The organism is Gelidibacter sp. (assembly GCF_035515035.1).
In the GTDB taxonomy this organism is placed as follows: domain Bacteria; phylum Bacteroidota; class Bacteroidia; order Flavobacteriales; family Flavobacteriaceae; genus Gelidibacter.
In genome coordinates, this window is the sequence record NZ_DATJCA010000043.1 from 1 (window position 1) to 57,671 (window position 57,671).

The window sequence follows — 57,671 nt, forward strand, 5'->3', positions numbered from 1 at the left end:
TTTTCAGCCACATCTCGGATCAATACAGGATTACCATTTTGTGTAGAGACCACAGTATTTTCCAAATCTGAAATGCTACGCGCCAAGCCTTCGCCACGTATAAAATTGGCCTGATGGTTTTTTTCAATATACGCCCCTCCCGTGTTTGCGTTATTTTCGCTTAATGCTTCAAAGACCTGGCTCATAGTGAGACCAAAGCTTTTAAGTTTATCGGGATTAAGAGCTACTTCATATTGTTTTACATAACCACCAAAAGCATTTACTTCAACTACTCCGGGGACTAATGCCATTTGACGTTTTACAATCCAATCTTGGATGGTACGAAGCTCCATAGCATCGTATTTATCTTCATAGCCTTCTTTTACCTTTAGGGTGTATTGATAGATTTCGCCCAGACCTGTGGTTATAGGTGCCATGAACGGTGTTCCAAAGCCTTCGGGGATTTCTCCCTTTACTTCGGCTAACTTTTCTTGTACCAATTGCCGGGGAAGATAAGTCCCTGCTTCATCTTTAAAGACAATGGTTACTACGGACAGACCAAAACGAGAGACCGAACGCAGCTCGATTACATCGGGTAGGTTGGCCATTGCCAATTCTACTGGAAAGGTTACAAATTGCTCAATATCCTCCGTTCCCAAATTAGGGGCAGTTGTAATTACTTGAACTTGATTGTTGGTAATATCGGGTACGGAACCCAATTTTATAGTGGCCATAGACCAAATACCAGTACCTATAAGTACCACTATAAAGAGCCCAATAATAAATTTATTATTAATGGAAAATGAGATGATTTTATTAATCATAGAAAAAGTATTAATTCAGTTTAAACATCGCAATGCAAAGAGATGCAATGCGTTTATGATGCGATACTTACTTTGAAAAGCATCACGGTAGGATATAGCTATCCTAAAAAAACTGAATTATACTTTAGGGGGTTGGAAAAGCGATTCCAGATATCTGGAAGTGAAGTTTACTTTATGTAAGTTAAACTGTTTTTTATCTTCAAACTTTAGTCGATTGGTTAAAGCCGAACTGTTGTTCGCAATAATTAATACTAAAGGGTGACAACATTGATGATGGGGATGGACTGGTGTATTCTCCTTATCTGGGTTATTATGATGCCCTTCATTTTTTGCATCGTTGTCGATGTAATCTTCAACTACATATTCAAGGAAAGAGTCTCCATAAACTTTATGGTCTTGATAATGGGTAATAATGCTTGAAATTTCTTTAATTGGCCCACAAAAGTCCATATCAATGCTAATTCCCTGAAAAAAGGATAAAATAGACATTGATATAGAAAAGAATATTTTCATAAAGTTTCACAAAGATACAAATTAATCGATGCACAGGTTGTGCAAAGAAAATCAAACTTTATACATAGTATTTTCTTTTCAACCAAAATGAAACTCGAACTAAAAAGATAAGAACTGGAACTTCAACTAATGGACCCACCACTCCTGCAAAAGCTTGTCCAGAATTTAGTCCAAATACTGCTATAGCAACTGCAATCGCCAATTCAAAGTTATTTCCTGCTGCTGTAAATGAGACGGCTGCGTTTTCCTTATATGAGGCACCCATTGCTTTAGTAAAGAAAAAACTGATGATGAACATTAAACTAAAATAAATAATTAGAGGAACTGCAATAATTAAAACGTCCATTGGAATTTCAACAATTAACTCTCCTTTGAGCGAGAACATAATGACAATGGTAAATAATAACGCAATTAGCGTTATTGGTGAAATGGCAGGAATAAACTTTTCTGTGTACCACTTTTCTCCTTTTAACCTTACCAAAATCACTCTACTTAAAATTCCCATTAAAAAGGGTAGCCCCAAATAGATTGCTACACTTTCTGCCACCGTACCAATTGAGATTTCGACAATAGCCCCTTCAAATCCAAAATAAGGTGGAAGAACCGTTATAAAAATCCAAGCATAGAAACTATAGGCAAAAACTTGGAAAATACTATTTAAAGCGACCAAACCTGCTCCATATTCGCTATCTCCTTCAGCAAGGTCATTCCAAACCAAAACCATTGCGATACAGCGAGCCAATCCAATTAAAATAACGCCTACCATATATTCTGGATAATCACGTAAAAAAGTAATTGCCAAAACAAACATTAAAACGGGAGCAATTATCCAATTTAGAAAAAGTGAAATGGAAAGAATTTTAGTGTTTCTAAAAACTTTTGGCAAAAGAGCATAATTCACTTTAGCCAAAGGTGGATACATCATTAAGATTAATCCTATGGCTATGGGAATGTTAGTGGTGCCTCGACTCATTGAATCAACAATGCTTGGAAAGGATGGGAAGAAATATCCGATTCCCACGCCCAAGAGCATAGCAATGAATATCCATAGCGTTAAATAATTATTTAGAAAACTTATTTTTTTCATATATTTCTTGTGTTCAATTATTTAAAATGTCTTTTTGCTGCTCAATTACTCCGTTTATATTGCACGATAACTTTACAGTATTGTAGATTGTGCCAAATTTTTCAATATTCTTTTTTAGCAATGGGATATTTAAATTTTCATCGGAACTGTAAATAGTTAGCCTGTAATCTATGTTATCCATTTTCAAAGGTTTTTCCGTTCGTTTAGCTGACACATTTACTATGGCTTTTGAATAAGTAAACTTCATCATATCAGAAAATCGCTCGACATTTTTTAGCATACACGAAGCAAAAGCTCCTAAAAAAAGCTCGGCAGGATTAGGTAAAGTTTCAGCAGATTTTGAAGTTGTTCCAAAAGCTATATCATTTTGCTTTATTTGAATAGCAGCGTTTTTATTTGAAATTGATGATGCCCTAATTTGGTATTCCATAATTATTTCTATTTTGAATTAGTAGTTTTGAAAATAGTTAAGAAGCTTTTATCTGAGAGAAAATGTAAAATAGTTCGGTTGCAATTTGCAGACTTCTTTCATTATACTTTTCTGCTTGTTGTGGTGAATTGTCAAAAACTTTTGGGTCATCAAAAGTTATCGGAATGCGTTTTTCAGCACCTGGAACAAATGGACACGCTTCATTGGCTGAATCACAAGTCATAATTGAAGCAAATTCAGATTTCGGGTTAAAATCGTCATCCAATCTTTTTGAAAATCCGATTATTGGATGTTGGTTGTACGCATATTTAATGCTGTAAATTGGGTTCTCGTTTTGTGAAATAGTTCTAATCTGAAAACCCGAATTTTGCAAAGTTTCTGCGACCATTGGAAAAAGTGCTGTACTTTGTGTACCACCTGAATAACAGAATACATTTTTGATATTGAAATGATAAGCTAAAGTTTGTGCCCAAACCTGTGATAAATGACTTCTTCTCGAATTGTGAGTACAGATAAAGTTGATTCTAATTTCTTGATGGCTTGAAACTTTAGACTGAATAAATTCCGTTAGCGGCTGTAAATTTGCTTTACGTTCAACTGAAATTGTTTGAGGATTTAATCTCTTAATTACCTGGTCAATTTCTGAAAACAAAGTTGGTTTTGTTATTGGCATTTTCTTAATATTCAATTATTATTTTAGCAGCAGCCATCACCAGGCGTGCAAGATTCATTTTTTAGATCAGATAATTTTGCTTCTGGTTTTTCTTCAGGAATCCCACATTTATCTTTTGCCAAACAATCGGTTTGTTTATTGGTCAACAAAAAGTTTTTACCATCAAAGTCAAGTGCGAATTTCCCAATCGTATTACCTTGATATTCCACCTCAATATCTAAATCTTCAATCCCTAAAATGCGCTCGGATAGTTCAATGATGCTTAATAATTTTTCCGGATGCAATCTATGGTCATAGTCATTGGCGTTCCAAAGTTGAAAGTTTACTACCTTCTCGTTTCTCACGGTTCCGCCACAATCAATAAAATGCTTTGTGATCTTTCCAACTTCTGTTACGTGAAAGTGGTTGGGTACTAGTTCTCCATTTGGTAATTGGAAAGCAATCTTATCCAGTTTATTCAATTTGTTTTTAATTTCTGATAACTTCATTTCTTTATATTTATTTGTTTATTGCGATTTAACGATGAATTGAATGAAAAAATTTAGCAACAATCTGCTTTAGGAATGTCCTGATCTAAAAATTGATGCATTAATATTTTCATTTTAGTCCAGTTTTCACTGTCTATACAATAACAGACTTTGACACCTTCAACTGTTCCTTTAATTAGTCCTAAGGTTTTTAATTCTTTTAAATGTTGTGATATAGTAGGCTGGGCAAGACCAATTTCTTCGGATAAATCCCCGCAATAGCAAGCATCTATTTTAAATAATTGTTGTAAAATAGCTACTCGAGCAGGATGGCCGAAGACTTTTGCGAATAAAGCGATTTCTTTTTGTTGGTCTGTGTACATATTCTATATCTATTCAATGTTTAATTGCAATATTACGATTAATATTACAATTAAACAATTTGTTTTTTCCAGGCCTGGCGAAAAACAGCTCTTTTGTTTTTTAGAGAGTTGGGAGAGAGTGCTCCTTGTGAGGCAAACATTACCATAATTGCCAAGCCTAAAAAAATGGCTTGATCCTTGTCAAAAACGGCAAAATGTTTTTATCAATAAAGTTGTCTTTTGATAATCGTTTCGAAATATATCTTGTGCCCTGTGCCAAAACAAAAGGGACAAGTAATACCAAAACTATGCTTTCAAGCAAAACACTTGAATCAATTGTTACTATCGTTCATTAAGTAAACACAGCACGCCAAATCATATAAATTGTCGGGCTATTATGCTGAAGTTAGGGATGAGCGTATTCGTATTGGCGAGCAATAGATTATTTTGGTTTATTACGAAAGAACCATTGTAAACATTAATTTTATCCAACAGTCAACGATTATGAATATTTCCTATAAGCACAAAATAGTATAAAAACAATGCGGAAATTACCACAAATTTTATTGCAAGAATTCAATTGATTTTATCTCTTACTATCATTTGATTTACCAACGTTCTTATTTCTTTTATTTCTATGTTTTTGACACACCGGTTTTACTTATTTCCATAGATGCTTCTACATCTTCCTTGCATTTAAATAGATATAAAGTATTTCAAGAATAGAATAAACAACATAAATATGATTATAATACCAATCCAAATTATTTTGTCTTTTTTAGAAACGCTACTTTTTTTGGATCGTTCCTTGTTTTGCTTTTTCAGACGCTTTTTACTTCGATTTCCTGTCATACAAGGTCATTTTAATTAAATTTCTTCCATTCATTATTCATTTACTAATCCTTTTTATTTTATTCAATCACTTTAATCTTACCGTTAAGTTTTAAACCATAAATAGTACACCCATCAAAAGCAAAATGATTATTTATTCAAAATATGTTTTTTAACAATTGTTCCTAAATCCTTCTCGGAAAACCAGATGTCCTCTGGATGAAGATGAAGAACTGGCGCTTGTTCGCATTTATTATTACAATCCATTTGTTCAACTTCTATTTTGTTTTTCAGTTTGTATTTTTTTATATAGTAATCTAAAAGCTTTCCTTTTTTCTTTCGGCAGCTTGCACCGTTACACTGATAAATGACAGGTTTATTATTTTTAGAATTTTTCATAATATTAATATTTTAATAAATGTTTTTTAGGTCTTAAAAAGATGACCACCAACACTAATATTGCTAATGTAATAATGCATCCATAAAGGAAACTTTGATTTGGAAATGTAGTTCCCAAAAATCCTGCCAATGGATATGCAAATGCCCACCAGAGATGTGAAAACGCAAAATGAGAACCATAGACTTTACCCTGTTCTTCAATGGGAACGGTTTCTCCGATAAGTGTTTCGGATGGAATCTCCGCAAGACTTTGACCAAGTCCAGCAACAATCCATACAAGGAATAGCATTGAAAAATCGAGGTAATTGGCAAAACTTATGGCAACCCCTAAAATCAGAGCTCCAACAATAAGTGAGATGCGTCTTGATTTGGATTTATCAATTGCTCCAGAAATAAATGCTGCTACCATTGCACCAATAGCGAAAGCTGCCATTATAATTCCGTAATCTTTATCGGTAAGGTCCAATCCACCTTTGACCAATACGATGGTATTAACCAAAATAAGTGCACCAGCAACCGCAGAAACCAATTCAATAAATAATGCAAAGCGTACGTATTGATTGGAAAATAGTAGTCTAATTCCTTTTAAAACATCTTGCCACGTATTTGGTTGAATCTCACCTTCTACGTCGTTCGGAATAACATCCAACTTACTTTTTGGAAGGCTTAACAATAAAATACCCGCGATGACAAACGTAGCAGCATCGACAAAGAATATTTCCCTTGCACCGAACCAAATAGCCAAAATTCCGGCCAATCCTGGACCCAAAACTCCTAAAAGCTGATACGTAGCGGCCGATAAGCCTATGGCCTGTCGGTATAGTGATTTATCTACAATCTGCGGAATTATAGACCGATAGGTAGGACTAAAAAATGCATTGAAAATATTCATAAGAAAAATGAGGACATAAATTTGCCATTCTTCGGTTACAAAAGGCAAACAACCTACGATAACCATTCTAATAAAATGTGTGGTGTAGAGTATTTTCTTTCGGCTTATTCGATCTGCCAAGACACCTGCAAAAGGCGAAAATATAATGAATGCAGCAACTCGTAAAGTAAGGGCCGTTGCCAATATGACCGCAGCCCTCTCTTCACCAAACTGATATGCCAAAAGAGCCAATCCAACCCACGTAAAAGCATCGCCTAACAAACTAATGGTCTGTGCCAAATAAAGTTTAGCGAATAAACGGTTACGTAAAGCTTGAAATGGCTCTAATAGTTTTGACAGTTTCATCTTCTTTTAAGAAATAATGTTTTCTTCATTCAGATTGTGTTTCTTACGAATCACCAATTGATAAACACAAGGAATAACAACCAAGTTTAAAACCGTAGCCGAAAGCAAACCTCCCAAAATAACTACAGCCATCGGGCTTTGAATTTCACTTCCTGGCTCTCCGCCTTTTAAAGCTAATGGAATAAGCGCCAAACCTGTTGTAAAGGCAGTCATTAGGATTGGATTCAATCTGTCCAATGCGCCTGTTTTAATCAACTGAAATCCTTTCATTCCTTCCTTTCTCAAATCTTCATAACGAGAAACCAATAAGATTCCGTTACGAGTGGCTATTCCAAACAAACTAATAAAACCAATGGTTGCTGCAATGCTGATTATACCTGAAGTAAAATACACAATCAAGATACCACCAATTAGCGCTAATGGCAGGTTTATCAATACAACAAACGCCAATTTCACATCTTTAAATTCATAATACAGCAAAAGGAAAATTATTGCTATGGCGATAATTGCTGTTCCCAAAAGCAATTGTGATGCTTTAGATTCGCTTTCAAATTGTCCTCCATATTCCACACGGTAGCCTTCTGGCATATTCACATTGTTTGCAACCACTTCCTTTATTTCGTTTACCGCGCTTCGTAAATCTCTACCTTGAACATTGGCAGCCACTACAATTTTACGTTGTACATCCTCACGATTAATTGTGTTTGGACTGCTCACAGAAGCTACCGTTGCCAATTCGCCCAAAGTGGTTTGTCCGCCATTTGGTAAACTGATTAAGGTATTACCGATGTTTTCAATATTATCTCGAAATGGTTTTTCATACCGAACCACCAAATCAAAATATTGTTGTCCTTCGTAAATCTCACCAGCTTCTTCGCCAGCAAAAGCAATATCTACTTGTTCCATTAAATTGCCGACCGTCATACCGTAAGCAGATAAAATTTGACGTTTCGGTTGAATGCGTATTTGCGGCACTTCAATCTGTTGGTCTACTGCTACATCTGCCAAGCCATCAATATCTTTGATGCTCTGCTCTACACTTTTACCTACTTCAAACAAACGTTGCAAATCTGAACCAAAAATCTTTATTGCAATATTGGCACGTGTTCCGGAAAGCATATGGTCAATACGGTGTGCGATGGGTTGTCCCAAGGTTATATTAACACCTGGCGCAATACTCAATTTATTTCGGACTTCTTCAAAGAATTCTTCTTTGGTTTTGTCTTTCAAAATAAAGGGTACGTCAATTTCCGAAGCATTTACGCCTTGTGCGTGTTCATCCAATTCGGCACGACCTTGTCTCCGGGTAACAACTTCCACTTCTGGTAAATCCAATAAAATAGTTTCTATCAAATTTCCTGTTTTATTACTTTCTTCTAATGACATTGCCGGAGGACCAACTACGCTAATTACCAAAGAACCTTCGTTAAATTCTGGAAGAAAACTTCTTCCTAATTGGGTCAACACCAAAAGACTGATTATAAAGGCTATAATTGTGACTCCAATTATGGTTTTTGGAATTCTTGTAGCACGTTCCAAGAGGTTGCCATAATGTTTCTGTAACCAACGTTCCACACGTGTACCATCTGCCTGCTTGTTCAACAGCCTTTCGTTATTCAATAAATAAGAACACAAAATTGGTGTTACAGTTACAGCAACTACTAATGAAGTTAAAACCGACGTTACAAAAGCAATTCCCAATGGTTGTAGCAAACGTCCTTCCATTCCACTTAAAAAGAATAAGGGGATAAATGAAACAATAATAATCAAGGTTGCAATAATGATTGAACTTCGTATTTCCACCGATGCATCACGTACAACAGTTAATGTGGAAGCACGTTCTTCTTTTGGCTTTCGAATATTTTCTCGTAAGCGTTTATACACATTTTCTACATCGATAATCGCATCATCTACCAAGGCTCCAATGGCAATTGCCATACCTCCTAAACTCATTGTATTTATGGTATAACCCATCCATTTCAAAATGATGATAGATACCAATAATGAAATAGGAATTGCCAATAAGGATATTAAGGTTGTTCTCCAATTCATTAAAAATATGAAGAGAATAATCATCACAAAAAATGCACCTTCCAACAACGTCTGATTCAAATTACTGATGGAAGCATTAATAAAATCAGCTTGCCTAAAAATGTGATTTTTAATCTGAACGCCTTTTGGCAAGGTTTTTTCTAAATCTGCAATCGCTTCATCCAAGCTTTCTGTCAATTCCAAGGTGTTGACATCGGGTTGTTTTGCAATGGTTAGAATAACCGCTGGTTTAGCATTTAATGAACCATCGCCAATTTTGTCTGCAGCTCCAATTTGAACTGTTGCTACGTCGCTAATTTTTATGGTTTGTCCATTGACTTGTTTTAAAACCGCTTCCTGTAAATCTTCTATTGCATAAGCTCTACCACTTCCCTTTATGATATATTGATTACCATATTGGTTTATCACACCACCGGGTGCATTTGTGTTTGCTTCCTTAACCTTCTCTACGAGTTCTGAAAGACTAATGTTATAATGCTTCAGCTTTTCAGGATTCGCAAATACTTGGTATTGCTTATAATCGCCACCGATCACTACCACATTTGCAATACCGCCAATCGCCTTTATTCGTGGTCTAATTGTCCAATCTGATAAGGTCCGTAATTCCATTGGCGATAAACTATCAGACGTTACGCCCAAGAGCATTATTTCGCCCATAATGGATGAAATCGGCGCCATTGTTGGTGCTCCGATACCTTCGGGTAAGTTTTCACGAACCATCGGGATGCGTTCACTAACAATTTGTCGTGCCCGATAAATATCGGTTCCCCATTCAAATTCTATCCAAACAATGGAAACTCCCGCTGCTGATGACGAACGAATCCGTCTCACATTCGGCGAACCATTTAAGGCTGTTTCCAATTGATAGGTTACTAATTTTTCTACTTCTTCAGATTCCATTCCGTGCGCTTCGGTAAGGATTGTTACCGTTGGTGCTGTAAGGTCTGGGAATACGTCCACATTCATAGTGCGCGCATAATAAATGCCCAATACGCTCAATGCAACCGCGCCCAATAAAATGAGTAATCTATTGTGAAGTGAAATTGATAATATTTTGTTTAACATTTCTCTTCGTTTTTAATGTTCGTGACCGTGAGCAGGTGTTGAGCCTGACATTGAAGCCATTTTAACTTGGTAGGCTCCTTTTGTGACAACCACCTCGCCTACTTCCAAACCTTGTAGAATTTCTACATTTTCTCCATTGCGCTTTCCGATTTTCACAGGTCGTCTTTCAAAGCTTTCGCCTGAAAGTTGCACGATAACGGAATAACTTCCGTAATCTTCCAATAAAGCATTAACAGGAATCATTGTATTTTGGGTTGCGTTACCCATTGCAATTTGAACCTGCGTTAAGCTACCTTCTGGCATATCAACATCATCATTAACTTGCGCAAAAACTGAAATAAGTGGTTTGTTATTATCTACATCTTTAGCGATGGACAGGATTGAACCTCCAGATGTCGCGACATTACGCCATTGACCATCGTTGGTTTGATACCACACTTCTCGTGCATTATCCATAGTAAGCCCATAAGAAGGTGCTATTTGTGTTTTTAACACTCTGGATTGAAGCGTTCCTACCGTTACAACTGTTACGCCTTGGTCTACATAATCGCCATTGGCCACATTAATTGATGTGATGTACCCATCAAAAGGTGCACGAATTTGTTTGCCACCACCAGATACTCCAGACGAGAGACTTTGGTAATTAGATTTTGCAATGTTGTAATTGCTTTCAACTTTTTCAAATTCTGCTTTGGGAACAATTTTAGATTCAAATAATTCCTTTTTTCGTTCGTATTCCGCTTTAGATTGCTCAAAATTAGAGCGTGCATTGGCAATTTCGGTACTCAAATTATTAGACGACAAACCTTGACTGCTAATATTGATTAATAATTGCCCTTGTTTTACCTGCGTTCCTTCCGTGAGATTGCTCACAGCAAAATCCACTACACCGTTGGATTTAGCTACCAATGTTTTTACTGAACCTGATGCAGGCATCCAAACACCAGACGTGTTGATGACATCGTAAATTTTACCGGAAACGACAGGTGCAGTCTGAAAATCAATTTTCCAAGCCTGTTCTTTCAAAAACGAAATGTTCCCATCATCTTCGGCTACACCCAAGGCTTTTATGGCTTCGTCTGTATTGGCATAGACAGTAACATCATCTATCGTGATTTTATCTGAAAATTCGGGTGTCGTTAATTCAAAAACCAATTGATAGTTTCCGGCTTCTTTCGGTTGAATGGTAGGCGAAAATATACCTGGCGATGAAGGTGCTTCGACTGTACTGCGAATACCATCATCGCCTTTAATTAAACTAACCGTAACCGAACCTTCGCGAACGGGCTGATGCTTGTCCAACACCGTAAAGTGAGCTGCAAATCTGCTTGGATTGCCTACTATTAAAGCAGGGAACTCTACAAATAATTCAGTTCTATCCGTCCAAATGGTATAATCTAAACGTGGCATTTCTTCTCCAGCGTGAGTTCCATCAGGATTATGTGCGTGTGCGTCTTCTGCCTTGTTATTACAGGACATTGCCAAAAAGGCGAGCACTATTATTATATATTTCATCTTTTATATCTTTTATGTTTTTAATGGTCGTGGTGTTCTGCACCATCATCGTGTTTGTGGGTTTCGGAAGCATCATCTGAATGATTACCGTTTGAATCGTTGTCGTGCCCGTGGTCGTTTGTCTTTGTTTCCTTAGAATCTTTTCCTACTTGAAATTCCTCTTGCTCTACGGTTTCATCACTCATATGACTACCATCGGCGTTGTGTTCGTGACCATGATCGTCATTACTTTCGGTTTTTGTTTCTCTGCAAGAGGTTACAAGAAAAGTTGATGCGATTGCTATTGTGAATATTATTTTTGAAATCTTCATAATTTTATCTTTTAGAGATTTATAATTGATGTTTTAATAATTGTGCTTGAAGCAATTGCAATTCCTTTTCCATTTGCAACATTTTATCTGAAGCATTTCGGTAAAACTGAAGCTCTACGTAGTAATCCATAAACGAATATTCGCCCAACATATAAGTCTTAAAAAGCAGTTGTTCGCTATTTAAATTGCCCATTGTGGTTTGATACTCATTAAATTTTTCGAGCATCAATTCGTATCGATTATATGTTTGCTGAAATTGTGCGTAAAGCGAGGCAGTAATCACTTGAGTGTTCGATTGCTGATAGTCATAATCAGCTTCGGCAGCTTTTACTTTGTTCTTGCTACTCCAAAGCGGAATGGAAAGACCGCCATAAAAACCAGAATAATTACTACCGGCAACCCCTTGGTAGTTATAGCCAAGTGCCACATTGGGCAACACTTTGTTTTTTTCCAATTTTATTTTTTGAAGCGAAGCTTCTTCATTGGCTTTCAATTCTTGCAATTGAGGGTCATTTGTCAATTTTTCCCGCCAAAGATTTTCAATTGTTCCAATTTCGGCGGTCAAAACTATTTGTGATGAAATTCCGTCAATACGATTCCCACCGTTCAAAGTTTTGAGTTTAGACATCAGAATTTGAATATCGCTATCAATCTGTTCAACAACAAACTGTTCTTGAATCCAAGCGATTTTCGCCTTGTTCAAATCTAAAATGCCTACTTGCTCTTTGTCAAAAAGTTCTTGAATTTGGTCGAAAACCTGCTTGCTTTGGGTTCTCCTTTCGGTTTCAATCACTTTTTGTTTTTGTAAGAAGGTAAGTTCCAAAAGAATGCCCTTTGCTTGCAATAAGACTTCTTGTCTTTTTGTTGAATAGGCTGACGATAACTGTTGGGATTTAGATGCGTTCCACTTGTTACGAGAACCATATACAGAAGGAAATTCAAAGGATTGTGAAATTTCATATTCGGTATATTCTCCGGTTGCATTATCGCCAAAGGGCAAATAATAGCCAGAAAGCTGTGGGTCGGGTAAATTATTGGTGCTCTTGTTTTCGAGTTGCTGACTTTCAATAAATGATTGGTAGCCTTTTAACTCAGTGTTGTTCTGTTCTATTTCATTAAGTAGCTCCCCAATATTTTTATCCTGTGAGAAAGCATTAATAAAGAACAGGCATCCGCAAATTGCGAACACGATGTGTTTATTCATTGTTTGAAATTTTAGGTTTAATCTGATTTTGTAAAATGAAATACTAACGTAGCCGTGAAGTATTCCTTAACGATTAACCTAAAGATGGTGGGCCTCGAGAGTCGAGGGAAGAAAGATAAGAATTAAAATATGTGCTGGGTGGATGATACCCCGTAACCTTTTCGTCTTCATCATCATAGTTTATAGAAACACTATAACGATTAAGAAAGATAGATGTTTTTACATCCTTTTTAACATTGATTTGTTTGACACTACTTTCGTGTGTTACTAATATTTCATTAGCAACTACTGTATGTGTGTGTGCTTCAAAAAAGAAATCTAAAAATCCCTTTTGAGAACTTTCTTTTACTGGAACATCGTGATGATGACTATGACCACCAGTATGCGCAACATCTTTATGCGAGTGCTCAACTTCGTGTTGATGATGTATGTGTGGTACTATGTTATGCAAAAGCAATAGAGAGAAAATCCCTAAAAAGAAAAGTGCTTTTATGTGATTGCATTTTTGCATTATGCCACGAAAATAAAATATTTAAAGACTTAAAGAAAGCTTTTACAGAATTTAATCAATGGCACTATCACATTTAAACATATCTCCATTTAATTATGAACCCCGTCTAGTTCAGAATTTTAAAACTTTGTGGATTAAAAGGATGAAATGATTTGTTTCTAAAGCGGAAGATTTTTCAAAGTTCGAATCTTTGTGGTATGCCAAGATTTGGAATTCATCTTTGATGATGAATCTTATCAACTTTGGGATTTTGTTCAATATTTTTTTGAGAGAGGCGCTTTTCGTGAAATGTAGCTTTTTCAGCGGAATGGAAGATAATGTGTTGCAACTTTCAGATAACAGTCGTAAAAATATTATTTAAGCTGGTAATTCATAAAGATAAATAGCAAATGAAACGATTTAATATCAATAAAAATATTGTCTTCAAAATAGCCAAATGTTGTACCTATGTTGTACCTGAACTTTTTTTGAGCTCGATTTTCAACAAAAAAAGCCGAAGATTTCTCTTCGGCTTTTGTGCGGGCGGGGAGACTCGAACTCCCACACCTCGCGGCATCAGATCCTAAGTCTGACGTGTCTACCAATTCCACCACGCCCGCATTTTAATATTTTAACACTTTTTATTTCGCTACGTCCTAAGTCTAGCGTGTCTACCAATTCCACCACACCTGCAAACTTATATTCCGCAATATTCTCGGAATCGGGTTGCAAATATAAACATTCCATTGAATATACAAATAACTTTATCAAAGAAAAATTCACTTGAATTTTTGTATTTTTGAGTATTCTAAAAACAGATTTCCTCAGCCTTCCAACAAACTCAATAAAATTGGACATAAGCATGGCAAATAGAGGAAACCACTTAAAACTTAATTATGAAAAACATAGACAGCTACGTAGAAAAAAACAAAGACCGATTTATAAATGAACTGATAGAACTTCTCAAAATCCCATCCGTTAGTGCCGACTCGGCATTTAAAAAGGACGTTTTAAAAACCGCTGATGAAGTCAAAAAAAGTCTAGAAAATGCAGGCTGTGATCATGTTGAAATCTGTGAAACAGAAGGCTACCCAATTGTTTATGGCGAAAAAATAATCGATAAAAATTTACCCACAGTTCTGGTTTATGGACATTATGATGTTCAACCTGCAGACCCAATCGGATTATGGACTTCACCTCCTTTTGAACCAGTGATTAAAAAAACTGAACTACATCCGGAAGGTGCCATTTTCGCAAGAGGTGCCTGTGATGATAAAGGTCAAATGTACATGCACGTTAAAGCGTTGGAGTTTATGACGTCCACAAATCAGTTGCCGTGCAATGTCAAATTTATGATTGAAGGTGAAGAGGAAGTAGGCAGTGTTAACCTTTCAAAATTCGTAAAGCAAAATCAAGATAAGCTTAAGAATGACGTCATCTTAATTTCTGATACGGGCATGATTTCAAAAGAAACCCCATCAATTACTACGGGATTGAGAGGCTTGAGTTATGTGGAAGTTGAAGTTACAGGACCTAACAGAGATTTACATTCTGGGTTATATGGTGGCGCCGTGGCTAATCCGATCAATGTATTGACCAAGATGATTGCAGCGCTACACGACGACAACAACCATGTGACCATTCCTGGATTTTACGATAAAGTTGAAAACCTTTCCGACGAAGAGCGTGCACAAATGGCAAAAGCACCATTTTCATTGGAGGATTATAAAAAGGCATTAGACATCGAGGAAGTCTATGGTGAGAAAGGCTATACCACCAACGAACGCAATTCCATTAGGCCTACGTTGGACGTCAACGGCATTTGGGGAGGATATATTGGAGAAGGTGCCAAAACAGTCATTGCAAGTAAAGCATTTGCAAAAATCTCCATGCGATTGGTGCCACATCAAGATTGGGAGGAAATCACAGAATTGTTCAAGAAACATTTCGAAAGTCTTGCGCCTAAAGGTGTGAAAGTCTTAGTAAAACCTCATCATGGTGGTCAAGGCTATGTGACGCCAATTGATAGTATTGGATATCAGGCTGCTTCAAAAGCCTATGAAGAGACTTTTGGAAAAACGCCGATTCCACAACGTAGTGGTGGTAGTATCCCTATAGTTGCCTTATTTGAAGAGGAATTAAAGAGCAAAACCATTTTAATGGGCTTTGGGCTGGACAGTGATGCTATCCACTCTCCTAACGAACATTTCGGAATTTGGAATTATTTGAAAGGAATTTCAACCATTCCATTATTTTATAAATATTTTACGGAGTTGAGTAAATAAGTTTTTTGTCTCTCGCGGCGTAGCGGAGACGCAAAAGTTTTAAGCCACGAATACACGAATAAGTTCTAGAAACATTCGTGAATTTGTGGCTTTTTCTTTAAAACCCTATAAAGTCGTAGAGATATATTCAACCTACCATCTGTGAAAATCAGTGAAATCCATGTCCTAAAAAATTCGCTTCATCACTAAAATCAGCGTCACCCCAACTGAAGGGCCTAGCAGATGAACGTTCCATTCTCACCAAGTCTTCTTTATCTCTCTCCAACCCCCTCAATCGCAGATTTCAGAAGCAACGAATTCACGAATGCTATATTAACAAATCCGTGAGTTTATGATTTTTTTATTCTTTACCATAAAAATGTTCAATTATTATTTGGTTATATCAATTTTTATTCTACATTTGTAGAACACATTCTAAACATGTAGAACAATGGAACTCACAAAAACAGAAGAAGACTTAATGAACCACCTTTGGAAAATGGAAAAAGCTTTTATGAAAGACCTTCTTGAAGCCTATCCTGACCCTAAGCCAGCACCTAGTACGGTGGCCACTTTACTGAAACGCATGCATGACAAACATTTTGTAGGCTATACACTTTACGGAAAGTCAAGAGAATATTATCCATTGGTAAAGAAGAAAGACTATTTCAGCAAACATGTTAATGGCCTCATCAAAAGCTTTTTTAATGACAGCGCCACGCAGTTTGCATCTTTTTTCACAAAATCGACCAATCTGACTAAAGCAGAATTGGAAGATTTAAAAACACTCATCGACAGCGAAATCAAAAAGAAAGCATAACCATCCAATTTTGAACACTACGGAGTTTCCGTTAGGACAACATGAGACCCAATAATAATTAATAAACTCAAAAACAACACATCATGCTTATCTATCTCCTAAAATCTGGCGCATGTTTGGCGATTTTCATGGCCTTTTACACCTTCTTTTTAGAAAAGGAAAACATGCATGTGTTTAAACGTTACTATTTACTGAGCTCACTCATCCTATCGTTCAGCATTCCTTTGATCACATTTACTAACTATATAGAGGTATCACCTTTACCGACGGTGAAAGAGGCTTTTGAACCGATTGTTTTTTATAATGACCACAGTCCGCAAATCGAAGGAACAAATTACTTACCCGGTATTTTATGGAGCATTTATGCGTTGGGTGTCTTAGTTTTTGGATTACTATTTACAAAGAACCTTATTCAGATTGTTTTTAAAATTAAGCGCAATCCGAAGCAAAAATCGAGACATGTTATCCACGTGCTTTTAAATGACCTGGTCACTCCCCATACTTTTTTCAAGTACATCTTTTTGAACAAAAGCAAATTTGAAAAACATTCCATTCCTCAAGAAGTATTTTGGCATGAAGAAGCACACGCAAATCAAAATCACAGTATTGACGTCTTATTTATAGAAATGCTTCAGGTCATCTTTTGGTTCAACCCACTCATTTATTTTGCCAAACGTTCCATAAAAATGAACCACGAATTCTTGGCAGACCAAGCAGTTTTAAACAAAGGTATTTCATTACCAACCTACCAACACATGTTATTGGCATTCTCATCAAATGCGTCAGAGTCTCCGTTGGCAAACGCCATCAATTATTCATCAACCCGTCACGCCGTAGGCATGATCAAAAAACGATTTACAGTTATGAAAACACACACCACAAAACGAAAAATATGGTTGAGAAGCCTTGTGCTTTTGCCATTACTTGCAATGACCTTGTACGGGTTTAGTGAGAAAAAAGAAGTTGTAAAATTCTCCACAACTCAAAATTTAAGTTCAGATACCATTCAGGACTTCTTGATCTATATTGATGAAAACAATGCCATTGCATTAAATGGAAATCATGTTGAATTCGAAGATTTAGAAGCTGAGATCAACAAGTTTAATACGCATTTAACAAAAGAGCAAAAACAAAACTTTGTTTGGACAAGTATTCAATATGAAAGTGAGGTGAACTTAAAAATAATAGAGCGCATACGGCCAATTTTATTTAAATCGGGGACTTCTGGAATTGGTACTTCTAATGTGAATTCATTAAAAAAATTAGGTTTACCAATCAAAACATATAAGAATAAATACGCTGGAAAAACCGTTGAACAAGCCAATATTATTTATGGAGACGAGACCATTGATCTTTCACCACCCAAACTAAACAATTCAAACTCGCCTTGGCAAGTAAATGTCGGGATTAGTGACGTAACTATTGTAGAAACTGACGACGTCCAAATAGCCATCACACCAGAAATGATGGAAGAATATAATTCAATTGCAAGAAATATAAACTCTAAACCTCTGGAAAACAGAATTGTCAAACTGAAAGATTTTAATCGCTTATCTGAAATTTACAGTTATATGTCGGAGGACCAAAAGCAATTATCAGAACCGTATCCATCTCTTCCAAAATATGAGATCATGGAAAACATCCAACAAAAAGCAACTCCCGAAGAAATAGCAGACTACAATAGAATCTTGAAAGAACTTAATTCAAAACCAGAAAAGGAACGCATCATAAGACAAAAAGATCTTAATCGCATAGAGTCTATTTATAATCGGATGAATGATGAACAAAAAAGTAATGCAGAATTGTTTCCCAACCTACCTAACAAACCACCGAAACCACTTTTGATTAAAGAGAACCAGCAAAAAGCAACTCCCGAAGAAGTATCAGAATACAATAAATTGGCCAAATACTACAATAACCAATCGGAATATAGCTATGTCTTGAAATTAAAGGACATGAAGCGCGTCAATGAGATTTACAAAAAGATGGATGCAGAGCAAAAAGCCAACGCCGAGCCATTTCCATATTTTCCGCCCCCGCCTCCACCAACAGCGCCAAATCCAGAATCAAAAACAATACAAACTTTACCACCTCCCCCTCCGCCGCCATCCGTAAATCTTACATCAGAGCAAAAGAAATTGTATATGGAGGCATTAAATAGCAGCACTGCAGGACAAACCTATACTTATAAATATAAAAGTAAAGATGGGAAGGACAGCTATGTTGTGTGGATATCAGATCGCGATGAAACAGATTCACCATCCAAAGCAGCATTAGATCATGTAACTGATATGAAGAAAAAAGACGCACAGTTTTTTTATAATAATAAAGCCATCTCTGGAGACGAGGCTATAGAGTATGTTAAAAGAATTAAAGAACTTTATATTTCAACAGAACAAATCGACAGTAAGCAACCTAAGGTATATATCTCCACCACACCTATTCCTTTTAAGGATTAGTTCTGATCTTAAAACGGTTTATTAACGTTATAAAATATAAAGCCTAAATTTTATTTCAAACCTCTCAGGTTTTAAAAACCTGAGAGGTTTTTTAATAGCATTAATTATTGAATCACTATTGTCCGAACAAAATAAGCTCCAAAAGGACAACAAATACTGAGCGTCTATGAAGTCGAAAGCTGCCAGTGGAGTGGTGCATCGTAGACATTGGTCAACTAAACGATTCGTAATGAAGACCGCACTAGTTATCCTCCTTCGGTCATAAAACAAGCAAATTCAATTTCCGGTCTAATTAAAATTCAATTATATTAGTGCTATTGAACTCTAAAACCATGAGCTAAATGCATGTAAAAATAGTTAGTGCATTTCCTAAAAGCGCTCAACTTATAATTAAACTATAAATACCTCTTAAATGGAAAAACCCAGACGATTATTTTTGAGAAATCTTGGCCTAGCAGGTGCTGCTGCAGTGTTGACACCTTCTGTTTTTGCTAAAGAAGCGAAGACAGTAAATTTTCTTGAAAGAAAAATCTTAGATTCCAGCAATCTTAAAACCTTGAAAATCGCCTTAATCGGTGCAGGCGGCATGGGTGTTGCCGATACCAATACAGCCTTAGAACATAAAAACATAGAGCTGGTTGCCGTTTGTGATCTTTACGACGGAAGATTAACCGATGCCAAAAACACTTGGGGCAGCGATATATGGGTTACCAAAAACTACCAAGACATTTTAAAACGTTCGGATGTTGACGCCGTAATTATTGGAACACCCGATTTTTGGCACAAACAAATCAGCATAGATGCTTTAAATGCCGGCAAACACGTGTATTGCGAAAAACCGATGGTGCACAGTGTCGATGAAGGCCATGAAATCATTGATGCCTGGAAAAAATCAGGAAAAGTTTATATCGTAGGCAGTCAGGGCATGTCTTCCTTGGGTAACGAAAAAGCAAAGGAACTATTGGCCGCGGGTGCGATTGGTGAACTCAATTATGCCGAAGGTTTCTGGGCCAGAAATTCTCCGGTTGGGGCTTGGCAATACCCTATTCCCAATGATGCTTCTACAAAAACGGTAGATTGGAAGAATTATCTTTCCATAAGCAAAGACCTTCCATTCGATCCCTTACGATTTTTTAGATGGCGAAATTACCTTGATTACGGAACCGGAATGGCGGGCGATCTTTTTGTCCATCTATTCTCGAGTTTACATTTTATCACAAATTCTCTAGGCCCCAATAAAATTGCTGCCATGGGAGGCTTACGTTATTGGAAAGACGGCAGGGAAGTGCCAGACGTACTTTTAGGAATGTTCGATTATCCCGATACCAAGGAACATCCAGCATTCAACCTTTCTCTACGTTGTAATTTTGTTGATGGCACCAGCGGTACCACCTATTTAAAACTTGTAGGGAGCAAAGGTTCTATGGACGTGGAATGGGATCGTGTAACATTAAAGCGAAATGCAGGAGGTGAGAGTGATGATCCTTTCTTAGCGGCAAAAGCCAAAGAAGAAGGAGCAATCCAATCCGACAGAAAAACAATGGAACCCCCATTAACCACAGTTTATAATGCCCAAAGTGGCTATAAAGGCGCTCATTATGACCATTTCGCCAATTTCTTTCATGCCATCCGTAACAATGGAACAGTAGCGGAAGATCCACTTTTTGGTTTTCGTGCCGCTGCCCCTGCATTACTCTGTAACGAAAGTTATGAGCAAAATGCGTTTATTGGTTGGGATCCACAAAACATGAAACAGATTTAATTTTAAAATAACAACTATGACAAAGATAGGAATGACTGTGCTATTGGCACTATCCATAATTGCCTGTAAAGATTCAAACAAGCAGCAAGCTGAAGAAGGAACTGTCACTCAAGAAAACAGCAAAAGCGAAATTCAAAAGACTGAAGACGGATGGCAGTATCTGTTTGACGGCACTACTCTTGATGGCTGGAGAGGCTATAATGAAGAACAATTACCTCCTGGTTGGGTGATCAAAAACGGCGAACTTACTTATGACACTGAGCTTGGATTGGAACAGAACTATACTGGTGGACGGGATATTATATATGGCGCGGAAGAATTTGATAACTTTGAGCTATACTTGGAATGGAAACTTCCCAAAGGCGGCAACAGCGGCATCTTTTACCATATCAAAGAAGGCTATAAAGCGCCCTATGAGGTGGCTCCAGAATATCAAATCATTGATGATGAAAATTACGCTCAAATCCACGATCTTACCGGGTATAATAAAAGTGTAGGCCATATCGAAAACCTATCGGAATTAAAGCCGTTGAATAAAACAGCCGCTGATTACGCCATGCACGCTGTAGATCCTGATAAGATTAAACTGAATCCTGTAGGAGAATGGAACAGCAGTAAAATCGTTTTTACCCCCGAAAAAGTTGAACATTGGTTAAATGATGAGAAAGTACTGTCATTTGTACCGTGGGATGCAGAATGGGATAAGAAAAAGAATTCCGGGAAATGGAAAAACAGCCCTGATTACGGAAAATTCAAAACAGGTTATATTGGTTTGCAGGATCATGCCAGCCCTATCTGGTTTCGTAATATAAAAATTAAAAAATTATAACATTTATCAGCCTAAGATATATTCATATAATCCAGCTAAAAACATCTTAAAATATTGAACTCTTAAAGTTAAAATATGAAAAACATTCGTTTACTCGTCCTGGCGCTTATCCTTTCGTTTACAAGTTGTCATTCTGGAAAAGAACTTTTCAATGGAAAAAATCTTGATGGGTGGCAAACCTATGGTACCGAAAAATGGTATGTTGAAGATGGGCTACTGATCTCTGAAAGTGGTCCGGACAAACAATATGGCTATCTCGCCACTGAAGATAATTTCAAAGACTTTGAAATAAACTTAGAGTTTAAACAAGAAGCCGATGGTAATAGCGGTGTGTTTATAAGGTCAGAAATTGAAGGCACAAAAATAGCTGGGTGGCAGATAGAAGTCGCGCCACCTAATCTTCACACCGGTGGTATTTATGAATCGTACGGCCGTGGCTGGTTGATCAAGCCATCACCTGAAAAAGAAGCAGCTCTTAATTATGGCGAGTGGAATAATTTGAAGATAAGAGTAAAAGGCAACCAGGTGATCAGTTGGCTAAATGGGGTAGAAATGGTTAATTTTTCTGATGAAAAAATAGGTGAGGCAAAAGGCAAAATTGCTTTACAAATACATGATGGCGGCGGAATTAAAGTGTACTGGAGAAATATCCGATTAAAGACGCTTTAATAAATCCAATTGCTCCAACCCAAGAAAACAAAATTATCATATAAACCTGTCAGGTTTTTTAGCAACTAATTTTAAAAGGACTAGGCTACACTAAATTCAAACGACAAAATTCTTTCTACCTTGAAATCTATTTACGCACTCCTATTAATACTACTCATCTACTCTTGCCAATCAAACGACAAAAATAATACGATTCCATCAGAAAACGAGGTGAAAGCTGCCATAGAAAAAACGATGGCCAGTCAAGAAATTTCCTGGAACAATCATGATTTGGAAGGCTTTATGCAAGGCTATTGGAAAAACGATTCTCTTAGATTTTTCGGAAGCAAAGGCCTTACTTACGGCTGGGATAACGCTTTGTCAAACTACAAAAACACGTACCCAACTCCTAATGAGACAGGGACACTCAAGTTTGTCCTCACTGATATTTCCAAAATTGAAAATGGTGCTTATTTGGTGTTTGGGGAATACCATTTGGAAAGAAACCTAGGCAACGCCAATGGTATTTTTACTATTGTATTTAAATACATTAATGGGGATTGGAAAATCATTGCGGACATGTCCTGTTGAAATGGATGTAGTTTCTTAAGATTTGAAAAGCATGCTAAATAACCAATTTATTTCCACCGCACATCGATTAAAAACCAAAATTGTTTTAATCCGGATGCAGCCTTATAATCAGTAGTAATAAAGCACTAACTATAGGTAAATGCCGTATTGAACATACGTTTTAAATAGTTGAGCACGAATGGAAAATTAGTAAAAGTTGGGGCTGCTCTTCAAGCAGCAGTTTCTTCCGATTTGAAATGTTCATACAAATCGTCACACCCCATCCCTATAATAGAGAGCTTTTTACGTTTAATAAGCGATTCATTGTGCAATTGCGCCAAAGCATTCACACCGTAACGGTCAATACTAGTCAGGTTTTCAATATTAATGATCAGCGAATCCTGTTTATCGAAAACATTAGAAAATTCTTTTTTGAAGAGATGAAGATTGAATTTGGTCAATGTTCCATTCACTTGAAAATAAGTAGCGTGTTTGATGATTTCTAAATCCATGGTAGCGTAAATTAAGTTCATTAATTAATAAATTCTGCGCTATTAATCATTGGGAGTGAGGCAAATATGATAATAATTATTAAACCCACCCAAAGTTTTCGACCAACGGTATTTTCATGCGATTAGTGAAAGCTAATCTCAAAGATCTTCGATAAAACGGAGGAAATGGGAGTTCTATGGATTCAAAACTTTTGGTTGGGAACATAAACCCATGATGACATTTTTTTATTCATACGGCAGTTTAATTTGTTAATATAAACAACTTGTAAACTTCTTAAATAGTCTTTTAGTCGCCCTTCCTTTTGAGGTTATTGATGTAATTATTGACCCGTTCTTCCATTATAGCTAAGGTCACAGTACCCTGTTCAAGAATAATTTCATGGAAGGCTCTGATGTCAAAATTTGCACCCAATTCGGTTTCAGCTTTTTTACGCAGCTCCCTTATTTTCAATTCGCCGATTTTATAAGACAAGGCTTGACCTGGCCAGGAGATATACCGATCCGTTTCAGTACTCACCTCATGCATGGATAAGGCGGTATTTGAGGACATATAGTCCACCACTTGCTCACGCGTCCATCCTTTGGCATGAATGCCGGTATCAACCACCAAACGGCAGGCGCGCCACATTTCGTAGGTCAATTTTCCAAACTGCTCATATGGCGTGGTGTACATTCCCATCTCATCAGCTAGGAATTCGCAATATAAGCCCCAACCTTCACCATAGGCAGAGAGATATAAATTTTTACGAAATCGCGGAATACTATCCCCCAATTCATTGTTCAAACTGGTTTGTAGATGATGTCCAGGGACTGCCTCGTGTACAGTTAGCGCAGGCAAGGTGTACAAAGTTCTGCTGGCCAGATCGTAAGTATTTACCCAATAATAGCCTGGCTCAGTACTTTCTTTGGAAGTCCCAATATAACGACCTGCCGTGTATTTTGGAGCAATTGCATCAGGTACTGGCGCTACGCCATAAGGTTTACGGGGTAGCGTTTTAAAATAGCGTGGCAATTGAGCATCTGCTCGTTTTGCCATATCACGTGCAATCATCAACAATTGTTCTGGAGTTTCGGCATAAAACTGTTTATCAGTTCTTAAAAAATGAAAGAAGTCGGCAAAGCTCCCTTCGAATTTCAAATCTTTAATGATCTGCTCCATTTCTGATTTAATACGCGCTACTTCACGTAATCCAATTTGGTGAATGTCGTCCGCCGTATATTGCGTGCTGGTCGTATAAAAATTAATTCTATTTTGATAAAAGGCCTTTCCATTGGGAGTTTCTGAAACGCCTAAAGTGGTTCTTGTTTTTGGAAAATATTCTGTTTCAAAGAAGTTTTTGATGCGCTTAAACTCAGGAGTGACCTTCGTTTCAATGGTTAGTTTAGCAGCGGTCAATACCGAATCTTTTTGAGCCTCTGTTAGGTCATTCGGCAAGTTTTTAAAAGGTGAATAATAGAAACTGTCTTTAAAATCAGTCACAATATGATCGTTATAGGTCGACTCATAACCCTTGAAGATTACCAAAGGCTGTGACACTCCCTTTTCCAATCCTTCCCTTAAATTTTCAAGGTTCTGACTAACGAATTGTGGGATGGCATTTAATCGGTCCAAATACCCCTTCACTTGTGCATAGTTGGCCAACGGTCTGACCTGGTAAGTTAAGTTGGTATGAAATCCTGTATCAGAGAGTAGCGGATTTAAATATTGCTCAAACTTGTAATAATCGATTTTGTCCTGCAACACAAACCCTAATAGTTTGGCAGAAATCTGTTCGGTTTCACTTAATCCTGCAGTTTCAACCATATTGAGTTCGTCCAATACTTGTTGGGCAAATTCAGCTTCGGACTTAAAATAATCTTTGGTGTACAATCCCAATGGATATGCTTTTCTATCATAACCTCTATGTTGTTCGAATTTATTTATCACACTATCCAAAACAATGGGGGTGTTTTGGGAGGATGCGTTCTGAATTCCAAAAAGAAAAAACAATAGAGAGAGGACAATAGGTTTTAAGACGTTCATAAGGTGTTTTTGATTTTTTATTATTGTTTTGGTAACAAATAAATGAGCAAATTCAATAGATTAAGCCCAACAAAACAAATTTAATCAAATCGCCTGAAAAGGCGCAACATATTTCAATGAGCTTAGGTCAAAGCCTATAATCAGATAAAATAATATCTATTTTGGAATATTTTTGACTATTTATACCTCATGGAAATAAAAACAACTTTAAAAAATTCAATTAGTAGTATTGCTGAAACAGCAGGAATTTGTAATATTTCAGACTTTAAATCGACACTTCTAAAACATCTTGGAAAAATGAAAGTTTTCGTTGATAGAAAAACAAATGTAGTATGAAAACAAAATACGTGTGGATACTTTTGACCATTGCGGCCTTAATAACCTTTTATGGCGTTCTCTCCGGGAAGTTTTTCTTTCTATTCTTTATGTTGCCACTTGGATTTGGTCTTTTTAAAAGAAAGGGTAAAGAGGATTGATCTGCCATTAATAAAGTAGGAAAGGTTGTAGTTCCAAAAGAAAAACTCCAACCTCTCCCAATTGCATATTTAGCTCTTTTTCACATATTTTGTGATGATGACAATCTGCTGTCCGTCAACGCGACCTTCAATAAATTCGGCATTTTCATGATCAAGACGAATATTTCTAACCGCTGTACCTTGCTTGGCGACCATACTTGAACCTTTGACCTTTAAATCTTTGATTAAAACAACGGAATCGCCCGCTTCTAAAATAACCCCATTGACATCGCGATGGATAATTTTATTAGCTTCATCTTCATGCTCGCCTGTGGCTCTTGCCAAAGCCAAAGCTTCATCATCAAGATACATCATGTCCAATAAATCTTTTGGCCATCCTTCATGGCGTAAACGCTGAAGCATTCGCCAAGCCATAATTTGAACAGCCACATGTTCACTCCACATACTGTCATTCAAACAGCGCCAATGGTTGGCATCCATGTCAACAGTGCCTTCAATTTGGTCCAAACAGGTTTTACAGACCAAGACATCATTGGCTACATTTTCATTCAGCGATGGCGGAATGGTGTATTGTGATAGATTTTCTTTAGAACCACATAGTTCGCAGGTGTTGTTGCTTCGGTCTTGAAGCATTTGAAGAACGCTCATTATAATTTACGATTTTTGATTTACGATTTATGACTTGTCCGAACATACCTTTTCGGTATGGGCGGGTTGCAGAAATCAAATTTCTGCGGCGCGAAGATACCATTTTTATTGGAGAGAATCCCGCAACTTTTTGGGCATGCCCTTGACTACCATCTCGTAGGAATGATCAATGAGCTCAGCAAGAAATTTTGGAGAGATTTCATCCAAGGTCAAATCGATGGTATTCCAATGTTTTTTGCTCATGTGGTAGCCAGGAGAGATAGCCTCATAATCAGCACGCAATTGTTCGGCATAATCAGGATCACACTTAAGATTCACTGTTTTTTGGCCTGCTTCCCATTTCTCCAAACCTATTAATGCAAACATTTTTCCCAGCACTTTAAACACGAGCGTATCTTCATCAAACGGAAAATCTTCTGTGACTTCTTTTTTTGAAATACAATAGTGGCGGAGTTGTTCAATGTTCATAAATACACATTTAAAATTAGTGTTTTTGAACGGGTTCCTAAAAGTATTTTCCTATCCATTTACAATCAGGGATGTCTTCCACGGAGGTAATCGAAACTTTATCAGGAAAAGAAGCCATCACATCCGGATCTGTTTTATGGATATTTTCAATCTTATATTCAATAAAATTGAAACCTGCTTGAAGGTTCAGATTAAAAGTGTAAGCAATTCCCATATCTGGGTCATCACTCATGCTCGAACGTGTTTGAACACACTCGCCTTCATATTTAAAAGCAGACGACACATAAATCAATTCAAAGTAAGAACCAAAAACAGGCTCTTCATAGCCAGGATCTTGAATCCAAGGCAACAAAGTTTCATCAGAAACAGCTATTATTACACCTGCATAAGGATTGTCGGCAGTGGTTAGAGAGAGCACTCCTGCTTCAAAAGACGAACGATTCTCTTTATCAGAAATCATACTTTCGCCTTCATCGCACACGTTAAAGACCGTGTGAATCAAATCTTGCATAAAGTTTTCTTCAGTTTCCTTAGAAATATCTGGAAGGTTTTTAGGAAATTTGAAATTGATTTCGCCCGATTTTGTCATCGTACCAATAGTAACAGGATGCTCCATTCCAAATGGAAATACGACGACACTTACATCTGTATTAGCCAATGCATAATCCTCTAATTTTGGTTGGTCTTGAGAAAATCCTAAGGTGATAAAAAACAAACCGATAATTAAAAATGACATTTTCATGAGATTAGTTTTTAATTTAATAATTGAAATACTACTTCGGGGATTTCAAGATATAAGTTGGGAGCAAAAACAGCCAATCCCATAAAACACATCAACAATTTGATGCTTGGTGTATTTACGCTCAAGCTTTCAGTTTTAATGAAAGTTTCAATCATTTACCACGGATCTAAAAAAATAAGTTGCATCCTGAGGTATTGAAGCTATTATGGTATGCTCATGTTTTTTAAACCGCGACCTATCCTCTTCTGGAGCATCCGGAAAATAATGTGTCCCAATTACTTCTGTCTTTACTAAATTCCAACCGGTTTTAAAACCTAAGTCATAAGCCACATTGGTTTCAACTATTAATGGTGTTCCTGTATTGCTTAAATCTCCTTTCCATTTCTCATTGGCCTTGATTGCACACGGCTTATCAACGTAAACCCATGATAATAAATACCCTTCATCACCAAAATACAAGTCTCCAGGGATTAATAAATTGCGTGTTACTTTAACTGAATTGCCAATGGTTAATGTTCCGATTTTTTTATCATTCTGATACACTAATAAATATGAATTAAGTTTAAAACCTGCATCTCCATTGCTATAATGATAAGAATCTGGATTATGAATATCATAAAACACATTGTTATTCTTGAAGTTATTTAAGGGTTGTAAAACAGGAACTGCATTTGTTGGATGCAACTCAATAGTGCCGTCAGACTTAATTATGCCAACTTTTACATAATTGAGTTTATCTCTTCTTGAATCGTAGGAATAACTAAACACAAGATCGGCTGTTCCATTTTTCCAATTTTCCAGTTTATTATTGTTTTTACTGGCCAGCGTGTTGTGCCAGTATTTATCTTTGGTTTTGGTGCTTGAAGATATCGGTTTTACTTTTTGGGACGTTTTATTATTTTTTTCCATCTCCTCAGCCTGTTTCATAATGGCCTTAATTTCTGGAGTATTCATAATGCTATCGCGCATCCGCTCGGCTTTCTCTATCATTTTTTGCTGCTCAGGTGTTTGAGCATAGGATGAAAACCCCATAGTAAGCATCAGAAATAATAAAATTCGTTTTAATGTTTTCATGATTTTTCTATTTATAATCTTTCAGATGCTCAGCTATACTTAAATCTGTTAGAAAGCTAAACTTCGTTTGTTTATGCAACTGGAACGCTATAATTAACTATAGGGATTTGTAGTTCCGCCCAGAAAACTAATAAGATTATCCAATCCAGGCATAATTCCCAATTTCGCACCACCAACACCATAGCAAATGGTCTTTGCAACATTGAATGCCAATTCTTTTAAAGCTTGGGTAATTTTAGCATCCATACCTGTGGTATCCATAATCACAATAGATTCACATACTATAGCATACAACTTGGTTAATGTCACACCGTAGACAGCAACGATACTAAGCGCCATCCCACCAATGGAATTCACACCTCCCATTTTTTGGATAATCGATATGTAGATGCTCATCACAATCATTATTCTGTTAAGCTCGGCAATCATCTCTTCACTACCACCACCGCCGGTATCATCTCTCAAAATTCCATACAATTCACCTTGAGCGTTAATTGTCCAAAATGCCGTTTGGGTTCCAGAGCCATCAAATATTTTGATAGTGCCATCGCCCCGATAAATACGTTCATACCAATACATGTAATCCGTGCTGTTACGATCCAAATTTTCATACCAATTATTTGAAAGCGCATTTGTACGCTCAACAAGGGGTATTCCTCCTAAAAGTGTTAAGGTGCTTGTGTCAAAAAGAGCCGCTTCCCGTATGGCCAATTGCGCTGTTTTGACAAGATTTATTCGAAAATTATCTCCCTTGTCTTTAGCAAAACTCACATAATTGGACGTTGGTAAAAAATCAAAGGACTCTATAGTCTTTTTGTCTTCAATATGAAGCTGTTGTTTGTAAATGCAAACTCGCATTCCGGAGGCAAATGTGAAAGAACTATCCGTAACATGATCATCTAACGGCGCCAATAACGACATCGGCTTTGAGTGGTACTGATACCCACCTTTTTCAAATTCTATTTTAGCAGTTTCTAAATCGTCATTCAAAAGCGCTTCGCCCCAGCCGCGTGTTGAGAGTTTATATTTTAGCAAATCCACTATTGAGGTGGCCATAGTTGGTCCTTCACCTTCAAAATAAAAACTCAATCCGCCCAATATCAAACTTTTAACATCTAAAAAATCGGCATTGGTAGGTGCCTGATTTTTTTGTGTAATAGGATCCCAACCTGCCAAAACACGTTTTACTTGTGTCTTGCCAACTTTAATATTGAGATATATGCCGATAATGCCTTGGTTGATTTCTGAGGAATCTATTGCCAGGGTAAATTCTGCTTTTGCTCTTAATCGTTTTTGATCCATTTGAAGCTCCACCTCATGATTCTTCTCAGAAACAGCATAAAACGAGAAGGTATATGGCGGGATATCCATACCGTTAACGTGAGACACAATTCGTTCTATAGTGGCAATTTGGTCTTCCGCATCAATTACCGAACCATTGGTCACAGCTGCCATTTTATTAAACGTATTAATGGTGTGTGTTGCTGTCGAATTATAAACATTAAGAATAATAACTGGAGGTCCATTTTGGTAAGTTGCCAAATTCTTTTCCTCGTAAACATCACCATTATGACCATCAGTTGCAAACACAACCAGATCATAACTGGTTTTAGATGCTTTCAATAACCAAGTAAATAAATTTGAAGTGGTGGCCCATTTATCGACTTTTGCCGCAGGGAAATTTTCCAGAATTTTATCCTCAATTGACGTGACAAAAAGATCCATGTTTTCTTGATAATACGCCTTCGGCATGCTATAAGATGCATCATATAAGATAAGAACTGACGGTGTTCTCCTATTAGATTCCATCAAAACCTGTATCGGTTGTTTATTATCTGCAAATGCAAAATCACTGGCTTGCAAACCTTCTACAACCTGTCCATCAGCATTGGTTGGTCTTACTTCCAGTTTTACCAAAGATTTATTTACAGGAAGTGCCTTCATTTCTATTTTATCAATTGTTTTAAGCAATTGTGCACTAGAGGGATTAACAACGACTGGTGATTGGCTGCCTGTTTGAGCATCCGGAAGTTGTATTTTTTGACCTTCCAAGGTAAAAGGATCAGCAACAAATGAACGCTCTTGCATGACTTCAAGTGGACTGTCAAAATTCTGATAGGCCAATGATGGCGTAAAAATGCGCAAACTACCTATGGGTGTATAGGCAGATTGTTCTAAATCAAGTCCGTTAAGATTTGCAAAATGGATCTGACTCCCTATTAAATCCATCGCTTTCCAATTGCCCGAAATCATTTCCACTTCTTTCTCAGGATGAATCGCTTCTCTATAGGTAATATTAATTTCGACTGTGTCGTCATTCAATTTTACCGCATCCGCTTCCTTCAATGCGCCATCATTTTTTAGTTTTCCGAAAGAAATATTAGGATCAAACAGATGTGCATAAGCTGTAATACCATCTTTTTCAAATTGCACTGTGGGTGTCCGGCTATTGTCCCAGCGTAAATCAAAATTGGTTCTTCTGATATTTTCATTATCCGGAATCAGGTTCCAAAGCTTGTCGGCGAGAACTTTAGCTTGAGAGGCGTCTATATTTTGGCCTGGCATTTTAAAGTCGGAATCATCCACATTCAGCGCTTCTTTCCATTGCTTCCACTGTCGTTTAGAAACATCAAGATTGAAGTTTCTTTGAATTGGTCGCAAAAAAAAGGCCATCGCTTCTTCAGGAGTAATATTGGTATGCTCATACACTACTTTAGAAGTAAATCCGGCATTTGAGTACATTTGGTTTAGTAATTCGGCCTTTTCCCGTGGGGTTGCCATACCATAACGCAAAACGCCTTTAATTCCCCATTTAAATTGCCAACCTATTTGGCCAATGGCTTTATTTGAAGCCGGCATTAAATAAATTTCGTTCTTTACAAAATTATACATCGCCTCGGCATCCTTTGATGCTACCAAAGCTTTCATCCGACCTTCCAAATAATCGGGACAAGTTTGCAAGGCCATTAGCATTTCTTCCCAGACTTTGTATGGAATTTTCCCTGAACCTTTATAAGATTGTTCCTCATCTGAACACGCTACAAAAGCCAATGGCATATGCGCTGCCATATAACACAAAGCTAATTGTTGCATGAATGCACGACGGGAATTATGTTGTAGATGTGGTTCTTCCGTTGCCATTTGAGATTTCAATTAGGTGGTTGATTCGAAATTTTATTAGTTTTTAAAATCCTTTAAGGCGTTTAAATCAAAGGTATCCCAAAGAGCTTCAACATTCATGTTCTTACCTTCTAGTGTAACATAAAATCGATCATTATATAAAAACCTAAGTTCAGAGTGGAAATCAGCTTTGGTGTCTTCATCACGATCGGTTCCAAAAGTCATGATTCCATTTCGTTCTTTTTTTGAATATCGAATTGTATTGTTCATTTCAGATGTCACTTTATTGAGATGTAGCATTTTCAGCGGAAGTACTGCTCCCATAGCGTTTTGTCCGGCGGCATCTAAAATTTCCATTCTAATTCTAATGGTATGCTCTCCAAAAGAGCCAACTACAGAATTATCGGTTGTTACACGTGGTTGAGTTGATGAATCGCCACTTAAACCACCCAATTGTTTTGGAAAAGCTTCTAGTAATTCAGCTTCCGTCAATGGTGTTTTCGTGCCTAACTCCTGTAATAATGCGTCGTATTTTTCATTTATATCCTCATTTTTACCAACAACTTCGTCCATTACACTCTCTATACCTTTGGAGTTTGAGGTATCTTTACAAGATACCATTAGCACAATCACGAAGATTAATTTGATTATTATTCTCATTTTGATCTGATTTATAGAATTCTCCATGATTAGCTTTATCTGTTCAATTCTTTATATTCTTTAAGGGACCCTATATCAAAAGTTTCCCAAAGTTCATCGGGCGTCATCGCTTTTGCACTAAGATTAACCATAAAACGATTGTCAAGAAGCAATTTCATTTCTGTTTCGTTATACTTGTAGTCACTTATCGTTTTAAAGCCATCTCTTTCAATTTTGATTAGTTTACTCTTTTCATTGGAAGGCGGCACGTATTCATAAAAACTAAGAAACGTGATCGCTGCAGCGTTTTTATTCCCAGCTGCATCGACAATGGAAAGTGCTATTTTCCCATTATTAAATTGCCCATAAACTTGTGACATTCCTGGGATAGCATTGACTTCATCCAACGGAAAACCCATCAATTCCTTAGGAAATGCACGTAATAATTGTTCATCAGTCAAGGGTGTTTTATTTATAAGTGTTTCTTTTAGTTTTTCTAATTCAGAATTCGACGGGGTGTCTTTTTTCTCTTTAGAGACTTCTGTATTTACCGATTTCATTATGGCCTCTCCATCTACTTTAGTGTCATTTTTACAGCTAAATAAAATAGAAAGCGCCAACAAAAAGACTGGTATTTTTGATGTATGTTTCATCTGTAGAAATTAAAATTGTTCAGTAATAATTAGTTTTGCCAATTCGATGGTTTTTTCCTTATCCAAGTTACCATCATTCGAGATATCGACCTGTAGTGTAAAGGAAACACCATTATAATACACCTCTAAATGTTGCTTCTCAGAATTCCAATACGCACGTTGGCCAACACTACTGATTTCTACTAATTCTGGATGTGCTTCAAGATCGATGAAGTCTAAAAAAGATTCCATATCCGCTTCGCCGTCCACCCATTTTAACTGAACGAGATCAGATCGAGGATAGCTCACTGTTTTACGATTTGAAGCTGATTTTCCTTTCACTTCTTCTCTTCCATTTTCCCAGTAATACCGTAGGGTTTCACCCATCATCCCTTTCATTGTGTGCATTTTCTTGGCCTTTGAGGCATCAAACCCGGTAATTCTTGATGCCATTTCCAATGTAAGTAAATCGTTGTAATCCCCGCTAAAAACGAAGTTATTGCCTGGATTTAGTTCTTCATTAATTGATACAGAATCAACAGTTTGTCCATTTCCTTTACAAGAAAAAAATAATGCTATCACAAGGAAAAGATATGCATGCTTTATCATGACTGCTGTTTTAGTTCTTAATGAATTTGATAATCTGTTTTCCTTTATTTTCAGAGTTGATGTTTAAAAAATAAATACCCTTAGATAAGGCTGAAACATCTAAGGAAGTCGATGATGGGTTCCTGTCTTTTTTGAGAACAGTTTGCCCTAATTGATTAATAACATCTAATTGATAATTTCCTCCCAGTATATTTTCAATTTTTAAAATGGTAGAGACTGGGTTTGGGTAAACTGAATACACATTTTGCTCTATATCATCAAGAGATAATACTCCACAGTTTGTCAAAACTGGAGCTCTTACTGATCCGGTGTTAGTTCCGTTTCCTACCTGTCCATTATTGTTGAATCCCCAAGCCCATATATTCCCATCTGTTTTGATGGCTTTAGACTGAATGTTACCAGCAGATACAGATTCCCAATTAGTGTCCATCCCAATTTGAACAGGCGTATTTCTATTAATGATGGTATTATCGCCTACTGACCCTGCTCTATTTAAACCCCATGCCCATAAAGTGCCATTCGCTTTGGTTGCTAGAGTATGGTGAAGGCCAGCATCAACTGAATTCCAATCGGTATCTGTTCCTATTTGAGTCGGGGTTAATCGTTGTGAATTTGTCCCATCACCTAATTGCCCAAAATTATTAATGCCCCAAGCCCATAAGGTGCCGTCGGTTTTGATTGCGATAACGTGTTGATATCCCGTAGCTATGGTTTCCCAATCCGTATCGGTTCCTATTTTAGTTGGCACTCGCTTATCAGTGGTTGTTCCATCACCCAATTGCCCTCCTGAATTACTTCCCCAAGTCCACAAGGTGCCATCAGTTTTTATGGCTACCGTTATAATCCACCCAGCAAAAGCCTTTTTCCATTTAGTAGCATCGTTTTGGCTCACTACCTGAATAGGCAGATGTGAATTTTCTGAACCTCCATTTCCTAGTTCACCTATTACATTAGAACCCCAAGCCCATAAGGATCCATCAGTTTTTATACCCACACTGTGACTGATACCTGACGACACCCAATCCCAATCAGTGTCTGTGCCGATTCTCGTCAAAAACTCAATGTCTGTATTAGTTCCATCACCCAATTGACCAAACCAGTTATAACCCCATCCCCATAGCGAACCATCGGTTTTTAAGGCAAGATTATGAGTGTCTTCTGTCGAAATCATTTTCCAATCGCTATCTGTACCTAGTTGTTTTGGAACACTCGAATGAACACTTCCATCCCCTAAACCGATAGAATTTATACCCCAAGTCCATAAGCTACCTTCAGGAGTCAATGCAATGGTATGTCTGTTTCCAACCGATACAGATTGCCAACATTGAGGGAATATGCTTTCAGAAACTAAGAAAAACGCTCCTAAGATTATAATGTTGATAGGTAATTGCAGCTTCATGGTTTTACTTTTTTAAATTTGTGAATTATAGGTAGGATATTTATATGGGGAATGTATCCATCCAAAAAAAGGGGCTTTTAAATACCTTCATTTTGTAATCTGAAATTTCCGCGAAATGATAAATTCCGCTAATCTTCAGAATACCCCTTTAAAACTTAGCACAGTAATCATTAAAAAAACAGATGGGCCTCATGGTGAAAAGACCATATTTTCTTTAAAGATTGCTGGAATTCAGCTGGCCTCACATAAATTTATAATCAGATTTGCTGATCGATTTTTGAACTTCTTCGAGTCCTATACATTCCATGGTAGCATTCTCTTTTTTGTTTTTGAGATTTTTCATGTCCATATGGATCATCAGAACTTTGTCGTCAGGATTAAAATAATCTTTAAGCGCATCGGGAACTTTGGTTTTACTGTTTTTATAGATATCATCAAAGCTTATCTCGGCATCCGTAATAAAATACATGGTCATTTCATAGCCGTCATTGACCGCTTTAACGCCTTTACAATCAAACCCGTTTATGGTCTTTCCAGGCAATGTTTCAAAGGTGAAATCTTCTGAGACTTCATTATTTTCCTCTAAGTCAAGATCAGGCATCTTATTGACCATGCCTATATTATTTCCTTCAGAAGCCATAAACACAGCCATTATATTATGATCAGTATCCATGACCGTGAACATATTGTTCATCATTGCAGAAGTAAATCCGAAATAAGCTACATCAGGTTTTAAATAATAATCAAAAATGATTTCTCCTTCTTTAGTTGCCATCTTTAGTGAATATTTCCAAGTAAAATCATAAGTATCGGCAACCAAAGCAGGATCTGCCTTTTCTTTACTTCCTCCAAACGGATTAATGTCAAACATTTTATCCATGGACTGGGTCGCTTTTTCAGCAGCCTTATTCGCTGTTTTCTCAATGACTGCATCCTCTACACGCTGCTCAACCCGTTTCTGGAGTTTCTTTAGGAATTGCCCTTGGGACGTGGATACGAAAAAAAGTGAGAACAGTACTCCGACGAATATTTTAGAATTTAGATTTTTCATTTCAAATGGATTTTTAGAGTGATTTTATCTTTAGTGCAATAAAAATTACAGATGTTAACATTTTCTTAAAAAAAAATGGAAGGATGATAAAATTGTTCGTTTTTTATGTTTCATGATGATATTAATTCTTGGTTTGCTAGAAATTGAACTGTAGTTATGGAGGTAATACATCATAAAAATTAATCCTCTACAGAATGTTACAATTTGAATTTTTCACTTTGATTTGATTTAGAATGATTTATCTTTAGTCTAAGAAAAATAATATGAAGGATTATATTTTGTAAATAAACACTTAATCCTATATGGAAAATCATCTTGTAGATGCTTTAAAAAACAACGACCAAAAGCTCATCAAAGAACTTTATGGCCGCTATCGCAATGAGTTTTTTGCATTTTCAAAGAAATATGGTATTCAGGAAAATGATCGTTCCGATATTTATCAAGAAGCATTTTTAGGGATGCGAAAACATGCCATTTCTGGAAAACTATATGATGTTGATTGCAGTTTTAAAACCTACCTTTTTGGAATTGCAAAACATTTAATCTATGATGAGCATAAATATTATGCTTCTAAAAAACCCTACGATGCCAAACTTCACAATGCAAATTCAGATCATGTTATTGAAATTGATAGTGAAAGGGAATTGACCCAAGAGCAAAAATTATTACGACATTATTTTAATCAATTAGGGAAAAGTTGTAGGCAAATGTTAACATTAAGCTTTTACAGAGGACTAACCAATGAAGAAATAGCAAAACAATATGGTTACGAAAGTGAAGCGGTAGTGCGAAGTCAAAAATCGCGTTGCCTGAAAACATTGAAAGACCTGATTAAAACATCCCCCAAATGACAATTAATGAAAAATTGTTAGAAAATTTTTTTTCTAACAACCTGACCGAAGCAGAACTTCAGGAATTTGATAACCAGTATGCAACTGATAAGGACTTTAAAAAAGAAGTCGATTTTCTAAAAAATGTGCGAGTGGTTTCAGAAACCGAAGACCATGAACTTTTTAAAAATCAATTGGCTAATTACGAAACGGAGATTTCGCCAAAGAAAGCATCCCTTAACGCCAAGTGGCTAAAACCGATGGCCGCTTTGGCTGCAATATTGATTGTCGCACTTAGTGTTACGTTTTTAGCAAACAAAGACACTAAAGACCACTTATTCAGCACCTATTTTGAACCTTCTAAAAATGTGAGTGCTCCAATTGTACGCGCCGAAATCGATGGGCAACTTGCCGGTAAGGCGTTTATTGCCTATAGTGAAGCCGATTATAAACACGCCATTCCCATTTTTCAAAAGGCGTTTAAAGAAACAGAAAATCCAGAATTATTGTTTTATGAAGGTAATGCGCTTTTAGCACAGGACAACGCGCAAGAAGCTATTGAGGTTTTTAAGACACATCTTTCTTATTCTGATGCTTTGACCAATAGAACACATTGGTATCTGGCTTTGGCATATCTAAAGGCCAACCAACTTGATGAAGCAAAGCAGGAATTAAAGACTTTTATTAATTCTGAAGAAACCTTCAAAAAAACGGAAGCCAAATCACTTCTTAAAAAACTGAACTAGTTTTTTTCTAAAAACTCCTAAAATAACAATTGGAAAAATGGCTAAGTAGATCCAGTAATTTTGTTTTTCTACAAGTGCATCGGTATTGCCTGAAAGCACAAATCCAGACCAATAATACGGATGCTTCAATAAGTCATCGTCGGTATGCTTTAAATAAGCCAATTTTGCTTTTTTAAGCGCTTCGTCTTTAGTCTCGCCCAATTTTAAATGTTGGTAAAAATAGGTCATGATTTTAGCTGTTGCTTCGTCGTCTACCTTCCAAAGACTTACTACAGTGCTTGGCACGCCAGCATAACTAAAGGCACGAGATAAGCTAATCACACCTTCGCCATTTTCATAAAAACCGCTACCCGTATCGCAAGCGCTCAAGACTGCTAAATCAGCATCTAAACTTTCATTATAAAGTTCGGAAATAAACAATTGGTAATCACGCTCACCATAAAAATTTAATGATGAAAACTCTGGATTTAATTCATCAATGTTAGAGTGCATTGCTAAATGGAGGATATTAAAGTCCGCCGCATTTTCAAGAAATTCCTTTTTTGTAGCATTGATATAACTTTTCCCTTCAAAAATTTCAAGAATTGCCTTAACCTCATCTGATACTTTTGGTAATTTACTTTGACTATTGGATGCAGAAAAAGCACCTATCCGAAGAGCTTCAAAATTTGAATCCATCTTTTTTTGCTCTTGATACAATAATAACGAGGATGCATAACTTACTGAAGGCATTCTTTCATTTAATAATAATGCTTCAAAAGGAAAATAATTTAAGGCGCCATCTGCAACTATAATTATTCTTTTATAAGGTTTTAGATTAATAGTGCTAAATAACAAGCTCCGCAAAGCATCAAAGGAAACCTCATAATCAGGCCGTCTTTGTTTTAAGTGATCCAAACAGGTTTTTAAAGCGCTCAGAGCTTTTGATTTGTCTAGTGGAGGTAATAGTTCAATATTATTTTTAGATATTATAAAGGTGTACAAATGCTTATCCGTAAGGATATACTTTAAAATAAGTTTTTTGTCTTTCAATGATTTCTGAAGCGTTGCAATGTCAAAATTTTTAACATTCAGCTGATAATAGGTTTTATGCTGCTCTTTTATAGAATCTTGGATTTCGGTTAACTTCGCTTTTAAATCATATATTTTCTCTTTCCACAGAGCGATTTTTTCATCGGAATCATCCGTTGCATTTAAAAGTGCCTTTTGATAGAAATTAAGTTGTGCTTTTACACTCTCTTCTTGGTTAATATAGTGCTCAGGAACATACACTTCTTGACGCCGACTGTTGAACATAAATTTTGACCAGGTCAATTTGGAGACGTTGTTTTCAATGGTATTTAAAATTTCAGCCACTATCTCTGAATTGCTATTTTGAGCAGAGCCAACTTCTAACAAGCGTTCATTGATGTCATTATAAACTGTGAACAATCGTTTATTGTAACGTTGGCCTAAATACAATTGATTGTAAATTTTAGCAGCCAGTAAATACCGATGTGTTGCTTTTCTTAAATTTTCATAAGTGCTATCTTCCTTATAACGTTGAAGATAAAAATCGCCCATCACCATAAATCCATCAATAGTTTCAAAAGAAATTATGGGTTTTATATCGGAGAGAGATGCGCTTTCAATAGATTTATCAGAAGTATTCAATATAGAAAATGCATCATCCATAAACTGTCGCGCTTGTTTATGATCATGCAGGCCTTGAGTGGTTTTTGCGTATTGAATCGTCCAATTAAACTTATTGGCAATGTCTTCATCAACTTCTGATATTTCTAAAGCGTCCAACACTTTTTTGGCATCTGCATACCGCTCTGCTTTGAGCAAAAGTTCCGCTTTGTACAATTCAAAAACTATTGATTTTGTGTAATAGGTGGTCTTATATTTCTCTTGAATCGCAATGGCTTTGTCCAAAAGTCCCAAAGCTTTCTCATTGTTCTTTTTTTCCACTAAAGAGGCATAAAATTTTAAAGTAGAAGTCAATGTTTTTGCCTCAAAATCGAGCAAATCTTTATCAGGGTCAATGGTATTTAGAATACTATTGGCATAAAAAATAGTTTTTATAGTATCATTTTTTCTCGCATAATGGAGCATCAAGTCTGACCAATTCGAAAGTTGGTCTCTATAGATTTCCTCCTTGTTTCTAATAAATCCCGTCTTTTTTACAACCTCTTCCTCTCGCAGTTTTTTCTTCTTCAGGATGTATTCCTCTGCTCTTTCAAAATCACCATAATAGGAATACCAATAAAATAAGTTACCGTAACAACTGTACAGATACCTTTTATTATCAGTGCCCCCAAGTTGTTCCCATATTGTCTTAGCCTTCAGCAGTGATTCCAACTCCTTTTTACGCAATCCTAAATGCCGATACTCCACTGCAATATTATTGTAGGCTTGTGCTACATCAGTATGGTTTTCACCAATAATTTTCTGGTATAGATCGAGTGATGATTGATAGTTCTCAACTGCTTGGGAATAATCGCCCAGTTGTCCGTTGATATATCCAATATCATATATCAAATCGACAAAGGTTTTATCAGTTCCGGACAAAGTGTCCTTGAGGAACTTATATCCCAACAATGCCTGTTCCAAAGCATGTTTCCAATTACCCAAATAAGCCGTTTGGTGGTAAACCCTGTTTTGTACCTGATATTGGAACATCCGGTCTGGAGATTTTACGTCTCGATATAGATCTCTAGCTTTTAGGGAAGCTTGTAGTGCGCTGTCTAAATATTTTTCCCTGGCTATTTTGGTAATTCCTTTATCTGGATTATGATAATTGTAACTTTTTAATTCATAGTTTGAAGATTGGGTGTGAAAGTATTTTGCTCTAAGATAAATTTGATAATCCTGAGGCGCCAGGTGCTGAGATTTAATGGCCTGTTCCCTAATGGATAAGGCCAGGTCATATTCACCCTGATTGTGTATTGAGTCTGCTAGAGTTGTTAAGCTATCTTTTTGATAAATGGTTTGGGAATAACCAAAAGAGAACCAAAATACAGGTAGGAAAAAGAAAACAAGACATCTCATTATAAGTCTGTTTATACTTCTTAAATTTAAACAATTAACCCGATGAAATACTGATTTACCTTACCAATTTTCAATTTTAATTACCCACAATATTCTTCAGAACCCCGTAATAGGTGTTGTTGAATGCACTATCCTATATCATTCAATCCATACCCACCTTTTATAGTGTTCTATAGAAAAACAAGATAATGCCATAAGTTTCAAGGTGTTTTTAGTAAGAAAGAATGAGCATGAAACACATCAACCTGTTGAGCTCAAAACACGACTAGAGTATCAGATTTTAAGTGCGTTAGTTAGTCACTCTATAAGCTTATACAGCACTGGTTTACTAGGCGTTGCATCATTTACAAAAGGTGCAATTTGTAAATTCAATAGATAACTGCCGTCCTCTATTTTATTTTTAACATAGATGAATTCAGTGATGGTGCAGTCCATTCTTCTCTTCCCATCAAAATCCCAAAAGGCTTTATGTGACAGTAGTTTTCCTCCATCATGTTCACGATCCACACTAGGCAAATCGATCAATAAATGCTTTATACCTTTCTCTCTGATGAATATCATCGCCTCTTCGGTTAAATAGGACCAATTGGTTTCAGAATAATGTCGACTTTTTTTGCTTTTAGTATTTGGAAGTGTCCGGATGACCAAAGCTTCAGGTGTTTTACCTTTCAACAGCACCTCTATTTGTTGCTTAGAAATAACCGTATCTTTCATATAGTTTTCTGGAGCGACAGAAATCAATTCGGCCGTAAAGAAAAACTGCTTCAAATTTTTATTGATGGAGTGGAATTCTTCCGTAATATGCCCGATGCATTCCGTATGTGTACCATGGGCGTGCGGATTGAAATAAATATCATTAAAATTCACAGCACCACCAGCTTTCACATTTCCGATCCAATCGCGCGTTTTAACAGGTTCAATTCTTGGTTCTCCAAGATACCAAGCATTCACGTTAGTTGTTGTGGCGCGTAGGGGAATGGAAATATCCAAAGGTTTTAATAAATCTATTTTAATAATTTTTGAGTTATGTTCAATGATTGCCTTCAAGATAAATTGATTTTAAAAAGATCAGAAGCAATGCCATCACTCAAAAACTTTCCTTTTTTTGTGACCAGCAATTTACCATCGTCAAGATACAATAATTGTTGAATAATATGTTTTTGGGCTTGGTCCAAAAGATAGTTTTTATAGTGTTCTCCAAATTCCAGTTCAACTTTTTTTAAAGAAACACCCCAAATGGTCCGTAATCCGGTCATCACATATTCGTTGTATTTATCAGTGATGGACAGGGTTTCCGTTTCAATGGGAACGACGTCTTCGTTTAAACTATTGATGTATTTTGAATTGTTTCTTACGTTCCAGCTTCGATGTTTTCCATCAAAAGAATGCGCTGAAGGTCCAATGCCCAAATATGGTTTGCCCTGCCAATAGGCCGAATTGTTTCTGCTGAAATATCCTGGTTTTCCAAAGTTGGAAAGTTCATAATGTATAAAGCCAGCAGCTTCCAGTTTTTCAATCATGATGTGAAATTGCTCTTGTGCCAAATCATCATCCACATTTTTAATTATGCCTTTTTTAATAAAAGTAGCTAAAGGGGTTTTGGGCTCCACGGTCAAGGCATAACTTGAAATATGAGGAATATTGAAGGCTAATGCCATTTCCAAATTTTGAATCCAGCGTGCGTTGCTCATTCCGGGAATACCGTAAATTAAATCGATGGAAATATTTTCGAAGTGTTTGGTGGCTTCTTCCAGACATTTTTTTGCTTCTTCTGAATTGTGTGCCCGATTCATCAGTTTTAAGTCTTCCTCAAAAAAGGATTGGATGCCGATAGAAAGACGATTGATTGGAGAAGCTGCGTAGTCGTTAAGCTTTTGGTGCGTTAAATCGTCGGGGTTGGCTTCTAAGGTAATTTCTGGATTTTCAGATACCTCATAGTTTTTGTAAACTTCATCAATCAAAAACTGTAATTCTTCAATCGACAATAAACTCGGGGTGCCTCCACCAAAATAGATCGTTTCAACTTTTTGATTTTTGAATTCATCTTTTCGCAATACCAATTCTTTTGCCAAGGCATGGACCAGTTCATCCTTCTTCTTTAACGAGGTCGAAAAATGAAAGTCGCAGTAGTGACAGGCTTGTTTGCAAAATGGGATGTGGATATAGATGCCGCTCATTTAGTATTTAGTCTCAGTAATAAGTTGTTTTAATTGATGACTTAAGATTTACGAAAATAAAAAAGTTATTTCGCAAAGGTGCACAAATCTGTGTGCCGACAGGCAGGGAAGCACGAGGTTTTACAAAGACCTCGTTAAGTTAAATAAATTCCGTTTGCTGAAAACTGAAACCGAGACTGAGACTGCCAACTGATGACTGCCAACTGATGACTAAATAACTACCCTTTCTTTTTTCTGAGGTCAACAATTGGATTGTTTTTCACACCTCCTTTAGAAGTTGGCGCACTATTCTGTTTCACAAAAGCCGCCCAGCCTGTATAGCTTTTACCAATTTCAATTTTACCATCATTATAAAAATGACAGACCGCAGCCGCCAAGCCGTCCATGGAGTCCAGATTTTTTGGTAAGGTTTTCAATCCTAACAAACTTTGAAGCATTTTAGCAACTTGTTCTTTGCTGGCGTTTCCATTTCCAGTAATCGCCATTTTTATTTTTCTTGGAGCATATTCAGTGATGGGAATCTCTCTACTTAATCCAGCTGCCATGGCGACGCCTTGAGCACGGCCTAGTTTCAACATACTTTGTACGTTCTTCCCAAAAAAGGGCGCTTCTATAGCAATCTCATCAGGATGATGCGTGTCAATAAGTTCAATGGTACGTTCAAAAATAAGCTTGAGTTTAAGATAATGATCGTCGTATTTTTTGAGATCAAGTTCATTTAATTGTAAAAAAGTCATGTTTTTTCCAACCACTTTTATAAGCCCAAACCCCATAATTGTGGTACCTGGATCGATCCCTAAAATAATTTTTTCTTTCGACATTAATAATAACAATAATCACATCCGCCCAAAGATAGGGATACTCCAATCGCAACGTACATTAAATCGCCATTAAACGAGAATCCATGTCTAGTCACATCATACTTATCTTTTCCAGGAACCCCATAGGCATAACCACCATCCACAAACATGGAAACCGATTTGGACAAACGGTAGTGTAGTTCCACGCCACCTAAAAGATTCAAGTAAGTATAGGTGTTATTTGCATAGTTGCCCAACGGTTTGGTCATGCTCACCCCCGGACCGGCATGCGCTACAATACCAATTGGCGGAGGTAAAAAGGTGAACAGATCCTTAAAGTCATAAACCGCTTGAACATTAACCCTGGTATAGTTCAATTTATAAGGTATCGACCCATTTTCGGAGGAAGCCCTATTATAACCCACATCGAGTTTTGTTCCCCAATTTCTGGAAAACATATGTTGAACTCCTAAATTAATGGTTGGAAAATTGACATACTTGGAATAATAACCTGGGTCTTGTCCATGGTCGATAGGGTTATTAACTCCCAAAGCGAGCTGCAGTTTCCATTTTTCTACATCCTTTTGAGCAACACTTAGTGACGTGGTCATGAGTGTTAAAAACAAAAGCCAACTTAAGTTTTGTACTTTTAAATAAGGCGTCATAAGCTAATTATCGTTTAATTTGTGACTATGTTAATGGCAATCTCCCACAAAACTAAACAATTCTTGCTTGCACTTATAAAATTAAGTCTTGTTGTTACTGCTTTTTGCTTTATATATTCAAAACTATTTCAAAATGGGGAATTGAGTTTTGCCGAATTCGTCCAAAATTTAAGGAATTTTAGCTCAATTTCTATTAATGCAGCACTTATTCTTGTGTTTTTGAGCATATTTAACTGGATTATGGAAATCCGCAAATGGCAAACTTTAGTGAGTTCCATTTTTAAAATTTCATTTAATGAAGCAAAATCGCAAAGTTTGGGCGCACTTACAGCGTCATTATTGACCCCCAACCGTATTGGCGATTATGGTGCTAAAGCGCTATACTATCCATTGCAGTTTCGCAAAAAAATAATGGTTCTGAATTTACTTGGAAATAGTGCGCAAATGGGCGTTACCACTGTTTTTGGCGGGATTGGATTTATGTACCTTACGCATCACGTTCAACCTGAATTAAACTATGGTACCATCTTCATTTGGCTAGCTGGGATTGGAATATTAAGCCTTCTTTTAATTTGGACTTTTAAAACGAAGCGGCTAACAAACCAGAAGGATGCAATTTCTAAACTAATGGATTTTATTAGGCGAATTTCCAACAAAATTATGCTCAAGGTAGTTCTGTTTTCTCTGTTGCGATATCTCATCTTTTCCTTTCAATTTTATTATCTGTTGTTCTTATTTGGAGTTGGGATAAGTTATTTTGAAGCCATGATCGCCATCTCAAGTATGTATCTTTTATCGTCGATTATGCCCTCCATTTTTATTTTTGATGTGGTCATTAAAGGTGGCGTTGCGGTTTATTTGTTCGGATTACTTGGGGTTCCCGAGTTTATTATTTTGTCCATTGTCACCTTAATCTGGGTTTTAAATTTTGTTCTCCCTAGCGTGGTCGGTAGCTACCATGTGCTAAGGTTTAAACTCCCAAAACCCGTATCATGATTTTCATTGGTTTTGGTATCACCTTAATTTACTTCCTACTCATTGCAAGTTTTCTTTTTGGCTTTGACCGTATCAAAACTTTTGAATTACGTCATCTCAAAGCAAAAACCCGGTTTAGCGTTATTGTTCCATTTAGGAATGAAGCAAAAATGCTACCTGCACTTTTAGAGTCGATTGAATTGTTGAATTACCCAAAGGACTATTTCGAAATTATTTTTGTGGATGATGATTCGGATGACATTTCGGTGGATCTGATCAATTCATTTTGGGCAAATACCCGTAATCCTCCAACCGATTTCAAAGTCATCAAGAATAAGAGAACCAGCAAGTCTCCTAAAAAGGATGCGCTAACCTTGGCCATTTCACAGGCTAAATATGGATGGATTGTTACTACAGATGCGGATAGTGTACTTCCAAAATACTGGCTGGAAAGCTTTGATGAATTCATCCAAACCCATAGCCCTCAACTAATTGTTGCTCCAATTACCTACGGCAATACCCAAGAATTTTTAGAAAATTTCCAACTCTTGGACGTTCTAAGTTTGCAAGGCGCAACTATTGGAGGTTTCGGTATGAAAAAACCCTTTTTGTGCAATGGCGCTAATTTGGCTTATACGAAAGAACTTTTTAAAACGCTTAATGGCTTTGATGGCAATTCTGACATAGCGAGTGGTGACGACGTTTTTTTACTTGAAAAAGCTATACAACATAATAAAAGTAAAGTTCTATATTTAAAATGTGAGCACAGTGTCGTTTCCACTTTGGCGTTAAATTCGTGGTCCAATTTAATTGAGCAACGTGTACGTTGGGCGGCTAAAGCCAGTGCATATAACAATCTGTTTGGGAAGCTTGTGGGACTTATTGTTTTTTCTCAGAATGCGCTTTTGGTTTGCAGTGTTTTATTAGTTCCCATAGGGATAATGGCACCACAACATTTATTATTTATTTTTCTCATCAAACTCAGTATTGATTTTCTGTTAATCTATAAAGCTGCCCTTTTCTTTGCTCAGAAAGAACATTTAATACATTATTTCTTATCGTCGTTATGCTATCCAATTTTTACCGTTTACGTGGCCTTCATAGCTGTGTTTAAAGGTTTTAAATGGAAGGGTAGGAACTATATAAAGTAACGCCGCGCCGTTTATTTTTGTAGATTTACGAACAACCAACTCCTATTTTATGAAAAAATCAATTCTTATTGCACTTTTTTTATTAAACTTCTCCTTGGTTGGTGCCCAAGAAACCTACACGGTTGATGGCAAATCTGTTCAATTAAAAACTGCGGCTGAAGGCACTTTGGGTTTACTTTGGAATATTATTGATGACCATTATCGATATTTCATAAAAACTCAGGACAATCAACTATCGGAATTGATCAATACGAAAAATGCTGACAATATTTATCAAGAGCAATATAAATCTACTTTAAAAGACCTCACCAACAACACGATGGACGTGTCCAAAGTCAAGCTGAAATTACCAAGTTTAGCGCGTTTTGTTGATCAATATAATAGGGCTGTGGATCCGGATTATGTGTCCATGAACTCCAAGTTCAAACCCGACTTCCACTTGGGTGTTTTTGGAGGGATTACCAACAGTCCATTTGTGAGGAATCCTCAGAATGAAAAGTCGGCTGTGTTTGGTGCAGAAATCGAAATGTTAGGTGGTGCCAACAATAGACATTCTGGCTATTTACAGCTGCGGCATATGGCTGAAACAGATGCATTCAAATATAAAACCACGGAGCTTTCCTTAGGATATCGTTATCGGTTTGTTCAAACCTCACGATTTAGCTTGTACGGTGATGCAAAGTTCGCCACCCTGAATTTTACAAAGGCCACTATCACTTTTACAGACGATAAGGACATCACCAAAACTGAATATCTTGATGAAACGGCTTTTGATCTCCCGCTCATTATTGGATTGGGTGCTGACCTAAAACTGAGCAATAGCATCTATGCCAATCTGAGTTACAATCAGATTTTCGCCGTCTTTTTTAAGAATCAAGGTAACTTCTCCTCAGATATCACCCTCGGACTCAAGTTTAAAGTCAATTAATTAATATTGACAATAACCGGTAAACTAAATTCGGTAGCGACTTGCTGACTGCGTTTAATGGCGGGATAAATTTTTGGAAGTGAATCAAAACTGTGTCTTAAAATGCTGTCCAATTGCGGAATTTGAGCTTTAGTTATGGAATCCATATCAATGTTCCGAACTGAAAATTGTCCAGTTTTATCAATGTGAATTTTTAAAAGTACCGTATCAGAAACATCTTCAGTGACCACAATTTTTTGATTTTCTAAATGAGAGGTGAGCAATTTATGAAGGTGGTTTTCAAAGCAGACTTTTTTTTCTTGATTGGTTGTTGCCGCATCACAATCAGAAAATGTTGGGTACTCATCCACGTCATTCCAATTGATAGCTTGCATTTCCTCTTCCAAAAGTTGTTCGGTGGACACTTTTTTCGACTGAAAATAATCACAAGAGGTCAGTAGGATAAAAAAAACAAGTAATAATGGCTTCATTTCATAGAGTACTGAAGCTGAAAAATACAATTTTTTTAGAGAATAAAATCACTAGAAGTCGTTCTGTTCATCAATTTATTTCCTCTAGTAGGTTTTAATACTCGAGGTTGGTCTGGACCATGAAATCATTTTCGTTTTAGAGGACAGTTCTTATACAAAAACTTAACCGCAAACAACACAAATAAAAATCGCTAGGACCGCAAGGTTCCCTAAAGAAAATGGAATAAAGAGTACGAGCTTGGCGTAAGCCTTTGCGACCATTGCGGTAAACCTATAGCATCACAATGCTTAATCAGATTTCATGAATTTCTCGTCCTTTAGTTCTCTCAAGCGTCCATTGGCAAAGGGAATATAAACGCTTTTGGGAAACTTTTCTTTAAACACTTCATAGATCTTAATTTTAGAATCCCTATCGGCATAGTATTCATCCTTAGTCCGCACTAAAAAGAACTGTGCCATCTCGTCTTGTGGATCCTCTTTAATGGCATTTTGGAGGGCGGCAATGGCTTCCTTGTACTTTCCTTGTTGATTTAGAATGGTGGCCAATTTGGTATATTCGGCGTTTAATGGCTGATCCATGATGACCAAAGCCTCAGAAATCCACTTTTCCGCGGCAGCATAATCGTTAATATTTTCATACAACTGACCCAAAATATAAAGATTGGTCGTGTTCTTTGGGTCAAAAGACACTGCCAGATTTGCATGATCGATCGCTTTTTTATATAGGGTTTGCTCTGCATAACAAAAGCTCAGCTTTTCATGTATAAATTGAGAATTTTCTCCCAAAACCAATAATTTATCAAACCATACGGAAGCTTCTTTATAATCCTCTTTCCAGTAATAATTCAGTGCTTTTAAGTTGATAAGTTCCACATTGTTGGCATAGCTTTCCAAACCCGTGTTGATGTATTTAAGGGATGCTTCATGCTTTCGTTTTACTAAAAAATATCTGGCCATTTTGGCGATGGCCTTTTGATGGGTGGGATCAAGCTCATAAGCCGAATGAAATCTGTTCATCGCCGTAGAATCGCCTTGTTTTTCAAATACCAGACCCAACTCGTAATGGTAGTTTGGATTTCTATAATCGAGATACACCAATTCACTAAATAACACTGCAGCATCATTAAGTTTCTTGCTTCTGGACAACAATTTGGCATAATCATACTTAATGAGTGCATCCTCAGGAAAAGCATTGAGCGCAAGGTCATAGTTTTTTAAAGCTAAGTCATAGTTACCAAGAGCCAAATAGGCTTTGGCCATCTTTTCATAGACCAGACCCTGTTGTTCATAAGATTTATAGGTATCAATGGCTTGAGAATAGTTGCCATGGGCATACAAGCTGTCTGCTCGCTTTAAGAGAACGTCCTGCGCTTGTATGGACCATGTGACCAACGCAATTATTAAAAAGCTACAAAATTTAATCATGAGGCTGTTAATTGGTAGTGGGCATTATCTTTTTAGTAGTTTTGCCATCAGTAATGTTCAAATGGGTAAAATAAGAATCTCGATTCAGTAAGATGATTAAGCCATCATAACGTTTTTGTTCGGCTTCGGTGAATAATTCGTGATCATCCACCACCAATTTCAAAATACCATCTTGGGTACTGTTCTCCCAATGCTCCCTGGCTTTATCGGTTTTTCTGTAATTGACATAGTCCTGATACGTCTTTTGATTTTTCAACCTTTTGACCATTTCAAGATCGCTTGCAGTATCACTTCCATTTTGCATTTTCATGGCCAACATTTTATCTGTCATATAACTCAAATGAACCACAAATCGATAATAAGCCTCGCGCGACTGAATGTATTGATCGGTTTCCATAATAAATTTCTCAAAAATCAATGGTGGTGTTGCGCCTCTACGTTCCATCTTCAACAGTTCCTTTTCAATGGTGTATTGAAGTTGGTCATCGGACAAACTTTCGTAGTCTATATGCTGGGCAAAAACATTTAAAGGGAAAAGAATAAGCAGGAAAAATTTATACATATTCAGAGCGTTTTATTGGACTTCAAAAAATACGGGAATGCTATACGGCACAACTACCACTTCTCCATTTTGTTTGCCAGGTTGCATTTTTGGCAAGGCTTCAATGACCCGAATGAGCTCCTTTTCTAAAGCAGGATGCCCTGCTCTTGCTCTAATGTTTGAAATTGTCCCGTCGGTACCAATTTTAAAAATAACGTTCATGCGCTGTCTTCCAGTCAAACCTACTTCTTTGGCCAGTTTGGTATTGAAGTTCTTATTAACAAAGGAGCTGATTTTATCAGAAGTACATTTTTTACGTTCTTCATTTGAATCTAAGCTTTCACAAGATGGAAATATTGGCACTTCATCCACAACGGCATAAGGGATTTCCGTTTCATCGACTATTTTTTTCTGCTCTTTAGATTGCAAGGCTTTAAGATGATCTTGCTCAGACTGATCTGTGTTCTCCGTATTTGTATCTGGAGCATCATCTTGAACCTGAAACAAAATTGGCAAACTATAAGGCACTGTTACAGTATTTCCTCTTTGTTTTCCAGGGGTGAAAACTGGCATGGATTGAATGACCCTAACTGCCTCTGCTTCCAACGCAGGATGTGGCGCTCTTGCCATAACATCTCTAATCTTTCCGTCCTTGCCAATTTTAAAAATAACGTTGATGCGCTGTCTTCCTTTAAGGTTCTTTTCTGTAGCGATGTCAATATTAAAGTTTTTATTGACAAACTGCGATATATTATCTGAAGTACATCGTTTATCATCATCCTTGGATCCGGATGCTTCACATCCATCAAATAAGGGCGGTTGGTCAATTACAGCATAAGGGACTTCGACATCATAGGATTCAAAAGACCCCTTTTTCTCTTCTTGGTCCTTTTTACCAAAATCCAAGACGGTGGAACTTTTACCATCTGTGATGTTGAGTTTATAATAAAAGTCGTCTTTCTTGATTAACGCCAATTTTTCTGCCTTTCTTTTTTGCTCCGCTTCGGTTAATTTTCCAATATCGTTGACTATCAAGCGCAACTCACCATCTCTCCCCCCATTTTCCCAACTTTCTATGGCTCTTTCTGTTTTTTTAAATTCAAGATAGTCTTCATAGGTGTCATAAGTTCTCATTTTTTCTGCGTACTTTTTCTTATCAGATTCTGTTAAACTACCTTCTTTTTCCTTTCCTCCCATAAACATATACTTCATGTATGCCTGTTGTTTCGCTACATCTTGTTTGCTCTGTATATATTTAGAATTATCGTGCTTAAAATAGGCGTTGAAATTTTCGCGAAACAGATCCTTGGAGTCTTCTTTTGCCAAAAGCTCCTTATAGTATTTGTCCACCAATTCTTTAAAGGTTAATTCCTGATCCAATGCTTCATTTTGAAACACCGGAAACGGATCTTTTATTTCACTCGCATAAGACGAGGTGTACATCAACATGCCCATTACCATAGGGACCAATAAGGCATATTTAATGAGATGGATCTGTTTTGATTTTGATTTACTTAACATGACGATTCGTTTTTTGATTAATGATTGTTTAAAAAAAGGATTGATGAATGAGATGTGCTGGGTCTCAAAAACTTGGGACAGCAAACTTTGATAATAGGCCGATTTACCTTTGTACTTGACGGCTTTTGCATCGGCGATGAACTCGTGCAAATTGGAAAGCTTGTTTTGATAGATATAAATTAACGGATTGAACCAAAACACAATCCGCAGGATTTCAAAGACCAACAAATCCCAACTGTGTTTCTCTTTGACATGCACCATTTCATGCTGTACGATATGTTCTTTCTTTTCAGCTGAAATATCAGTTCCCAAAAAGATATAATGAAAAAAAGAGAAGGCTGCACTGCTGTTCAATAAAAACACAATTAGGGCATCGCCTTGCCAGCGTTGCGGGTTTTTGTAAAGCATTCTGCTGATCTTAATGATTTTATAAACTAAAATAAGCGCCGCCAATACCATTCCAGCAATCCAAACGTAAGTCCAAGAAAAACTTGCCGCTTGCTCTGTAATTTGTTCAGATCCCATCACCAATACAGTGTTGTCAAATGTTGGCGAAACGTCTCCAATGATGACTTCTGGCAATCGGATGACCATAGGTTCTGGAACGATGGCTTTAATGCTTTCAAATTTCAAAAAAGGCAATATAAAGGATAAGCATGCCGTACCGATCAAATACGCACGATTCCAATTAAAAAAGGTTTCATTCTTTAAAAACACATCGTAGATGATCAAAAAGAACACCTGAAATGCAACGGTCTGTAGGATATAATGTAACATAATTAGTCGTCTTTCTTGTTAATTTCCTTTAAAATGGATTCCATATCCTTTAGACTCAAATCATTTTTCTTAACAAAAAATGATACCATACTTTTAAACGAGCCTTGAAAATAATCATTTACCAACATGTTGATGCTTTGGTTGCTGTAATCCGTTTTTGCCAACAAGGGGAAATAAATATGTCCCTTGCCTTGTTTCTCATAATCCACAAAACCTTTACTTTCCAAAATCCGCACAATTGTTGATACCGTATTGTACGCAGGCTTTGGTTTTGGCAATTCAGCAATAATCTGTTTGACGTTCGCTTTTTGCAATTGCCATAACACGTGCATGATCTCTTCTTCGGCTTTTGTTAGTTGTTTCATAATAACTTCCTATAAGGCAGGATTTTTTTTAGTTAATTGGGGATTTTATCATCGTTTAGAGAATTAAAAATCCGTAATCCATTGCTTTGATGATGCTAATATAACTAAAATATTAGTTCAAACTAAGTTTTTAGTTAAAAAGATTGAAGAAAAAAATGTTTTTAGAGAAATTCTTAGATCAGTGGTGAAGTTTTTCAATGGAAAGAATTTTTCCTTTCCGAGCATAGGGCGCAGCAAAACTGAATGCGCTATGCTTCGCGATTATAGGTTTGGATCCCGAAAAAAAGCGGGATTAGTTAAACCAACAAATCCTAACGCGCTACGGTGTTGAGATTTGCTTGCCTGTCGGCAGATATGTAATTAACTAATAAAACCTAATAATTTTCCAGACGGTCAATTATTAGGTTTTTTACTTTTTTTGCTATTAATTCAACAAATTATTTAGAGGGATTAATTAATTATTGTTGACTCTTCAAATATAGAAAAGAGATTTGACATTATGCTACGGTAAAACCGTAGACTTGTTGTGGTAATCCCGTAGTGCTTAATTGCAGTAAGGCCTTGTAGAATTCACTAACATACAGTTAAAACGAAAGTTTAACAGTATTTTTTAAATAAACCCCATTTTCCTTGCTTTTTCAATAAGCGTTTCATCTTTTCCATCCTCTACGGAGAACAAAAGCTTCAACTGTTTCTTGCGTTTTTCAATCCCGCTCATGGATAAATTGATATGTTCTCTTAAAGTAACCGTCCTTATGCCTTGCGACAAAAGATGTAAAATCTTCCGATTGATATCATCAACATAAATGTCATTGGTAACTGATTTCTTCAAAAAATTACTAACCGTGCTACTATAATAAGGTGGTGAATATAATATATGTTGAAAAGCTTCAGCCAGTTCACTTGAGGTCATATCACTCTTAATCAAAAATCCGTCTGGATTAATCTGCTTGATAATGCTATGCACCCTGTAAGACTCATTGAACATGGTCAAAATAACTATTTTGGCATTGGGCATGATGTCCCGGGTCATTTTAGCAAGATCTTCTCCAGAGGTCAATTTACCATCGGAAGAACTAGGTAGGCTGATATCAAAAAAACAAATGTCATAGTGCTTTTCGTTGGCGGCACGTTGCAACAATTGATAAGCAGTGTCACAGTCATTGGCCGTATCTATTCTTAAAATTTGATTTTCTTTCTTGGATGCCATCAAGGTATTCTGGTAACCTTCAATTATGATAGGATGGTCATCTACCATTAATATATGAATGTCTTGCATGGGTTTAGGTTGTATAGGGGATTTCTACTTTTATGGTTGTGCCTTGATCAACTTTTGAATGGAATACTACCGTTCCATTTAGTTCCTTAACTCTGGTATTGATATTTTTTATGCCGATGCCTTTTTTACTCTTATTGAGATCAAAGCCAACGCCATCATCACTGATCTTGAAGCAAATTACAGATTTTTTTAATTGAAAGCTAATTTTCACTGTTTTAGCTTTCGCGTGCTTGTAGATGTTTTGAAGCGATTCCTGCACCATTCTGTAAATATTGATCTTGGTTTTATTAGAAACAAGGTCCCAATTGATATCATCTGTATAATCAAAGTCATATTCCAGCTGATAGGCTTCGGTTTGATTCTCAATCAATTCTTTCAAAATATCCATAAATCCAGAACCCGACACAAAATCCGTGCTTAAATCGTGAGAAATCTTCCTAATATCATTTTCTATGGTCTTCAGTTCAGAAATATATTTTGATCTTACCTGTACCGCTTCTTCACCTTCCTTCATATTATAGCTATCCAAACTCAACCGTGTACCAAAAAGCCGACCTAAAACACCATCATGCAATTCCTGCGAAATACGCTTCTTCTCTTCAGCTCTTGCGCCATCAACTTTGTCCTGTTGTGACAACATTAAGTTGTAAATCTCTTCATTGACCGTTTGCTGGTCTTGTTTAAATTTCAACGCTTTGTTTTTGTTGCGCTGGGTAAATATGATATACACCAATATGGAAGCTACCAAAAGCACAATTGAACTTATAGTCCACCACATTTTCTCAGCAGCAATCCGTTGGTTCTCCAACTCTATTTGATCGGTTTCAAACTCAATACGTGCAAATTTATTTCTGATGCCACGTTCATAAGCCAAAAGACTATCACTTAATTTGATGTGTTCTCTAAGATAGAATTTACCTTCATCTCCAGGTTTAAGTTCAGAGAGAAGGACCATGGATTCTAAAAGGATGTCGTTAGAGGAGATATCATTTGCCAAGTGATAGGATTCTTCAGCGTACTTTAACGCTTTGTCTTGCAGACCACGATCTTTATAAAATTTTGAAAGATCAATAGTCACATTGAGCATATTAACAGGATCCTTAAGACTGTCAGAAATTTGATAGGCTCTTTCAAACATCTGTTCCAATTGCTCAAAATTGTTACTTCCATTCAAGAATCTGGCGTAGGCCACATTGTCCAAAACTAGAGCATAAAACTCAGGCTCTAATTCAAATAATTCATCATAATCTAAAATGCCTTCATAAAGCGTCAATGCTTTTTTGTAATCACCCATTTCCTTATAGACATGAGCCATATTATTTTCTGAAGAAAGCTGCAATAGGAATCCTTCTTTCATCTTTTTGGCAATAAAAAAAGCTTTCTCATGATATTCAAGAGCTCTATCGAAAATCTTGATGATTCTAGCTCCCGTACCAAGTCTTGTATAGAGCAGCCATAAACTATCCATCATATACTCGTCTTTAGGAAGGTGCTCAGCCAATTTGATGGCTTTAATTGCACTCTCCTCACTGCCTATATAATCCTTCTCTATGCCTTGGATTTCTGAAATATTAATCAATATCTCAACCTGACGTGAAGTAAGCTCCAACTGTTCAGAAATCTTATAGGCTTTAGAGTAATAATAATATGCACTGTCATTCTGAACCCTATTTTGATGGTGGTACCAACCCAAGTTATGATTGGCAATGGCCATAGCCAAAGAATCCGGGATTAATTCTGAAAGTTTCAGTGTTTTGAAGTTGATTCTTCTAAATTCGCCGAAATCGCCGGTATAAATGCAGAGCAAAGAATAATTATGATTTGTCTTAATGGTGACAGAATCAACATTTAGGACGTTTGCATACGCTACTGCCTTTTTCGCATAAGCAAATTGTTCCTCTAGAGACAACGTATTGCTTTTACTAAGAGTTTGAAATTTTAAAATACTATCGTATTCAGGCGACTTCAATTTCTTTTGGGAATACGAGTTCCCCGCAAAGAAAATTAAAAATATAATTTGAAAAATTAACCTCAACACGTTGGAATGAATTTCTTGGATGGTTCCAAATTTATAATAATTTCCTCAATCTATACCGTTTAATTTTAGACAACACATAAAGCCCTTATTAATTAAAATAAGAGCTTTACATTTTTATTAAGTTAACTGAATTATCCTTGGGTCGGGATTCGAATCCCATTTCTTGAGTGTGCCAACAAATCGAATTGTGTTTTTGTCTGCTCGTACTTAGTTGCTTCTGATTTAGTTTGTGAAGGGGCTTGGTCAGTTTGGCTAGAAACCATGAAAAATAAGGCCAGTAATAAAGTAATTTTTAAAGTTTTCATTCAATTACAGTTTAGGGGGTTATATACTATTTTGGTTAATTAATAATTGGGCAAAAAAATGCATTCGAGGGAAGAATGGATTATTAATTTCCGAGCATATTAGCTCTAGTATTGCAATTAATGTCGAGGGAAATTAGGACATGCAAAAACTCCTTGTAAAAAAATGGATTAAGATTTTCTCGAAATAAGTTAGTTAGGGGCTTATTTAAGTGCGACAAATATATTATAAAAAAGTTATGAACAAAATTATTATGCGATTAAATTCATCTAAATCCGACAAACTGCATAAAATTTCTTAAAATCGTGTTAAAATCAGGTAAGATCCCACATTAAAGAATTGAAAGTCGACAGAGTTCCATATTACGGCAACACATAAAAGATGTGGAGTCAATAAAAATGGACGAACTATAATAATAATCTGTATAGCTATTTCAGGACGGATCACAGGCCGGGTCAGGACGGACCAATAGGGATAGGTATAGCGTATCAACTCCCTAGATACTCCCTAGATACTCCCTAGATACCCCATGGTTAGTATATGGAGGATAAATCCAAATCAGATAAAGAAAAGAAAATGACCTGTACAGTGTGAAAATGCAACTATTTGACTTGTTCCCAAAGGACTCCTAAACAAAAAAGCATCCCGATTCTGTTAAAAACAGAAAAGGAAAGCTTCTCATCGGAATACCAAATTGCTCTGGTATCACTACGTCCCGAATTACTTCGGAAACAACACAACATCTTCTTGTTCCCATGACGATGGGAATCTTGCCAAAAAAAGCTCCAAATTTCTTTAGAGCTTCTTAGCATTATTGCGGTCTGGACGGGACTCGAACTTGGTTCGATTATCCCAGCCTATATCAGCACTCTTGTTAAATCTCTTTGTCTATGTTGACGATCTGTGACCTTTTAACCGTTGGTTATGTCACAATTTGATTTCGTCCGGTGCAAAAGTACTAAATAGAATCAATTAACAACACTTAATATTAATAAAAATGCCTAAAGATTTACTTGAAATTTTCTGGTCTTCAGTAAAAAGATTGGATGAGGTAAAATCATGGCGTGTTTTACAGTCCTAATATATCACGAGGATCAAACAGTCAAGACAACGTCATATTTCTAAATTCCAGCCCCCATTAATTTAATGGTATTTGCTCTTACTGTTCCGTCCACGTGTTTCGGGATATTCCCTTTATCTATCAATCCAAGATCACTTTGACCAGTTAAAGCGATTGAACATATTAATCCTAATGCGATAAACAATAAATCCGTTTTGTTCATTATTCCTGTGTAGTTTGGGATGCTGATTAGTGATTTTCAAAACGTGTATATGTAGTTTCGTATACATACGGCACATAATAAGCTGCCAAAAAACCGACTTTCCTCCTATTAGTCAATAAGTAGTACACAATATCTCATGGGTACAACAAATATTTCAAGCGCATTTTTTTATACTCCGAT

At 36.7% G+C, this 57,671-nt stretch carries 55 protein-coding genes and 1 tRNA gene (1 of these 56 running past the window's edge); 13 read left to right on the forward strand and 43 right to left on the reverse strand.

What is annotated here, in order from left to right; all coding sequences use genetic code 11:
• The 15 genes from VLZ86_RS03545 to VLZ86_RS03615 form a co-directional block, all read right to left on the reverse strand.
• On the reverse strand, positions 1–803 hold an 803-nt coding region (locus VLZ86_RS03545; RefSeq protein ID WP_325448794.1), incomplete at its 3' end, for an efflux RND transporter permease subunit.
• A gap of 117 nt (positions 804–920) precedes the next feature.
• Entirely contained in the window at positions 921–1,316 is a 396-nt protein-coding gene (locus VLZ86_RS03550; protein WP_325448796.1) for a hypothetical protein, read from the reverse strand.
• 58 nt (positions 1,317–1,374) lie between these two features.
• The gene (arsB, locus tag VLZ86_RS03555) at positions 1,375–2,403 is read right to left on the reverse strand and encodes an ACR3 family arsenite efflux transporter (protein ID WP_325448798.1); all 1,029 of its coding nucleotides are present in this window, start codon (positions 2,401–2,403) and stop codon (positions 1,375–1,377) included.
• Positions 2,404–2,416: 13 nt separating this feature from the next.
• Positions 2,417–2,833 (reverse strand): OsmC family protein, encoded by a 417-nt coding sequence (locus tag VLZ86_RS03560; RefSeq protein WP_325448800.1) that lies wholly within the window; start codon positions 2,831–2,833, stop codon positions 2,417–2,419.
• A gap of 37 nt (positions 2,834–2,870) precedes the next feature.
• The gene (locus VLZ86_RS03565; protein WP_325448802.1) at positions 2,871–3,506 is read right to left on the reverse strand and encodes a protein-tyrosine-phosphatase; all 636 of its coding nucleotides are present in this window, start codon (positions 3,504–3,506) and stop codon (positions 2,871–2,873) included.
• Between the two features lie 23 nt (positions 3,507–3,529).
• On the reverse strand, positions 3,530–3,994 hold the full coding sequence (locus tag VLZ86_RS03570; RefSeq protein WP_325448804.1) for a DUF6428 family protein: 465 nt from the start codon (positions 3,992–3,994) through the stop codon (positions 3,530–3,532).
• Positions 3,995–4,047: 53 nt separating this feature from the next.
• A complete protein-coding gene (locus tag VLZ86_RS03575; protein WP_325448806.1) occupies positions 4,048–4,356 on the reverse strand; it encodes a metalloregulator ArsR/SmtB family transcription factor in 309 nt (102 codons plus the stop codon).
• A 960-nt stretch (positions 4,357–5,316) separates the two neighbouring features.
• Entirely contained in the window at positions 5,317–5,565 is a 249-nt protein-coding gene (locus tag VLZ86_RS03580; protein ID WP_325448809.1) for a (2Fe-2S) ferredoxin domain-containing protein, read from the reverse strand.
• A gap of 4 nt (positions 5,566–5,569) precedes the next feature.
• Positions 5,570–6,802 carry an MFS transporter gene (locus VLZ86_RS03585; protein WP_325448811.1) on the reverse strand — a complete coding sequence of 411 codons (1,233 nt, stop codon included), beginning with the start codon at positions 6,800–6,802 and terminating at the stop codon, positions 5,570–5,572.
• A 6-nt stretch (positions 6,803–6,808) separates the two neighbouring features.
• Positions 6,809–9,919 (reverse strand): efflux RND transporter permease subunit, encoded by a 3,111-nt coding sequence (locus VLZ86_RS03590; RefSeq protein WP_325448813.1) that lies wholly within the window; start codon positions 9,917–9,919, stop codon positions 6,809–6,811.
• Positions 9,920–9,931: 12 nt separating this feature from the next.
• Positions 9,932–11,434 carry an efflux RND transporter periplasmic adaptor subunit gene (locus VLZ86_RS03595; RefSeq protein WP_325448815.1) on the reverse strand — a complete coding sequence of 501 codons (1,503 nt, stop codon included), beginning with the start codon at positions 11,432–11,434 and terminating at the stop codon, positions 9,932–9,934.
• A gap of 20 nt (positions 11,435–11,454) precedes the next feature.
• Positions 11,455–11,745 carry a hypothetical protein gene (locus VLZ86_RS03600; RefSeq protein WP_325448817.1) on the reverse strand — a complete coding sequence of 97 codons (291 nt, stop codon included), beginning with the start codon at positions 11,743–11,745 and terminating at the stop codon, positions 11,455–11,457.
• A gap of 19 nt (positions 11,746–11,764) precedes the next feature.
• Complete coding sequence (locus VLZ86_RS03605) at positions 11,765–12,949, reverse strand: TolC family protein (RefSeq protein WP_325448819.1); 1,185 nt, start codon at positions 12,947–12,949, stop codon at positions 11,765–11,767.
• Positions 12,950–13,022: 73 nt separating this feature from the next.
• Positions 13,023–13,460, reverse strand: coding sequence for a hypothetical protein (locus VLZ86_RS03610; protein ID WP_325448821.1), 438 nt, complete (start codon positions 13,458–13,460; stop codon positions 13,023–13,025).
• 517 nt (positions 13,461–13,977) lie between these two features.
• A tRNA-Leu gene (locus VLZ86_RS03615) sits at positions 13,978–14,059 on the reverse strand.
• Between the two features lie 276 nt (positions 14,060–14,335).
• Here VLZ86_RS03615 and VLZ86_RS03620 point away from each other — a divergent pair.
• The 7 genes from VLZ86_RS03620 to VLZ86_RS03650 all read left to right on the forward strand — a co-directional run bounded on the left by VLZ86_RS03620 (position 14,336) and on the right by VLZ86_RS03650 (position 22,812).
• On the forward strand, positions 14,336–15,724 hold the full coding sequence (locus tag VLZ86_RS03620) for a dipeptidase (RefSeq protein ID WP_325448823.1): 1,389 nt from the start codon (positions 14,336–14,338) through the stop codon (positions 15,722–15,724).
• A gap of 430 nt (positions 15,725–16,154) precedes the next feature.
• Positions 16,155–16,523 (forward strand): BlaI/MecI/CopY family transcriptional regulator, encoded by a 369-nt coding sequence (locus VLZ86_RS03625; RefSeq protein ID WP_325448824.1) that lies wholly within the window; start codon positions 16,155–16,157, stop codon positions 16,521–16,523.
• 83 nt (positions 16,524–16,606) lie between these two features.
• Entirely contained in the window at positions 16,607–18,982 is a 2,376-nt protein-coding gene (locus tag VLZ86_RS03630) for a M56 family metallopeptidase (protein WP_325448825.1), read from the forward strand.
• A 412-nt stretch (positions 18,983–19,394) separates the two neighbouring features.
• Entirely contained in the window at positions 19,395–20,744 is a 1,350-nt protein-coding gene (locus VLZ86_RS03635) for a Gfo/Idh/MocA family oxidoreductase (protein WP_325448826.1), read from the forward strand.
• A 16-nt stretch (positions 20,745–20,760) separates the two neighbouring features.
• A complete protein-coding gene (locus VLZ86_RS03640) occupies positions 20,761–21,573 on the forward strand; it encodes a DUF1080 domain-containing protein (RefSeq protein ID WP_325448827.1) in 813 nt (270 codons plus the stop codon).
• Between the two features lie 75 nt (positions 21,574–21,648).
• On the forward strand, positions 21,649–22,242 hold the full coding sequence (locus tag VLZ86_RS03645; RefSeq protein WP_325448828.1) for a DUF1080 domain-containing protein: 594 nt from the start codon (positions 21,649–21,651) through the stop codon (positions 22,240–22,242).
• Positions 22,243–22,362: 120 nt separating this feature from the next.
• On the forward strand, positions 22,363–22,812 hold the full coding sequence (locus tag VLZ86_RS03650; RefSeq protein ID WP_325448830.1) for a nuclear transport factor 2 family protein: 450 nt from the start codon (positions 22,363–22,365) through the stop codon (positions 22,810–22,812).
• A 209-nt stretch (positions 22,813–23,021) separates the two neighbouring features.
• Here the strand turns inward: VLZ86_RS03650 and VLZ86_RS03655 are convergent, their stop codons facing one another.
• Together VLZ86_RS03655 and VLZ86_RS03660 are read right to left on the reverse strand one after the other, a co-directional pair.
• A complete protein-coding gene (locus VLZ86_RS03655) occupies positions 23,022–23,324 on the reverse strand; it encodes an STAS domain-containing protein (protein WP_325448832.1) in 303 nt (100 codons plus the stop codon).
• 265 nt (positions 23,325–23,589) lie between these two features.
• On the reverse strand, positions 23,590–25,326 hold the full coding sequence (locus VLZ86_RS03660) for a DUF885 domain-containing protein (protein WP_325448834.1): 1,737 nt from the start codon (positions 25,324–25,326) through the stop codon (positions 23,590–23,592).
• 332 nt (positions 25,327–25,658) lie between these two features.
• Between VLZ86_RS03660 and VLZ86_RS03665 the strand changes: the two genes are divergently transcribed.
• Entirely contained in the window at positions 25,659–25,802 is a 144-nt protein-coding gene (locus VLZ86_RS03665) for a hypothetical protein (RefSeq protein WP_325448836.1), read from the forward strand.
• 69 nt (positions 25,803–25,871) lie between these two features.
• Here VLZ86_RS03665 and VLZ86_RS03670 read toward each other — a convergent pair whose 3' ends face one another.
• The 11 genes from VLZ86_RS03670 to VLZ86_RS03720 form a co-directional block, all read right to left on the reverse strand.
• On the reverse strand, positions 25,872–26,450 hold the full coding sequence (locus tag VLZ86_RS03670; protein ID WP_325448838.1) for a PhnA domain-containing protein: 579 nt from the start codon (positions 26,448–26,450) through the stop codon (positions 25,872–25,874).
• A gap of 105 nt (positions 26,451–26,555) precedes the next feature.
• Positions 26,556–26,918: an MmcQ/YjbR family DNA-binding protein gene (locus VLZ86_RS03675; protein WP_325448840.1), complete on the reverse strand. Its 363-nt coding sequence runs from the start codon at positions 26,916–26,918 to the stop codon at positions 26,556–26,558.
• 37 nt (positions 26,919–26,955) lie between these two features.
• Positions 26,956–27,660: a hypothetical protein gene (locus tag VLZ86_RS03680; RefSeq protein ID WP_325448842.1), complete on the reverse strand. Its 705-nt coding sequence runs from the start codon at positions 27,658–27,660 to the stop codon at positions 26,956–26,958.
• An 11-nt stretch (positions 27,661–27,671) separates the two neighbouring features.
• Positions 27,672–27,815, reverse strand: a complete 144-nt coding sequence (locus tag VLZ86_RS03685; RefSeq protein ID WP_325448844.1) for a hypothetical protein — start codon at positions 27,813–27,815, stop codon at positions 27,672–27,674.
• Entirely contained in the window at positions 27,808–28,734 is a 927-nt protein-coding gene (locus tag VLZ86_RS03690; RefSeq protein WP_325448846.1) for a hypothetical protein, read from the reverse strand. The genes VLZ86_RS03685 and VLZ86_RS03690 overlap by 8 nt, the downstream gene beginning before the upstream one ends.
• 93 nt (positions 28,735–28,827) lie before the next feature.
• Positions 28,828–31,875 carry a hypothetical protein gene (locus VLZ86_RS03695; protein WP_325448848.1) on the reverse strand — a complete coding sequence of 1,016 codons (3,048 nt, stop codon included), beginning with the start codon at positions 31,873–31,875 and terminating at the stop codon, positions 28,828–28,830.
• 36 nt (positions 31,876–31,911) lie between these two features.
• Positions 31,912–32,514 carry a hypothetical protein gene (locus tag VLZ86_RS03700; protein ID WP_325448850.1) on the reverse strand — a complete coding sequence of 201 codons (603 nt, stop codon included), beginning with the start codon at positions 32,512–32,514 and terminating at the stop codon, positions 31,912–31,914.
• 35 nt (positions 32,515–32,549) lie between these two features.
• Entirely contained in the window at positions 32,550–33,146 is a 597-nt protein-coding gene (locus VLZ86_RS03705; RefSeq protein WP_325448852.1) for a hypothetical protein, read from the reverse strand.
• Positions 33,147–33,155: 9 nt separating this feature from the next.
• Positions 33,156–33,734: a hypothetical protein gene (locus VLZ86_RS03710; RefSeq protein ID WP_325448854.1), complete on the reverse strand. Its 579-nt coding sequence runs from the start codon at positions 33,732–33,734 to the stop codon at positions 33,156–33,158.
• Between the two features lie 10 nt (positions 33,735–33,744).
• Positions 33,745–35,133: a T9SS type A sorting domain-containing protein gene (locus VLZ86_RS03715; RefSeq protein ID WP_325448856.1), complete on the reverse strand. Its 1,389-nt coding sequence runs from the start codon at positions 35,131–35,133 to the stop codon at positions 33,745–33,747.
• Between the two features lie 241 nt (positions 35,134–35,374).
• Positions 35,375–36,184: a DUF4412 domain-containing protein gene (locus tag VLZ86_RS03720; RefSeq protein ID WP_325448858.1), complete on the reverse strand. Its 810-nt coding sequence runs from the start codon at positions 36,182–36,184 to the stop codon at positions 35,375–35,377.
• Positions 36,185–36,486: 302 nt separating this feature from the next.
• Here VLZ86_RS03720 and VLZ86_RS03725 point away from each other — a divergent pair, with 302 nt between their 5' ends.
• Complete coding sequence (locus VLZ86_RS03725; RefSeq protein ID WP_325448860.1) at positions 36,487–37,035, forward strand: sigma-70 family RNA polymerase sigma factor; 549 nt, start codon at positions 36,487–36,489, stop codon at positions 37,033–37,035.
• A complete protein-coding gene (locus tag VLZ86_RS03730) occupies positions 37,032–37,760 on the forward strand; it encodes a hypothetical protein (RefSeq protein WP_325448862.1) in 729 nt (242 codons plus the stop codon). The genes VLZ86_RS03725 and VLZ86_RS03730 overlap by 4 nt, the downstream gene beginning before the upstream one ends.
• On the opposite strand, the gene VLZ86_RS03735 is transcribed toward VLZ86_RS03730, so the two are convergent.
• The 5 genes from VLZ86_RS03735 to VLZ86_RS03755 all read right to left on the reverse strand — a co-directional run bounded on the left by VLZ86_RS03735 (position 37,737) and on the right by VLZ86_RS03755 (position 44,381).
• Complete coding sequence (locus VLZ86_RS03735; protein WP_325448864.1) at positions 37,737–40,793, reverse strand: CHAT domain-containing tetratricopeptide repeat protein; 3,057 nt, start codon at positions 40,791–40,793, stop codon at positions 37,737–37,739. The two genes, VLZ86_RS03730 and VLZ86_RS03735, sit on opposite strands and share 24 nt — an antisense overlap.
• Positions 40,794–41,090: 297 nt before the next feature.
• Positions 41,091–41,840, reverse strand: a complete 750-nt coding sequence (locus VLZ86_RS03740) for a cyclase family protein (protein ID WP_325448866.1) — start codon at positions 41,838–41,840, stop codon at positions 41,091–41,093.
• Complete coding sequence (gene hemW, locus VLZ86_RS03745; RefSeq protein ID WP_325448868.1) at positions 41,837–42,970, reverse strand: radical SAM family heme chaperone HemW; 1,134 nt, start codon at positions 42,968–42,970, stop codon at positions 41,837–41,839. The genes VLZ86_RS03740 and hemW overlap by 4 nt, the downstream gene beginning before the upstream one ends.
• A gap of 218 nt (positions 42,971–43,188) precedes the next feature.
• Positions 43,189–43,791 carry a crossover junction endodeoxyribonuclease RuvC gene (ruvC, locus tag VLZ86_RS03750; protein ID WP_325448870.1) on the reverse strand — a complete coding sequence of 201 codons (603 nt, stop codon included), beginning with the start codon at positions 43,789–43,791 and terminating at the stop codon, positions 43,189–43,191.
• Positions 43,791–44,381, reverse strand: a complete 591-nt coding sequence (locus VLZ86_RS03755) for a cell envelope biogenesis protein OmpA (RefSeq protein WP_325448872.1) — start codon at positions 44,379–44,381, stop codon at positions 43,791–43,793. The genes ruvC and VLZ86_RS03755 overlap by 1 nt, the downstream gene beginning before the upstream one ends.
• Before the next feature lie 294 nt (positions 44,382–44,675).
• Between VLZ86_RS03755 and VLZ86_RS03760 the strand changes: the two genes are divergently transcribed.
• From VLZ86_RS03760 to VLZ86_RS03770, 3 genes are read left to right on the forward strand one after another with little or no spacing between them, the layout of a single operon-like run.
• Positions 44,676–45,431 (forward strand): hypothetical protein, encoded by a 756-nt coding sequence (locus VLZ86_RS03760; protein WP_414652537.1) that lies wholly within the window; start codon positions 44,676–44,678, stop codon positions 45,429–45,431.
• Complete coding sequence (locus tag VLZ86_RS03765) at positions 45,428–46,561, forward strand: glycosyltransferase (RefSeq protein WP_325448876.1); 1,134 nt, start codon at positions 45,428–45,430, stop codon at positions 46,559–46,561. The genes VLZ86_RS03760 and VLZ86_RS03765 overlap by 4 nt, the downstream gene beginning before the upstream one ends.
• Positions 46,562–46,610: 49 nt before the next feature.
• Positions 46,611–47,489 carry an outer membrane beta-barrel protein gene (locus tag VLZ86_RS03770; RefSeq protein WP_325448878.1) on the forward strand — a complete coding sequence of 293 codons (879 nt, stop codon included), beginning with the start codon at positions 46,611–46,613 and terminating at the stop codon, positions 47,487–47,489.
• Here the strand turns inward: VLZ86_RS03770 and VLZ86_RS03775 are convergent.
• From VLZ86_RS03775 to VLZ86_RS03820, 10 genes are all read right to left on the reverse strand, one after another.
• Complete coding sequence (locus VLZ86_RS03775) at positions 47,486–47,959, reverse strand: hypothetical protein (RefSeq protein ID WP_325448880.1); 474 nt, start codon at positions 47,957–47,959, stop codon at positions 47,486–47,488. The two genes, VLZ86_RS03770 and VLZ86_RS03775, sit on opposite strands and share 4 nt — an antisense overlap.
• A 288-nt stretch (positions 47,960–48,247) precedes the next feature.
• Positions 48,248–49,384 (reverse strand): tetratricopeptide repeat protein, encoded by a 1,137-nt coding sequence (locus VLZ86_RS03780; protein WP_325448882.1) that lies wholly within the window; start codon positions 49,382–49,384, stop codon positions 48,248–48,250.
• A 7-nt stretch (positions 49,385–49,391) separates the two neighbouring features.
• Complete coding sequence (locus VLZ86_RS03785) at positions 49,392–49,946, reverse strand: hypothetical protein (RefSeq protein ID WP_325448884.1); 555 nt, start codon at positions 49,944–49,946, stop codon at positions 49,392–49,394.
• Between the two features lie 12 nt (positions 49,947–49,958).
• A complete protein-coding gene (locus VLZ86_RS03790; RefSeq protein ID WP_325448886.1) occupies positions 49,959–52,223 on the reverse strand; it encodes a M56 family metallopeptidase in 2,265 nt (754 codons plus the stop codon).
• A gap of 2 nt (positions 52,224–52,225) precedes the next feature.
• Positions 52,226–52,588 carry a BlaI/MecI/CopY family transcriptional regulator gene (locus VLZ86_RS03795; protein WP_325448888.1) on the reverse strand — a complete coding sequence of 121 codons (363 nt, stop codon included), beginning with the start codon at positions 52,586–52,588 and terminating at the stop codon, positions 52,226–52,228.
• Positions 52,589–53,198: 610 nt separating this feature from the next.
• Positions 53,199–53,867: a response regulator gene (locus VLZ86_RS03800; protein ID WP_325448890.1), complete on the reverse strand. Its 669-nt coding sequence runs from the start codon at positions 53,865–53,867 to the stop codon at positions 53,199–53,201.
• A gap of 4 nt (positions 53,868–53,871) precedes the next feature.
• Entirely contained in the window at positions 53,872–55,836 is a 1,965-nt protein-coding gene (locus VLZ86_RS03805; protein ID WP_325448892.1) for a tetratricopeptide repeat-containing sensor histidine kinase, read from the reverse strand.
• Positions 55,837–56,036: 200 nt separating this feature from the next.
• Positions 56,037–56,210, reverse strand: coding sequence for a hypothetical protein (locus VLZ86_RS03810; protein WP_325448894.1), 174 nt, complete (start codon positions 56,208–56,210; stop codon positions 56,037–56,039).
• A gap of 1,119 nt (positions 56,211–57,329) precedes the next feature.
• Positions 57,330–57,491, reverse strand: a complete 162-nt coding sequence (locus VLZ86_RS03815; protein ID WP_325448896.1) for a hypothetical protein — start codon at positions 57,489–57,491, stop codon at positions 57,330–57,332.
• A gap of 134 nt (positions 57,492–57,625) precedes the next feature.
• Positions 57,626–57,671: the final stretch of a DUF1343 domain-containing protein gene (locus VLZ86_RS03820; RefSeq protein ID WP_325448898.1), read on the reverse strand. 1,163 nt of this gene lie beyond the right edge of the window; 46 of the gene's 1,209 nt are visible here — the last part of the coding sequence; the start codon falls outside the window, past its right edge; it ends in the stop codon at positions 57,626–57,628.

Coding starts and splice junctions, on each gene's coding strand:
- VLZ86_RS03550 (WP_325448796.1), bottom strand. CDS start 1,316: ATGAAAATATTCTTTTCTATATCAATGTCTATTTTATCCTTTTTTCAG.
- arsB (WP_325448798.1), bottom strand. CDS start 2,403: ATGAAAAAAATAAGTTTTCTAAATAATTATTTAACGCTATGGATATTC.
- VLZ86_RS03560 (WP_325448800.1), bottom strand. CDS start 2,833: ATGGAATACCAAATTAGGGCATCATCAATTTCAAATAAAAACGCTGCT.
- VLZ86_RS03565 (WP_325448802.1), bottom strand. CDS start 3,506: ATGCCAATAACAAAACCAACTTTGTTTTCAGAAATTGACCAGGTAATT.
- VLZ86_RS03570 (WP_325448804.1), bottom strand. CDS start 3,994: ATGAAGTTATCAGAAATTAAAAACAAATTGAATAAACTGGATAAGATT.
- VLZ86_RS03575 (WP_325448806.1), bottom strand. CDS start 4,356: ATGTACACAGACCAACAAAAAGAAATCGCTTTATTCGCAAAAGTCTTC.
- VLZ86_RS03580 (WP_325448809.1), bottom strand. CDS start 5,565: ATGAAAAATTCTAAAAATAATAAACCTGTCATTTATCAGTGTAACGGT.
- VLZ86_RS03585 (WP_325448811.1), bottom strand. CDS start 6,802: ATGAAACTGTCAAAACTATTAGAGCCATTTCAAGCTTTACGTAACCGT.
- VLZ86_RS03590 (WP_325448813.1), bottom strand. CDS start 9,919: ATGTTAAACAAAATATTATCAATTTCACTTCACAATAGATTACTCATT.
- VLZ86_RS03595 (WP_325448815.1), bottom strand. CDS start 11,434: ATGAAATATATAATAATAGTGCTCGCCTTTTTGGCAATGTCCTGTAAT.
- VLZ86_RS03600 (WP_325448817.1), bottom strand. CDS start 11,745: ATGAAGATTTCAAAAATAATATTCACAATAGCAATCGCATCAACTTTT.
- VLZ86_RS03605 (WP_325448819.1), bottom strand. CDS start 12,949: ATGAATAAACACATCGTGTTCGCAATTTGCGGATGCCTGTTCTTTATT.
- VLZ86_RS03610 (WP_325448821.1), bottom strand. CDS start 13,460: ATGCAAAAATGCAATCACATAAAAGCACTTTTCTTTTTAGGGATTTTC.
- VLZ86_RS03620 (WP_325448823.1), top strand. CDS start 14,336: ATGAAAAACATAGACAGCTACGTAGAAAAAAACAAAGACCGATTTATA.
- VLZ86_RS03625 (WP_325448824.1), top strand. CDS start 16,155: ATGGAACTCACAAAAACAGAAGAAGACTTAATGAACCACCTTTGGAAA.
- VLZ86_RS03630 (WP_325448825.1), top strand. CDS start 16,607: ATGCTTATCTATCTCCTAAAATCTGGCGCATGTTTGGCGATTTTCATG.
- VLZ86_RS03635 (WP_325448826.1), top strand. CDS start 19,395: ATGGAAAAACCCAGACGATTATTTTTGAGAAATCTTGGCCTAGCAGGT.
- VLZ86_RS03640 (WP_325448827.1), top strand. CDS start 20,761: ATGACAAAGATAGGAATGACTGTGCTATTGGCACTATCCATAATTGCC.
- VLZ86_RS03645 (WP_325448828.1), top strand. CDS start 21,649: ATGAAAAACATTCGTTTACTCGTCCTGGCGCTTATCCTTTCGTTTACA.
- VLZ86_RS03655 (WP_325448832.1), bottom strand. CDS start 23,324: ATGAACTTAATTTACGCTACCATGGATTTAGAAATCATCAAACACGCT.
- VLZ86_RS03660 (WP_325448834.1), bottom strand. CDS start 25,326: ATGAACGTCTTAAAACCTATTGTCCTCTCTCTATTGTTTTTTCTTTTT.
- VLZ86_RS03665 (WP_325448836.1), top strand. CDS start 25,659: ATGAAAACAAAATACGTGTGGATACTTTTGACCATTGCGGCCTTAATA.
- VLZ86_RS03670 (WP_325448838.1), bottom strand. CDS start 26,450: ATGAGCGTTCTTCAAATGCTTCAAGACCGAAGCAACAACACCTGCGAA.
- VLZ86_RS03675 (WP_325448840.1), bottom strand. CDS start 26,918: ATGAACATTGAACAACTCCGCCACTATTGTATTTCAAAAAAAGAAGTC.
- VLZ86_RS03680 (WP_325448842.1), bottom strand. CDS start 27,660: ATGAAAATGTCATTTTTAATTATCGGTTTGTTTTTTATCACCTTAGGA.
- VLZ86_RS03685 (WP_325448844.1), bottom strand. CDS start 27,815: ATGATTGAAACTTTCATTAAAACTGAAAGCTTGAGCGTAAATACACCA.
- VLZ86_RS03690 (WP_325448846.1), bottom strand. CDS start 28,734: ATGAAAACATTAAAACGAATTTTATTATTTCTGATGCTTACTATGGGG.
- VLZ86_RS03695 (WP_325448848.1), bottom strand. CDS start 31,875: ATGGCAACGGAAGAACCACATCTACAACATAATTCCCGTCGTGCATTC.
- VLZ86_RS03700 (WP_325448850.1), bottom strand. CDS start 32,514: ATGAGAATAATAATCAAATTAATCTTCGTGATTGTGCTAATGGTATCT.
- VLZ86_RS03705 (WP_325448852.1), bottom strand. CDS start 33,146: ATGAAACATACATCAAAAATACCAGTCTTTTTGTTGGCGCTTTCTATT.
- VLZ86_RS03710 (WP_325448854.1), bottom strand. CDS start 33,734: ATGATAAAGCATGCATATCTTTTCCTTGTGATAGCATTATTTTTTTCT.
- VLZ86_RS03715 (WP_325448856.1), bottom strand. CDS start 35,133: ATGAAGCTGCAATTACCTATCAACATTATAATCTTAGGAGCGTTTTTC.
- VLZ86_RS03720 (WP_325448858.1), bottom strand. CDS start 36,184: ATGAAAAATCTAAATTCTAAAATATTCGTCGGAGTACTGTTCTCACTT.
- VLZ86_RS03725 (WP_325448860.1), top strand. CDS start 36,487: ATGGAAAATCATCTTGTAGATGCTTTAAAAAACAACGACCAAAAGCTC.
- VLZ86_RS03730 (WP_325448862.1), top strand. CDS start 37,032: ATGACAATTAATGAAAAATTGTTAGAAAATTTTTTTTCTAACAACCTG.
- VLZ86_RS03735 (WP_325448864.1), bottom strand. CDS start 40,793: ATGAGATGTCTTGTTTTCTTTTTCCTACCTGTATTTTGGTTCTCTTTT.
- hemW (WP_325448868.1), bottom strand. CDS start 42,970: ATGAGCGGCATCTATATCCACATCCCATTTTGCAAACAAGCCTGTCAC.
- ruvC (WP_325448870.1), bottom strand. CDS start 43,791: ATGTCGAAAGAAAAAATTATTTTAGGGATCGATCCAGGTACCACAATT.
- VLZ86_RS03755 (WP_325448872.1), bottom strand. CDS start 44,381: ATGACCACGTCACTAAGTGTTGCTCAAAAGGATGTAGAAAAATGGAAA.
- VLZ86_RS03760 (WP_414652537.1), top strand. CDS start 44,676: ATGGAAATCCGCAAATGGCAAACTTTAGTGAGTTCCATTTTTAAAATT.
- VLZ86_RS03765 (WP_325448876.1), top strand. CDS start 45,428: ATGATTTTCATTGGTTTTGGTATCACCTTAATTTACTTCCTACTCATT.
- VLZ86_RS03770 (WP_325448878.1), top strand. CDS start 46,611: ATGAAAAAATCAATTCTTATTGCACTTTTTTTATTAAACTTCTCCTTG.
- VLZ86_RS03775 (WP_325448880.1), bottom strand. CDS start 47,959: ATGAAGCCATTATTACTTGTTTTTTTTATCCTACTGACCTCTTGTGAT.
- VLZ86_RS03780 (WP_325448882.1), bottom strand. CDS start 49,384: ATGATTAAATTTTGTAGCTTTTTAATAATTGCGTTGGTCACATGGTCC.
- VLZ86_RS03785 (WP_325448884.1), bottom strand. CDS start 49,946: ATGTATAAATTTTTCCTGCTTATTCTTTTCCCTTTAAATGTTTTTGCC.
- VLZ86_RS03790 (WP_325448886.1), bottom strand. CDS start 52,223: ATGTTACATTATATCCTACAGACCGTTGCATTTCAGGTGTTCTTTTTG.
- VLZ86_RS03795 (WP_325448888.1), bottom strand. CDS start 52,588: ATGAAACAACTAACAAAAGCCGAAGAAGAGATCATGCACGTGTTATGG.
- VLZ86_RS03800 (WP_325448890.1), bottom strand. CDS start 53,867: ATGCAAGACATTCATATATTAATGGTAGATGACCATCCTATCATAATT.
- VLZ86_RS03810 (WP_325448894.1), bottom strand. CDS start 56,210: ATGAAAACTTTAAAAATTACTTTATTACTGGCCTTATTTTTCATGGTT.
- VLZ86_RS03815 (WP_325448896.1), bottom strand. CDS start 57,491: ATGAACAAAACGGATTTATTGTTTATCGCATTAGGATTAATATGTTCA.